The following is a 56,810-nucleotide window of genomic DNA, read 5'->3' as shown; positions in this document are numbered from 1 at the left end:
CGATAAACCGGAAATGGAAATATCATGGCGCTGCGTCGTATCGAAGTCCTTGCCGAAGAGCGATATGCGGACCGCATTTCATCAATCGCCGATCGGTTCAATGCGCTGGAATACTGGTCCCTGCCGGCCGAAAAGGAAGGCAGGCGGCTCTATTACCTGCTGCTCGGCCGCTGCGACCGACAGGAACTCCTCGACGCGCTCCAGAATGCGGTTGGAAACAGCGACGGCAGCCGGGTGATGGTGACCGCCGTCGAGGCGACGATCCCGACGGAGGACGAGGAGGAGAGCGAGGAGGAGAAGGCCGAGCGCAAGCGCGAGAACCGCGAAGCGACGCGTGAGGAGATCTATACCCAGGTCTCCCATGGTGCGGATCTCAATTACAATTACATCCTGCAGACGATCCTCTCGACCGTGGTGGCCTCGATCGGTCTGATCGAAGGCAATATCGCCGTGGTGATCGGTGCCATGGTGATTGCACCGCTGCTCGGTCCGAACCTCGCATTTTCCTTTGGCGTCGCGCTCGGCGACGGCAAGATGATGCTAAGGGCCATTCTGACCGGTGTCGCGGGTCTCGGCGCCGCGCTGGTCCTGAGTGCAGGCATCGGACTTCTGGGGCATTTTCCACTGGATTCGCCGGAGCTTCTGTCGCGCACCCGGGTCGGCTTCGACGGAATTGCGCTGGCGCTCGCCTCCGGTGCGGCGGCGGTGCTGTCGATTACGGCCGGACTTCCGACCGCGCTCGTCGGCGTCATGGTCGCCGTGGCGCTGCTGCCGCCGGCGGCCGCGGCCGGCATCATGCTCGGCGCCCGCGAATACTACAACGCCAGCGGTGCCATGCTGCTGCTGATCGTCAACATTGTCAGCGTCAATCTGGCCGCGGTGCTGGTGTTCCGCACGCAGGGGATCAAGCCGCGCACATGGCTGGAGCAGCGCTCGGCCCGGCAATCCGTTGTGGTCAGTCTCGCCGTCTGGACAATGCTGCTGATCGTGATGGGCGTCGTCATCTTCTTCCGCAAACCGGTCTAGCGCCCGGCTTGCCGGCAGGGGAGGGGATCTAAAGTCCGCCCTTGACCCGACGCAGCGAGACCGAAGACTGGATCGAGGCTATGCCGGGGATCTTGGTGAGCTTGCCGGTCAGGAAGTGCTCGTATTCGCGCAGGCCCGGCGCCAGCACGCGCAGCAGATAATCGTTCTCGCCCGTCATCAGCCAGCAGTCGACCACTTCCGGGTGCTTCATGATCTCGGTTTCGAACGACGTCAGCTGGGCGTCGACCTGGCGGTCGAGCTTGATCGACAGGAATACGGCGACCGGCAAACCGATCTTTTCCTCGTCGAGCCTCACCGTGTAGCCGGCGATGAAGCCTTCGTCCTCGAGACGGCGGAGGCGGCGCAGGCACGGGGACGGGCTGAGGCCGACCTTCTCGCTCAGCTCCTGGTTCGAAATCCGGGCGTTCTTCTGCAGCTCGCGCAGGATGGCGCGATCAATCTTGTCCAGTTCGCCCTCGTTGGCATCAATCATCACAAATTCCAAATCTTCTGGCAGAATTTTGCGAAAGTTAGCGGCCGGCGGCAGTCTTTGCAAGAAAATCGCCTTTGAAGGGCGATATGCTGGAAGCTTACAGAGACCGGGAGGAGACACGCATGACCGCCAAGGCCGGCACGCAGATTGCAAAGACGAAAGCGCTGAAGGCGCTGGAGAAGAAGATCCTCTGGCTTGCCTGCTGGATGATTGACCAGGCCAACCGCCGGGAGAAGGTCGACGGCGTGAAGGTCGGCGGTCACCAGGCGTCCAGCGCTTCCCTGGCTTCGATCATGGCGACGCTCTATTTCGACGTTCTGCGGCCCGAGGATCGCGTGGCTGTGAAGCCGCATGCCTCGCCGGTGTTTCATGCCATCCAGTACCTCATGGGCAACCAGACGCGCGAGAAGCTTGAAAACTTCCGCGGCTATCACGGCGCGCAGTCTTATCCGAGCCGCACGAAGGACATCGACGATGTGGATTTCTCCACCGGCTCGGTGGGCCTCGGCGTCGGCATCACCGCGTTTGCCTCGATCATCCAGGACTATGTCGCCGCCAAGGGCTGGCTCGATGGCAAGCGCCGGCCCGGCCGGATGATCGCGCTGGTCGGCGACGCGGAGCTCGACGAGGGCAATGTCTACGAGGCGCTGCAGGAGGGCTGGAAGCACGACCTGCGCAATTGCTGGTGGATCATCGACTATAACCGCCAGAGCCTCGATGGTGTCGTTCGCGAAGGGCTCTATGAGCGGATCGAAACCGTCTTCCGCGCCTTCGGCTGGGATGTCGTGACGCTGAAATACGGCGCCCTGCAGCGCGCTGCCTTCGAGGAGCCGGGCGGCGAGGCGCTCAAGCGCTGGATCGATACCTGTCCCAACCAGACCTATTCCGCGCTCTTGTTCCAGGGCGGTGCTGCCTGGCGCAAGCGGCTCCTCGACGATATCGGTGACCAGGGCGACGTGACGGCGTTGATCGAGAAGCGCTCCGACACGGAACTGGCGGCGCTGATGAACAATCTTGGCGGTCACTGCCTGGAAACGCTGAGCGAGACCTTCAATGGCATCGACCACGACCGGCCGACGGCCTTCATCGCCTATACCGTGAAAGGCTACGGCACGCCGCTCGCCGGCCACAAGGACAACCACGCCGGCCTGATGACCTCGGCGCAGATGACGAGCCTGCAGGAGGCGATGAAGATCCGCGAAGGTGAGGAATGGTCGCCCTTCGAGGGGCTGGACCTTTCAGAAGACGCGCTGCGCGGCTTCCTCGATCAGGTGCCGTTCTTTGCCAGAGGGACGCGGCGCTATACCTCGAAAACGGTCAGCGTCCCGGCCGAAGTGTCCGCAAGCCCGGCCGCGCCAAGTGAGGAGATTTCCACCCAGGCGGCGTTCGGCAAGATCCTCGACGGCATTGCCCGCGGCGACAGCGAGCTTTCCGCGCGGATCGTCACCACCTCGCCGGACGTCACGGTTTCCACCAATCTCGGCCCCTGGGTCAACCGCAAGCAGCTGTTTGCGCGCAAGGATCTGGCCGACGTCTTCCGTTCCGAGCGCATTCCGAGCGCGCAGAAGTGGGATTTCTCGCCGAAGGGCCAGCATATCGAACTCGGGATTGCCGAGATGAACCTGTTCCTGCTCTTAGGCGCCGCCGGGCTGTCGCATTCGCTGTTCGGCGAGCGGCTGCTGCCGGTCGGAACGCTCTACGATCCCTTCGTCTCGCGCGGCCTCGATGCGCTGAACTACGCCTGCTACCAGGATGCCCGCTTCATGGTGGTCGGCACGCCATCCGGCGTGTCGCTCGCAGGGGAGGGGGGCGCCCATCAGTCGATCGCGCAGCCGCTGATCGGCATGAGCCAGGACGGTCTGGCGAGCTTCGAGCCCGCCTTTGCCGACGAGCTGGCGATCATCATGGGCTGGTCCTTCGACTACATGCAGCGCGACGGGGAAGGGGACCGCGACGAACGGACCTGGCTGCGCGACGAGACGGGAGGATCGGTGTACCTGCGGCTCTCAACCCGGCAGATCGAGCAGCCGGCCCGCAAGCCAAACCCGCATTTTGCTCGCGAGGTGATCGACGGCGCGACATGGCTGAAGGAGCCGGGGCCGAATGCGGATCTGATCATCGCTTATCAGGGCACGGTCGCGACCGAGGCGATTGCGGCGGCCGGCATGCTGGCCGACAGCCGGCGCGACATCGGCGTTCTGGCGATCACCTCGGCCGACCGGTTGAACGCCGGCTGGCAGGCGGCGCAACGTGCCCGTGCGCGCGGAAATGCGAGTGCGCGGAGCCATATCGAACGCATGCTGGAACCGCTGCCTGCCCATTGCCGCATCATCACCGTCATCGACGGCCATCCGGCGACGCTCTCCTGGCTTGGCGGTGTCGCGGGCCACCGGACCGTCAGCCTCGGCGTCGAGCATTTCGGCCAGACGGGAACAGTTGCCGACCTCTATCGCCATTTCGGGATCGACGCGCAGTCGATCGCCGAGATCGCCACCGGCCTGACGTCCGGCCGGCCGCTAAAGGGGCTTTCGGCAACGGGTTGATCGGCGGAGGCGCTAAAGTCCTGCCGCTTTCGTCAGGTTGACGCGGAAGCGGTCGCGCCGGCGCTGGTAGCGGCGGGTCATTTCCGCTGACGTATGGCCGAGCTGCTTCTGCACATAGCGCTCGTCGACTTCCGCCGAGGAGGCAAGGCCGGCGCGCAGCGAATGGCCGGAGAATAGCCTTACGCGTTCGGCCTCCGGCAGCTCGCCGCGAATGCCGGCGGCGAGCACGGTCTTCTTGACGAGGCGGGCGATTTCCTGATCCTTTAGCCTTTCGGGTCCGACCTCCTTGCCGCGACCGGTGACGCGGCGGAAGAGGGGACCATGAGATATCCTGCCAAGCTTCAGCCAGGTCTCGACGGCATGGACGGGGCAGGTGAGGTCGGAGGAGCCGCGGCCGATCTCGACCTCGCGCCAGCCGGTCTTGCCGCGCAGCGTCACCAGCATTCCCTTGTCGAAGACCTCGATCCAGCCACCGCCATCCTCCGTCTGGTCGCGGCCGCAGTCGAGCGCGACGATTTCCGAGCGGCGCAGGCCGCCGGCAAAGCCGATCAGAAGCATGGTGCGATCGCGCAGACCCCGAAGCGTGCCCCTGTCGAGCGTCTCGACCATGGCGATCAGCTCCTCGGGTAGGATTGCTTCCTTCTGGCGCGGGGGTGCTGCATGACGATTGCGAATGCCGGCAAGCACGGTTGCGATATGGCGGTCGCGGCGGTCGAGCAGGAGCCCGCGCTGCGTGTAGTTCCAGCATAATGCCGACAGCCGTCGCTCGACGGTGGCAACCGAGCTCGCCCGGGCGCGGGGCGCGGCTTCGCCGGACGCCAGGGCGGTGATGTAGAGCCCGACGGTCTGCACATCCGGGGGGAGGGGAGACAGTCCCTGACGCCGGCACCAACCGGCAAAATGCTTCCAGTCGGCCGCATAGGCGCGCTGCGTATTGGCCGAGCTTGAGGCTTCAACGTAGCCGCGGGCGCGCTCGACCAGCGGCGCCAGATGGCCCGGAGCTCCACCCGACAACCCGGAATCCTGCAAATGATCATCCGCCGCCGTGCCGAGAGACGGAGCAGAGTACGGATAGCGATCGTTTTCCGGCATTTGCGGCCTCGGAGAGCTGATTTTCTCTATAATGACAATAAAGAACGATAATGCAAGATTATCGGGCGTATTGCTGTAGAGACATGGCGTGCGGTTATGCGCATATTTTTCGAGATAACTGCTCATTGGATTTTTGTCGGCTGCACCTGATCCGTCCGTCGTCTCCGCGTAAGCCCACGCTGGCCTGGCTGAAGATCTCCGGAAGATCGATCGCCATGCGCCCACAGTCCTTCGCAGCGGGACACTGCTCCCGCCTCTCGCAAGGGTTTGAAATAGCACGATGATCTTAAGCGATCCTCACCAGTGCGCGCCGGCTGCTATGTTTCGCCGGGCTCTGAAATTTGCCATCCGGGCTGTGCCAAGTAGGTATGTTAACAGTGACGAGCACCCGATCATTCAGATCACCAGGATTTCGATGTGGGATGACGGGCCATGACAGACCACGACCCGCTTATCGCCGCCATCGCTTTCCCGCCGAGATCATCGCCCATGCCGTCTGGCTTTATTTCCGTTTTCCTCTCAACTTGCGAATCGTCGAGGATACTCTGGCGGCCCGAGGCATTATTGAATTGCACCAGACGGTCCGGCTGTGGTCAGAGAAGTTTGGAGGCGCCTTCGCCAGCGAGATTCGCCGCCGCAATGCCGAGGCGGCCAAGCCCTTGATGAGCAAGCTCTTGAAGAGCCAGGGCCGAGCGCCGCGGGTTATGATCACTGACAAGCTTCTATCTTACGTCGCTGCAAAGTGCGAGATTATGCCCGGTGTCGAACACCGTTCGCATAAGGACTTGAACAATCTAGCGGAGAACTCCGACCAGCCAATCCGGCGACGGGAGCGGATCGTGAAGCATCTCAAGTCTCAACGCTATTTGCAGCGGTTTGTCTCCATTCATGATCCAATCGCCAATCTGTTCCACATCCCCCGACACGACATTTAGTCCAGGCATCATCGCGAAATGCGCTCAGAGGCGATGAACTTGTGGGCGAAAATCGCTCGGACATGAACCGCCGTGGTGCAAGCGGGCCACCATTGCCTCGCGCCCATTAAGTTTATGATGCCCATGACGTGCACTTTGCGCTTTTCTCCAGGAGCGGGCTAGGCCGCCGTCACCGGTATGGTGCTTTCGCGGGACCATGTCAGCGTGACGGCTTCGCCGTCGTCGTGGCTCACCGATCCGGTGTTGGGCAGGCCGACGCGGATTTCGCGGCCGTTGTGATTGACGAACAGCGTCGTGCTGTTGCCGGCAAAGAGCCTGCGCTCGATGCGGCCGTCCAGCACGTTGTCCAATCTCGGCTGTTCAGCCGAGACGATCCGGATCCGCTCCGGGCGAACGGCGCAGCGAATTTTTCCGGATTGTGTTTCGCGGCCGGCGGCGACAGACACGGCACGCCCGTCGGCTAGCATGATATCACCGTCTTGCCAGTCGCCCTCGAAAATATTGGCGTCCCCGAGGAAGGTCGCGGCAAACAGGGTCTTCGGGCAGTTGTAGATGTCTTCCGGCCGTCCTTCTTCGATCAGTCTTCCATCCTTCAGGAGGCCGATGCGATCCGCCATGGTCAGGGCTTCTTCCTGGTCATGGGTGACGAAGACGGTGGTAATGCCGATTTCCCTTTGAATGCGCTTCAATTCGACCTGCATGTCGAGACGCAGGGCCTTGTCCAGTGCTCCGAGCGGTTCGTCGAGAAGCAGGACGCGAGGATTGATGACGATCGCGCGCGCGAGCGCCACACGCTGGCGCTGGCCGCCGGAGAGCTGGTGCGGCTTGCGGCCTTCGAGTTTGCCGAGTTGCACGAGGTCGAGGGCGTTCATGACCTTCGCTCGCATCTCCTCGCGCGCGACGCCGCGCACGCTGAGTCCGAAGGCGACATTGTCGAACACCGTCATGTTGGGAAACAGCGCATAGTTCTGGAACACCATGCCGATGTTGCGCTTTTCCAGGGGAACCCTCTCGACGCTTTCGCCGTTCATCTCGATGTGGCCGGTATCGGGATAGTCGAAGCCGGCGATCATCCGCAACAGCGTGGTCTTGCCGCTGCCGGACGGGCCGAGAAGTGCGTAGAAACCGCCATCCTTGAAGCGTACCGAGATATCGTCGAGCGCCTTGTAGATGCCAAAGCTTCGTGACAGGTTTTTCACCTCGACGCTGGCCATCAGCTATTTCCTCCGAATTTGTAGAAGCGGGCGGTCACCAGCATCAGGACCATGGACATGACGATGATGATCGTCGACACCGCGTTGATCTCGGGCGTGAAGCCCTTGCGGATCGCTGCGTAGATTTCGACCGGAAGCGTCGTCTGCCCCGGGGTCGCCAGGAAATAGGAGACGACGAACTGGTCGAAGGAAACGGCGAAGGCGAAAAGTCCGCCGGCGACGACGCCCGGTGCAAGATAGGGCAGGGTCACCCTGCGGGTGATCTGCCACTGGCTGGCGCCAAGCGAGCGGGCCGCCTCCTCAAGCTCTGGCGCGAAGGTCTGGAGGCGGGCATTGATCACGATGATGACATAGGGCAGGGCGAGCGCCACATGGCCGAGTATGATGGCGTGCAGGCCGCGGCCTATGCCAATGCCGTAAAAGAAGACGAGCATCGCCGTGCCGGTGATCAGCCACGGAATGGCGATCGGCGGCAGCAGCAGCGCCTGAAGCAGCTTCTTGCCCCTGAATTCGTAGCGGAAGAAGGCCAGCGATGCGGCCGTACCGATGACCGTCGCGACGATCGTGGTGATGACGGCGATCTCCAGGCTGTTGAGGGCGGCGCCGATCAGCTGGCCGTCTTGCGACAGCGCCCGATACCATGTCGTCGACCACTTTAACGGCAACTGGTAGAAGGGCGAGGCGTTGAACGACATCAGACCCATGATGACGATCGGCAGATAGAGGAAGGCCAGGAGAAGGCCGACATAGAGGCGCCCGATGGAGTTGAGGAAGCGCGTGGTCTTGCTCATGCGGCTTTCCTCATGACGGGGGAGGCCAATGCCAGGATGGCTAGGACGAGAGCCAGCAGGATGAAGGAGAGGGCGGCTCCCAGCGGCCAGTTGAAGACGGCGACGAACTGGTCTTCAATGACGGTCCCGTAGAAGGTACCGGTCCGTCCTCCGAGGATGCGCGGCTCCATGAACGAGCCGATCACCGGCACGAAGACGAGAACGGCTCCGGCGATGATGCCCGGCAGCGACAGCGGGAGAATGATGCGCCTCAAAATCCTGAAGCGCGATGCGCCGAGCGACCGTGCCGCCTCGATCAGGCTGTCATCGATCGCCTGGATGCTGAGGTAGCAGGTGAGCACGATATAGGGCACATAGGAATGCACGAGGCCGATGATGACGGCCGGATAGGAATACATCAGGTCGATATTGACCTTGAATGGCAGGATAGCGTTCAGCGCCGTATCCAGTATGCCGCCGCTGCGCAGCACCATCGCCCAGGAGAAGATGCGGACGAGGCCGTTGCTCCAGAAGGGGAGGATGACAAGTAGGAAGATCGCTTCCCGTGTTCTGCCCTTGAACACCTTGGCCAGCACATAGGCTGACGGGAAGCCGAGAATGATGCACCAGACCGTGACCTCGAAGGCGAGGCGCAGCGACGACACCAGAAGCTTTGCGTAGACGTCGCTCGAAAAGAAATCGGCGTAGTTCGACAATGTCAGCGACCAGGGCTTGCCCATGAAGGGCATGTCGCTGGCAAAGCTGAAGAAGACCATGGCCGACAATGGCAGGAAGATTGCCACCATCAGCCAGAGATAGGCGGGAAGGAGCAGCGGCGCGGCGGCATTTACCGTCGAACGATGCCCGAGCCGGGATTGTGATGCGCCCATGCCGAGCTCCTTCCTCCGATCGTGGTTACTTCACGTTGACCTTCAGTTCCTGCCAGATCTGCAGGTACTTCTCGCGGTCGGCATCCGAGACGGGCGCCTGGAACTGGATGCGCGCTGCGACCTGCGGGTCTCCCATGACCTTTCGGTTGAACGCGTCTTCCGGCAGTTCGGCAACGGCCGCGGTATTGGCCGAAACCGGTGCGCCGACCTTGTTGTCCCATTCCACGTAGAACGTCGGATCGATCATGTAGTTGATGAAGGCTTCCGCGCCCTCGACGTTTTTCGATCCCTTGGGGATGGAGAAGGCATCGAGCCAGCCGACCGCCCCTTCTTCCGGAACGACGAAGGTGACCGGAAGGCCGAAGTTCTTCTTGGCGCGCGACGCCGAACCGCTCCAGTAGGTACCGACGTCGATCTGGTTGGCGGCAACCATCTGGTTCCAGTCGTTCTCCGCACTCCAGAACGTGCGGATCTGTGGCATCAGGGACGCAAGCTTGGCTTTTACTGCATCCATGTCCTTGATGTCGTTGATGTTCTGCCCGGTCGCAATGGCGCCGAACTGAATGGCTTCGAGGGCGTCGTCGCGCAAGACCACACGCCCCTTGTGGGCTTCATCCCACATCACCTGGATGGAGGTCGGGGTCTTGTCGAAGGCCTTGTCGTTGACGGCGATGGAGGTCAGTCCCCAGACCCACGGCACGCCATAGGTCTGGCCGTCGTGGTTGAGCAGCGGCGACTTGGCCTTTTCCTCGCTGATGTTCGCCGCATTGGCGATCTTGCTGGTGTCGATCGGCTGGATCAGTCCTTCCAACGTCGCCTGGTCATTGAAGGCAGCATTGATCATCACGACGTCGTAGAGGCCGGGATTGGTCCGCAGCTTGGTCAGCATTTCCTGTTCGGAATTGAAGTAATCGTTGATGACCTTGTTGCCGGTGGCATTTTCGAAGGCTTCCACGGCCCACGGTTCGTCGGTCCCATAGCCCTTCCAGTTGAGAACATGGACGTCGGCTGCCATTGCTCCGGATTGCATCAAGACTGTCATGATGGCGGTGGTCGCCAGTATCGAATAGGATTTCATGTCTGCTTCCTCTCAGATTTGATGTGCCTGTTCTTCTTCTTTGTCAGTCGATTATGGGTTCCCCGGCACGTTGCAGGAATTCTTCGACCTCTTGTCTGTATGGGGCATTCGAGCCGCCGCGGCGGGTTGTCGAGATGGCGGCAGCGGCATTGGCAATGCGCAGGGCATTCACGGGCGGCTCATTGCGGGCAAGCGCTGCGGCCATCGCGCCGGAATGCACATCACCGGCGCCATTGGTGTCCACCACGTGGACCCGGAAGGCGGGAACAAAGGCGGGTTGCTCGTTTCTCAACGCAAGCAGCGCGCCATCGCCCCCACAGCGTATGATCACGCCTTTCGCATGCGGACAGGATCGTTCAAGCAGCCTTGCCGCCAGATCCTCCAGACCGGCTTCACCGGCGATTACCGTTGCTTCCGCACGGTTGCAGGTCAGCCAGTCGGCGCGCTTCATGACCCGTGCCAGGATATCCTCCGGGATATGGTCGACCACGCCGGTGGGATCGAACATGAAGGTCACATCGCCCGGCAGGCCTTCTATGAATTCTGCCAGGGTGTCGCGGCATTCCGGATAGGCGAGCGTGTATCCGGAGGTGAAGAACCAGTCTCCGGCTTTCGAGCCGATGGATCGAAGATCGTCGGCCTCTAGGAGGGCCTCTGCCCCCTGTCGGGAGACGAAGGTTCTTTCCCCGTCTGCGGTGACCAGCACCACACAGGTGCCGGTGTCCGTGCCGGCTGCTCTGGTCTGGATGCAATCGATGCCTTCCGCCTGGAATGCGGCTGCGAGGAGCGCGCCTACGGGTCCCGACCCGATCTTGCCGGCATAGGCGCAGTGGAGGCCGCTTCGATGCGCCGCGACCAGCATGTTGAAGCCTCCGCCCGGCAGGGCCGAAAAGCCTGACGCCAAGAGGTCTTCGCCGGGCATCGGCAATCGGTCGATCTCATAGACGTAATCGACGACGGCGCTGCCGATATGAAATAGCCGGGGTTCAGCCATGCCGCACCTTCCCGCCCTCGGCCAGTGCCAGGCGACGATCGACAAGGGCCTCGGCCAGTGAGCGGGCCTTCTCCGGATCGAACCCCTTGAGAGCGGCAATCAAGTCGTCCGCGACCGACGAGAGACCATCGCAGGCGCCCGCCATGGAGCAGGCGATGGCGCCGATCGTGTCGGTGTCGCCGCCGAGATTGGCGGCGATGACGGCCGCCTTCCAGCAATTGCCATCAGCCAGGGCCAGCACCGCGAAGGCGGCCGGAACGGATTCCTGCGAGGCGACGCTGGTGCCGATGAGATCGAACATTGCTTGGATATCCGCTGCGGTTCGGGCCTGTTCGGCCAGGGACACAGCCCAGGCGATCCGCGCAGAAATGCGTCCGCCGGCAATCCAGGCTCCTTCGCTTTCCGCAGCCTTCGCGGCTTCCAGTGCGGACGGTATGGCTTCACGCCACCCAGCGCCGTCCAGCCCGCAGCTGACGACGGTGGCGACGGCCGCCGCGGCGGCAATGGCGATCGAGGTGTTGTGGGTCGAGCGGCACGTCTCGGCAACGGTCTGCAATAGTTCGCTTGACGGCGGCAGCATGATGCCGGCGGGTGCTATGCGCATGGCCGCACCGTTCGTATCGCCATATCGGCCTGCTTGTTCCGGCGGAACGCCGGCATTGATCGCGTCGATGGCGCGTTTGGTCGAAGGGCCGAGGAGATCATAACCGCCACGGGCGCGGATGCTCTCTTCCCAGGACAGCAGCGCATCGATCCACAGTCTGTGATCGAAACCGGCTTTGGACTGGAGAAGAACGTCGCCAAGAAGCAGGGTCTGCTCCGTGTCGTCGGTGATCGTACCGGCCGCAAGGCCCCGGGAAACTGGGTGGTCGGCGCTCGGCGCGACAAAGCTCTCGACGTACCCGTAGATTTCGGCAATCCGCTGCGGCGAGAGAAGTTGTGTCGGCATTCCCATGGCGTCGCCGATTGCGCCGCCTGTCAGTGCCGCTACTGCTCTATCGACCATCTTCTCGCGGGATACCGTCATGCTCAAAATTCCAGATGAAGTGCAAAATATGTGGGGTTCAAAAGGCTGGTGACATATTCGATCGGGCGGCCGTCTGCGCTACGCGACAGGCGTCTTGTCCGCAAAAAGGCGGAACCTTCGGCACATTCGAGAAGGGCGGCATCGTCTGCGGACAGCAGGGCGATATCGGCCCACTCTTCGCCGTTCGTCGGAATGAGCCCCGCGACGCGCAATGTCTCCCGCAGCGAGCCCGACTTGAGGCCGCTTAGCGGGACGCTCTCCAGTTCCGGAAGCATCGGCAGACGGCTCCGCTCGAGCGAGACGGGAACCTGTCCCTCGGACAGCCGGCGCAGGCGATCGACGGCGATGAAGGTGTCGTCTTTGATTGAAAGCTGTTCCGCAAGGTCGGGGTCCTGCAGCATCTCTATCCGCAGGACGCGCGTTTCGGTCTGCGCTCCGGCATCGGCAAGGGCTCTCGACCAGCCGGCTGCATCGTCGATGGTCTTTCCGTTGAAGGTCACGAATGAGCCGATCCCGACCTTGGTGGTGATGAGACCGCGGCTGTTTAGTTCTTCCAATCCCTTGCGAAGCGTATTGCGGCTCACCGAAAACCGCCGGACAAGCTCGTTCTCGCTCTGCAGGCGATCGCCGAAGGCCAGTCTGCCGGAGCGGATTTCCTCTTCCAACACGCTGGCGATCTGCTGTGGCTTGGCCACGCCAGGTTCAAGTTTGACTTTCATCGCGCATCATCCTGGGATCAACTTGTTTAATGAACCTGTTCAAACCTGTTCATAGACTTCCATGCCTGGATGCATTCGTCAATCGGAAAAATCCTGCTCTCAGAAATGTGGGGAACGTTCTCGCGGCCATGGAAGCGGCGATCAACCCTTCCCAAGTGAGAACCGAATACTTTCTGGTGAACTGTCAACCAAACACGGAGACCGAGGTTCCGAATTGGCTTTCTCTCGATCGGGGATCTCTGGCTTGCGCGGCTGGATAAGTGAAGGCGGTGGCGTTGCCTTAACCGCGTTCGAGTATCTCCGGTGCAGAAGAAAGAGAGTAGCGAGAGTAAAGCCATTCCGTGAAGACGACGGCCGCTGGTGAGCGCCATTCGGATTCGATAAGATAGTAGGCGGTGCCGAGATCGATTTCACCGTCTAGCCATGCCCTTAAGCTTCCATCCGCGCCAACTCCCCCGTGACAGAGCGCCAGCCGAGCATTACTCCCTGTCCGTCGAGGGCGGCTTGGGTCGCCGGGACGTAATTGTCGAACGTCGAACCCTTGGTATTTGGTCGCCGGATCGAGCAGCGTTCCAGGCACTTTTGCCGCCCCGCCCAGTGGGAGTTCTCGGGGCTGATGACATGGATCAGCGGCCCCGTCTTTAGGGTCTGGCCCTCCGGGTTACGAACTATTCACTGATCAACTTTGCTTCCTTAAGAAGCCAATCGGCGACCAAGGTTGCCACATGATCACTGTTGTCATCCATCATCGGCATATGAGAATTGCCCCGTATGCCTTCCTTAGGTAGATCCAGCTGAAAAATTCGGCCACCACGGTCGCGCATAAGCTCGCAGTGTTGAAGAACCTTCGCTTTATAACCCTTCCATGCAGCATGATCGTCGCAATAATCACCCCAGACGTAGAGATGAGGCACTCGGGAGGCCTTCTCGAACTCGACGCCGTTTAATGTCGGAGCGCCCGCCGGCTCGATTGCCACGATTGCGGCGACATGCTCTGGCTTCTGCGCCGCGATCTGTTGTGCGAACCATCCACCCTGACTATGGGCGATAATGATCGCAGGACCCACCCGGTCTAGCAATTTTTCATAAGCGGCAAGCGTTCGCTCGTTGTTGGTAGTCCAGCGCGCTACAAATTGGGCAGAAAGCTTGTCAAAAGCTTCAAGAGGAAAGCGCTGCCCTTCATAGCCGTGTCGCTGCGCAGGATCTTCGTGGTAACCTTCCATTAAACCCATGCGAAACAGTGTCCACGCATCCTCTTGAGTCCGAAAAAGCGGACTGGTTTCATATATTTCCGGAAACGGTGCCCAAGAAGCGCGACCGCGCTCCACGGCATCCGATACGACCACGTCGTAACCTTGGCGAAGGAAGAAACTCTGCCATCCCGGACGCCCGTCAGGAGTCGTTTCCCAAGTTACACCCGACATAGCCCCACCGTGCCAAAACAGAACCGGCAGCTTGTACTTCGGAGCGGCCTGCCTGAAGTGCTGTGCATAAAGTTGGCCCACATGGTAACCGCCGTTGAGATCAACCATCCTGGCTTCGCCGTTGGTCGATACCTTGACTTCACGTTTCAGTTGGCCCTCGAGTCTTCTGATCCCGCCACCAATGTGGAAGGAGGAGATTTCGCTGAGTACAATTGGCTGTGCACTCATCACCACTTGACCTCACCAATATCGCTGGCGGCAATTTGCATGGGATCGATTGCGATGACGCGGACACGAATTGGGACATCAAGGAGATCATGAAGCCGTGATGCTATTTGATGCGCCAGATCATCACGGTCAGCCTTGGTGCGTTCATCGGATGCGCGGTGATTAACAACGACCGATATGGGATAGCCTTTGGGCACAGCAATTGCTGCCACCATGGATATCTGAACCTTGAGGGGAGAGGCCCCCAGCAACCGAACCAGCTGCTGTTCGATAATGCTTCCTACCTCAGCCGCCTTCGCAGCCGCCTCCCTTACGATGTCCGGTGCAATGATAACCTGTACGACGGGCATGAGAATTCCCTGCAAAAGCTAGTTTTTGTTGAATACGAAAGCCGGAAGCCAGGTGGAGATTTCCGGTACGAATGTGATGAGCGCCAACAGTGCAGTCATCAGGACGATGTAAGGGCCCACGCCTTTGATGACATTTGCAAGAGGGGTATTTGCAATTGACTGCAGCACGTAGAGATTGAGCCCGACCGGCGGCGTCAGCAAAGCGATCTCCATATTGATGACGAGGATGACACCGAAATGGATCGGGTCTATTCCGAGGTGATGAATGATCGGGATCACCAGCGGCACAAAGATCAAGATGACTGAGATGACCTCCAGGAACATGCCCAGAATGAACATCACCACATTCGCCACGATCAGGAATTGCCAAGCGGAGAGGTTTGCATTGGTCACCGCTTGACCCAACATCTGCGTCACGCCGGCGGCAGTCAGCCAGTGAGCGAAAGTCAGCGCGCTCAGAACGATGAAAATGATCACAGCCGTCTGCCTCACCGATTCCGCCAGGATCGGCAGCACGTCCTTCAGTCCAATGTCCCGATAGAAAAGCAGGCTGACGAGAATGGCCACGACGGCAGACAACCCTGCAGCCTCCGAAATCGTGACAACGCCTGAATAGATGCCGCCCAAAATGATCACCGGAACGAGCAGTGCCGGCAACGCACGCACGTGAGCCTTCCAAAACGCCACGCGATCCAATTTCGGCTCCAACGGAAGATCGTGTCGCTTCGCAAACCAGACGATATAGATGATAAAGATCACGGCCTGAAGCAGGCCCGGGATGACACCGGCGAGAAACAGGCGTGGCACGGATTCGTCCGCAATGATGCCATAGATAAGCATGGCCAGACTTGGAGGAATGAGAATGCCGAGTGTACCACCCGCACCGATTGTGCCGGTCGAAAACGAAATCGGATAGCCGCGATCCTGCATTGCCGGAACCAGTACCGCTCCAATCGCCATTGCGGTGGCGACGGACGATCCGGATATAGCCGCAAAGACACCTGTCGCCATGATGCAGACGATCGCGAGTGCGCCTTTTCGCTGCCCAACCCAGGAGGCTGCCAGATCAATAAGGGCCTTGGCGACACCGCCTCGCTGCATAAACGTCGCAGCGATGACGAAAAGTGGTACGGCGACCAAGGTGTAGGAATTGAGATGATTGGAAAACTGCTGGCCGAATCCGACGAGAGGCTTGCCATCAATCAACCATGCAAAGAGCGACAGGCCCGACAAGGAAAGGAAGATTGGAACGCCGGCCAAGAGCAGCACGATGAAGGCTACCACAATGCAGAGCAACAGCATGTCAGCTCTCCGCTCTCAGAAGGGCAATGAATCGGATTGCATATTGCAAACCCGTCAATGCGAAGCCGAAAGGTATGGACAGGTAGAAGAGCCACATGGGGAAACGGATCGAACTGTCGCTTTGCTCGCCAAAGCGCAAAGCAAATTCAACGGACAGGGATCCGGCATAAACAATGAACGCCGACACGAGCAATCCAAACAAAGCGGTAAACATCTCGAAGTAGCGCCGCTTAGCCATGGGTATCGTCTGCAATACGATGTCGACCCCGACGTGCAGATTCTGTCTCACCATCTGCCCGGCACAAAGCATAATTGCCCAGCCGATGAGATAAATTGTGACTTCCTGACCCCAATCTGGGAGATTTCCGGGGGAAATAAAGCGAATTACCGCTTCAGAGACGACCAAAAGGCAGGCTGCCAAGGCAAAAATGCCGATGATGGAATTCTCGACCGCGCTAATTTTCTTCCAAATGTTATCCATTGCTACCACAAGGTCCCGCTGTGCTTGATGAAAGACTGAAAAATTGGAGGTCAACATCGATGTCGACCTCCCTCATCGGAATCATTGCACGAGGATCTTCCGCGCTTTGGCGACGAGATCGGGGTCCATGCCCAAGGTATCAACCAGTTCCGGCTGCGCCTCGAGAAGCTTATTCCGCATAGTGGCGAGATCGGCATCCGAGGGTTCTACAGACGCGATACCGTTCTTGGTGTTGAGTGCGCGTGCTTCGTCCTGACGCTGGTGCGCCGTATCGCGTTGGGCATCTACCATGCCGTCCCACGTCTGCTGGAAAAGTGATCGCAATTCTTCTGGCAAGGCTTGCCAGGCGCTGGTGTTCATCAACGGCACATATTGGACGATGGCTTGCCGGTCATCCAGGCCATACTTCACACCGGCATCCCACAATTTCGCGCTGGCGAGAGATTCCTGCGTCGTCCACAGAGCGCTGATGGTTCCGGTCTGCAATGCCTGAGGGACATCGGGCCAGGCGACTTGAACTGGCGCTGCTCCCATGATCTCGTATCGCTTTATCGTTGCGGGGCCACCGGGCACTCTCACCTTCAGGCCCCTCAGATCAAGCGGAGAGTGAAGCTCTGTAGTGGTCGAGAAGACCGTACCGAAGCCGAGATCGATTGGCCGCCCAATGACGGTTACCCCAAGTTTGTCTTCGATCTTTGCGTTCAATTCCTTGCCAACGTCACCATCGATCACATCGTAGATTTTCTCGCGCGGTGCACCGTAAAACATCGGCAGTTGCTCGAGATCGGCATCCGGCACGAACTTTGAAATCAGCTGATACTGCGGAATTGCCATATCGATACTGCCCTGCGCCACGGCAGCAGCCGCCTCGACATCCTTGAAAGCCGAGGCGGCCTCGAGGATCGTCAAATGCAGGCGACCTTGCGACGCTTCTTCTATCTTCGCAGCAAATTCTTTCAGCCAGACATTGCGGACATGCTGCGGGCTTGTATCCAGAGTTACTTTCAGGGTGAAGTCGTCAGACATTGCCGACGTTGATAAGCCGGCGAGAAGGCCTGCAGCCGTTAGAACTGTCAAAAATTTCATCATCATCCTCCCGTGATCATTCTGCTGAAAGGAATATTTGAATCTCTCAGATATTTCTCATATTTGTTTTCCATGTTGGCATAATAAAATAGTTATGGGGACGATGCGGAACCTATCTTACAGATTCGATCTCTCACGGCTGGCTGCATTCATCGCGGTTTGTGAAGAGTCGAGCATTACCCAAGCGGCCCAAAGACTCGGTGTTGCCCAGCCCGCGCTCTCGGCAACCATTCGCCGTCTGGAAAGCGATACCGGCGCGACCTTGTTTAATCGTCTCCCACGAGGAATGGAGATCACAGAAGCGGGAAAACTCCTGCTTGAGCGCAGTTATGAAATCTTCAGCTTGGTTGAAGACGCCGAGCAAAGACTTCTTTCTGTGAAAGACGAACCTCACGGCGAAATTGCGATTGGCCTCCCCCCTTCCGCCGCGACGGTTCTGACCTATCCGCTTCTCACTCTCCTGAAGCGCAAGTATCCCCGCGTAGCCGTTCGGTTGGTGGAGGCTTTGTCTGGCTACCTGTTTGACTGGCTGCAAGGGCGCGAGCTCGACATTGCCGTGACTTTCAATAGCAGCAGCACTGAAAGCATCGTCAGTTGGCCTATGCTGCGCGAAGAGATCATGTTGATTGGGCTTTGTGACTCAATTGAGGGACTTCCTTCGCCTTACCCCTTGGATAGGCTGGACCAGCTGCCGCTAATCGTCACCTCTTCTCGACATGGTTTGCGGCAAAACATGGAAAATCAGCTGGCGCTGGCCAAGCGAAAGCTCAACATTAAGTATGAGATTGATGCCGGTCACCAGCTGGTCAAAATGGTCAGCTCCGGCGAAGGATTTGGTATTTTCGCGCGCAGCGCATTTCATGCGGAAATTGCGGCAGGGAAGGTTTCTTGCTCGCCGCTCCGCCCCGCCTATACGCGTGATGTTTGTATATGCCATCGCAGATCGGCGTCGGCGGATCGCACCGTTCAATTGGTTGCTGAGGAGATCAACGCCTTGGCGAAGTCACTCGCCTTGGACGGGACATGGCCCGCCGAAATTATCGACACTAGCTAGATTCGAGATCGTCGATGGCCCCAATCCAAGACTATCGCCTGAACGGAAAGGATGAATCTTCTCGCGCCCAGATTGTAAGAATGGGCATTTGGCGATCATGCATCGCATAATGGCTCAGTCCCGCAAGTCGAGATGGGTGGCGACCATTTTGGCAATATCCGTGAAGGCAATCTGGCCCAACGCTTTTGGGGGCACATGGGGGCCGGTTGCAAGCACCGGCACCCGTTCGCGGGTATGGTCGGTGCCGGGCCAGGTCGGGTCGTTGCCATGGTCGGCTGTGATGATAAGCAGGTCGCCTGGTCGCAGCTTCGCCAACAACTGCGGCAGTCTCGTGTCAAAGGTTTCCAGCGCGCGGGCATAACCCGAGACGTCGCGGCGATGACCCCAGAGGCTGTCGAACTCGACGAAGTTGGCGAAGACCAGGTCACCGGAGCGAGCGCGATCACACCAGTCGAGCACATGATCAAACAGCGCCATATCGTCTTTACCCTTGGAGACATCCGTAATGCCTTTCATGGCAAAAATGTCGCCGATCTTCCCGACCGCATGCACCGCCCCACCTGCGGCGATCACCCGGTCACAAATTGTGCTATCCGGTGGAGCGATGGCGAAATCCCTGCGGTTGGCGGTTCGGCTGAAGGTGCCCGGGGTCTCGCCGACGAAGGGACGTGCAATCACGCGGCCAACATTCAGCGGATGGAAAATTTCAGCCGCTATGCGACAGGTCTCCAGCAAGCGCTGTAGTCCGAAGTGATGTTCATGAGCAGCGATCTGCACGACGCTGTCGGCGGAGGTATAAACGATCGGTTTTGCGCTTTCGATGTGCTGTAGGCCGAAAGTGTCGATCACCTCGGTGCCTGAGGCGTGGACGTTGGCGAGCGTACCAGGGAGGTTCGCGCGATCTATCAGTTGTTCCATCAGGTCTTCGGGGAAGGCTGGAACGGTCTTCGGGAAATAGTGCCAGTCCCGAGTTACTGGCAACCCAGCCAGTTCCCAATGTCCGGATTGAGTATCCTTTCCGAGGGAAATCTCTTCAGCCACGCCCCACTGCGCCTTTGGGAGGGCAGTGAGTCCCGGCGCAACATTGCCCGAGGCGAGCTTGATGGCCGCACCAAGCCCGAGCCCATCGAGATTTGGGAGTTCCAGGGCACCGGTCCTGCCGGCCTCAGCCTCGCCGCGTGCACAGGCTTCGGCAATGTGCAGCAGAGTATTTGCCCCGTGGTCGCCATAAGCGGAGGCATCAGGCGCGCCTCCGCAACCGACGGAGTCAAGAACACAAAGGAAAACACGGGTCATGGACGTCTCAAGACAGCTGGAAGCGGCTTAGAGAACGGCGCCGTATAAGCTCGATGATTTCGTAAAATGCCCAACCGATCAGGGACAGCAGCATGACCATCCCGATAACGACCGCAGTGTCGCTGTTCTCCTGGCCGGAGGAAAGGAGATAGCCGATCCCCTCGTTGGCGCCAATCAGTTCGCCGATGACGGCAGCCGTCATCGCGAGCGTCGTTGCGACTGCCATGCCGGCAAGAACCGACGGTAGCGCCGAAGGCAGCTCAATATGGCAAAACCGCTGCCATGGGCTGAGCTTCAGTACGGCGGCCAAATCTCGAAAGCTGCCTTCGCCGTAACGTAGGCCGGTGACCATCCCGGCCATCACGGGGAAGAAGGTGACGATCGCAATCAGCACGATCTTTGGGGTTGGGCCAATGCCCAACCACAAGAGAAGAAGAGGAGCAATCGCGATCTTCGGGGCGGTCTGTAGGAGCAGGATTAAAGGCGTGGCAAAGCGTTCCACTCTTGGGAGCCAAGCGAACACCACGCCGGCGAGGATGCCGACGAGTGTTCCTGCGATGAAGCCTCCTATAACTTCTGACAGTGTCACCCAAATATGCCGGGCGAGTTTCGCATTCTCGAACAGGAAGACGATACGATCGAAAACCGCAACTGGTCCCGGCAGTAGATAAGCCGGGACATTGAACAGGTAGACGATTGCCGTCCATATGACGAGGGTCGCGAACAGACCCGCGATGCCACGCAGTAACATGACTATTTACCAATCATGGAAGGGTCGACGACGAAGTCTTCGGCCTTCGGAGCGCTGTCGATAACTTTGTATTCGGCGAGGATGTCGGCATTCTTCTGCCAGCCGGCCATGTCGGCGGCCCCGAGACCTTTTTCCTTTGTGAGCGGGCTCTGCCAGACGGAGGGAACGAAGGTCTGTTCGAAAGCGGTCGTCAGGATGCCTTTCTGGTCTTTTGGCCAGGTTGGGGCATACTTGTCGAGCGCGATATCCAGAGCTTCGTTGATATGGCCGTCGATCACCCACTGATAGGATTGAGAGACGGCGGTGGTGAAGCGCTTGACCAGGTCGGGATTTTCCGAAAGCTTCTTGTCGCTGGTTACGACGACGTTGCCGAACGAGGGCAGGAAGTCATTCGACAGGATCATTGTAACCTTGGTGCCGTCTGCCTCGAGGTTGTACTTCCGCAGTTCCGAGAAAACTATTGCGTCCACTTGGTCGGCCTGTAGGGCCTGCACGATGGCACCAGTGGCAACCACTTCGACAGAGACGTCATCGATGGACAGGCCAGCCTGTTGCAACCCGACCTGCAATTGCAGATAATTCGGGCTCGCCAGGCTGGTCACGGCAACTTTCTTGCCTTTCAGATCAGCATAGGTCTTGATGCCACTCGACTCTTTGGCGATCAGGGCGCCGATGCCGCGCTGATAGGTCGTGTGGACGACCTTTACCGGCAGGCCATTGGCGGCAGCGGCAACGACCGCGTCACCATTTGGGAATCCGAAATCGACATTTCCGGCAGCGATATTGGTCAGGATATCGGCCGCGGCCGCGTAGATAAACTCCACTTCGATCCCGTTCTTTTCGAATACACCATTTTCCACTCCGGCATAAAGCGGCGCGTAGAACGGCACTGCGGCACCGTCGATCTGCATGACGACCTTGTCGGCCGCATGGGCGGACATCGCGAATATCGATGATGTAAGGAGAGCGGCGAGACTTGCGGCGGTGGTTACGCGAAAATGCATCATGATTTTCTCCTGAGTTCCCGTTTATTGGAGGAAAATGCCCTTCCTGCTATTCGCAGAAGGTTTCGTTGAGTGCTTTCGTAGTCATCAAGCCACGCATCGGTGGCGCGATTTCCATGGATGCCAAGAAGGCATCCGGTTTCGAGGCCGATCGCTGCGCCGACCGTCATCGTGATCTCGCTCTCCATCTCGACGCCGATGGCGCCCAGAGCCTGGACATGATCGATAGCGTCGAGGACGAAATCCTGATCGTCTCCCGTTAGGCGATAACGCCGGTCTTGCCCGAGGTAATAGCTGTCCGTGGAGGCGACCATGCCGGGCCTGCAGGTGAGGCCAAGTTCAGATGCAGCCTCCATCAAGCCGGATAGAATGTGTGGTGACGCCACCGCCTTGCCGCCTGCTTTGCGATATGTCAGCGCAGTTCCAGTGTCGCCAATCGCGCGATCGACTGCGACAAAGGAGCCGGGTTCGTATTCTGCGACAAGTGCCGACATGCCGCCGATTCGAATAACGCGCTTGGCACCAAGCATTGCGAGTTCGACGAGGGCGATTTCCGTCGATGGACCGCCGATGCCCGTGGAGCAGATCGTCAGACGCTGACCTTCATATGTACCGGTAATGACTGCAAATTCGCGCTTGCGGCCAAAATCGGTGACGTCTTCGAGCATATCGGCCAGCAGACCGACCCGGTCGGGATCTCCGGGAGTCAGGACATTTTCTGCGATATCCCCGGGACCGCAGGGCAGATGTGGCGGACGGCCATTCTTCCAGGGAAAGGCGGCGCTGGTCATTTTTGAGCACCCTTCCATGCGAGAAGCCGGTTCTCCAATACGGTCAGCACTACATGCAAAAGAAGGCCAAGCAGCACTGTTACCAGCACCGCTGCGAATAGAAGCGGCGTCTTGTATGTTGCTGCGGCGAACGTCATCAGGTATCCGATGCCGACTTTTCCTGCCATCCATTCAGCGAGCACGGCACCGACCAGCGCCTGTACCGCCCCGATCTTTAAACCGACGAAGACCTCTGGCATGGCAGATGGCAGTTCGATCTGCCGAAAGCGCTGAAGGTCGGATAGGCCGAGCAGGCGCGAAAGATCTTTCATCTTGGAATCGAGTGAGCGAAAGCCGGCAACGGCCCCCACAAAGACAGGGAAGAAAACGAGCGAGAAGATCAGGACGATTTTGGACAGGATACCGAAACCAAACCAGACGACGAAGAGTGGGGCAAGTGCAATTTTCGGTGCGGTTTGGAGGATGACCAGAGGCCCGTCCAGCCAAATAGCGAGTTTCGGGAAACGTGTCATGACATAGGCGATCAGCACGCCGGCAACGCAGCCGAGAAAGAGCCCGAGGATTATGTTTTGCAGGGTGAAGGCAAGATGGATCCAAAGTTCGCCATTCAGCGCGATGGTCACCAGCGCATTCCACGTCTTGCTCGGTGAAGGCAGGAGGTAGGTCGGCAGCGCCATTGGCCCGGTGGCAATCCACCAGACAGCAAGCAGCGTGCCGAGCGCTGCCGCATAATCGACCCAAGCGCTCAATCGCCTTCCCATCAGTGGGCCTCCCCGCCAGTCGCTCTCAAGTCGCGGCGCAGTTGTGCGACCAGCGCATGATAGGCGGGATCGAGCTTGGTCTCCTCACCGCGAGGACGTGCAAGACTGACGTCATGCACGCATTTCAACTTGCCCGGGCGTGCAGTCATTACCATTACCCGGTCGGCAAGATAGGCGGCTTCCTCCACGCTGTGGGTGACGAGCAGGATCGTCTTGCCTGTCGATTGCCAGATGCGCAGCAATTCGTCGTTCAAGGTATCGCGGGTGAGAAGATCGACGGCAGAGAAAGGTTCGTCCATCAGCAGGATCGGCGGATCATCAGATAGCGAGCGAGCAATCGCAGCACGCTGACGCATGCCACCAGAAAGCTGACGCGGCAGTGCTTTTTCGAAACCTGAAAGACCAACCATGTTGATGAGGTCGAGCGCAGTTTTGTCTGCTTGAACACGACTGACACCGGCCGTATCCAGCGGAAAACGGACGTTTTCAAGAATGGTTTTCCAGGGCAGAAGAACCGGCTCTTGGAACACGAAGCCAACCGGTCGCTTACGGTCGGCCACATCGAGCGTGATTGTGCCGCCACTCGCCGCGTCAAGTCCGGAGATCAAGCGAAGCAGGGTGGATTTACCGCAGCCGGAGGGGCCGACAATGGAAATGAATTCACCCTGACGGATCGAGATTGTAACCGGCTCAAGGGCGGTGACCGTTCCGTGATCCGCAACGAATGTTTTGTGTACGCCCGCGATATCGATCATCCGCGACGAATGCCCCATACTTATATCTCCATAACTTGACCGTCGAAGGAACTGTCGCCAATCGGGAGTGGTTCTCCTCGATCGCGTGATCATCGGGAAGACCTGCAGATTTTCACAAAAATTCCGGGGTCGCAACAAAAATCTCAAATATGAGATTTATATCATTAATGCGCCTGCATCTCTACGCGCTGCACTTCAGTGCGCCAGCCGTCAGGGGGTCCTTGTCGTTACGGAAGTCGGGAAAAATTTGAGACCTGGCCGGGCCATTGCCTGCCGGGAAGAGATAGGAGCCATTCCCATATTCATTTCAGAGTGGTGGGTAATCAACTGGTACCGGCTGCAGCAGCTGAAGTGACAGTGCACTCGGGAAAGGGCTTTGGCGCTGCTTCGTCCGAGGTTGGAAGCTTCGATGAATCCGAGGTCGTTCACTTCTAGGGTTCAACTGCGTTGAGCGAAATTGAGGGCGCAAGGTTCGTTGCGCCGCGAAAGCGATTGTGACACGAGGGGCAGTTAGGCTAACAAGAGCGCTGTTGAGCGAGGCAGACTGGGGTCTGATGGCGAAGAAGGTAGTCAATTCGATTGATGTGGCACGCAAGGCGGGCGTCTCTCGGTCCGCCGTGTCCCGGACCTTCACGCCCGGTGCGAGTGTCTCGCCCGAGGTCCGGGCCAAGGTCCTGAAGGCTGCGAAGGCGCTTGGATACCGCGTCAATCGTCTCGCGCAATCCCTCAATGGCAGCGGCTCGAACCTGATCGGTGTCGTCGGTGCCAATCTGTCGATGCCCTTTATTGCCAAACAGCTTGATCTCCTGAGTATTGGGCTCCTGCGCAAGGGAATGCAGTGCCTGCTCCTGAATGCCGCCGACGCCCGCCAGGACATTGCCCCACTCATCGAGCTCATTTTCGAGTTTCGCGCCCGTGCGATCGTGGTGCTCTCAGGAGAGCCGCCAAATGCGATCGTCGAAGAGTGCAGGGCCCGTGGCGTGAAGCTCATCCTCATCAACCGGAAAACCGAAGGGGCCGACACCGACCTGATCATGACTGACGATGTAACCGGCGCCCGGCTGGCCGGACAGCAGCTGGTCGAAGCGGGTTGCAGAAAGCTGGCGGTGGTCGCGAGCGGCAGTCGGACGCCGACGCAGCTTCGGCGTGCTGAGGAATTTCGCCGCTATGTCGGCGAGCGGGGTTGCGACATTGTCGAATGGATGGATGGGCCGACCACTTACGAGACCGGCCTCATGGCTGGCCGGGCGCTGTTGAAAGCCGGAAATATCGACGGCGTGTTCTGTGTGACGGACCTGCTCGCCATGGGGCTACTGGACGCCGCCCGGCACGAACTCGGCCTGCGGGTGCCGGAAGATGTCTCCGTCGTCGGCTTTGACGATATTCCTCAGGCGGCATGGTATAGCTATGACCTGACCACCATCGCCCAGTCGTTCGACCATTTGACCGAAGCTGTTCTCGATGCAATCGAAAAGGACGGCCCCTCGCTGGAGGTGGTCAATGTGCCGGTAGAACTCGTTTCACGCTCGACCGTGCGAAACTCCTGAAAAGATCCCTTGCGACTTCAAAGGAAAAAGTGCTTGCAAGGAATGCACACGTGTGCATATTGAACACGTGTGCATTGGAGGAAATGAATTGCAGCGTGAGAACAAGCTCGACCGGAGATTCGAATTCCTGGCCGCGGTTATCCGGTCGGCAGGCGACGTCGTGCGGACTGCCTGCGCGGAAAGTGCCGGAAAGGCTTTCGCGATGAAGGGGCCACAGGATTTCCTGACTGAAACCGACCTTGCATCCGAAGAGCATATTCGCACGGCGATCGCGGCTGCTTTCCCCGATGACTCGTTCTTCGGCGAGGAGGGTGGTGGCAGCGTCGATGGCGATGTCTGGATCGTCGATCCGATCGACGGAACCGCAAATTTTGCCCGCCGGATCAATCATTTCTGCATTTCGATCGGTTTTGTGGAAAAGGGTGTTCCGCAGTTGGCGGCGATTTTCAATCCCATGAGCGACGAGCTCTACCTCGCGCGCCGCAATGCCGGTGCGACGCTCAATGGCAAGCCTCTCAAGGTTGCGGCGACCACCGATGCAGCGGCGGCCTCCGTGGAGCTCGGCTGGTCGACCCGCGTGCCGAACTCAAGATACATGGCGGCAATGACCGGCCTGCTGGACCAGGGTTTCAATGTACGCCGTTGCGGGTCGGGCGCGCTCGCGCTCGCGCATGTCGCGGACGGCCGCTCGGACGGCTATGTCGAGCTCCACATGAATTCCTGGGACTGTGTGCCTGGCCTGTTGCTGGTGGCGGAGGCCGGCGGGGCAGTCTGCCCGTTCATGGAGCTCGGTGACCTGCGGTCCGGAGGACCTGTCCTTGCAGCAGCGCCCGGCGTTTCGGCAAGGATAAGTGCGGCCGTTGGCATTCCACTGGAGGCGGAACGACCGGTGGCGGAAGTGGCGAGCGCGGCTGGCTGATTGCAGGTCGCGGGAGTGCAAGGGGAGGAAGACATGACGACTTTGACGAATGCGGGCCCGCGCAAAGGCTCTTACGCCATGGGCTTAGTGCGGATATTCTCCGCGCCGGAGAAAATGATCGCGCTGATCATGGCTGTGATCCTCGCCTTTCTGGTGGTGTTTCCGCTCTTCCAGCTCATTCGCGAGACGATGACGGTTCAACCGTATGATGCGACCTATCTTCCTGGACGTGTGCCGGGTGAGCTGACAAGCTTTCACTATGAGCGGGTGTTTACCGGCCGTCTTTCCTGGGCTCTCTTCTACAAGCCTTTCGTCAACTCGCTGATTACCGCCTTCGGGGCGACGGTTCTGTGCCTCGCGCTTGGAGCGACACTTGCCTGGGTGGTGGTGCGGACCAATGTTCCATTTCGCGAAACGGTCAATGCGGCCGTTGTCATGCCCTACATGCTCCCTTCCTGGGTAATGGCGCTCGCGTGGATGACGTTCTTCAAGAACGACCGCATCGGCGGTGCCTCTGGTCTGCTCGCCTATGTCACGGGATCGCAGCCGCCGGACTGGCTGGCTTTCGGCGCTGTACCGATCATCATCTGCCTGGCGTTTCACTACTACGTTTATTCCTACCTGATCATTTCCGGGTCGCTGTCGACGGTCGACAGTCAGCTGGAAGAGGCCGGAGCCATTGCCGGTCTCTCCCGCCTGAGACAATTCCTTTCCATCACCGCGCCGCTGGTGCTGCCGGCGCTCGGTTCCGCCGTGGTGATGACCTTCATCCGGGTGATCGGATCCTTCGGTACGCCGGCCGTTCTCGGCATGCCGGCACGCTATTTCGTCTTGCCGACACAGATCTATGCGGCAATCGGCTCGCGCAATGTCGGTGACGGCTATCTGCTGGCCCTGGTCCTGGTCGTCATGGCGATCCTGTTCATCTGGATCAATCAGCGCATCATCGGTGTGCGCAAGAGCTTCGTGACCATGTCCGGCAAGGGCTTCCGCAGCCGCGAAGTCGATCTTGGACCCTTCCGCTGGGTCGTGTTCGGGCTGATCATGCTGCTGCTCTGCTTCACGGTCATCCTGCCTATCGGATTGCTGCTGCTGCAATCGCTCTCCAAGACCGCGGGCGTCTTCGATCTCTCACAGCTGACGCTGCACTACTGGTTCGGCGATCGCGGCGGCGTCAACGCTCTCTATGCTGGTGTCTTTCAAAACCCGCAGATCCTGTCGGCGGCCTGGAACAGCTTGCGCCTCGCCTTTTTCGCCGCGCTGGGCACAGGCATCCTCGGCTTCCTGATCGGCTATGTGGTGGTTCGCACCCGCGGAACGCTCGCCTCCCGCACGCTCGAGATGGCCGCATTCCTCCCATACATCTTCCCGGCAGTGGCGTTCGGCGCGATCTATATCGGCATGTTCTCGAAGTCCATCGGCCCGATCCCGGCACTCTATGGAACATTCGCGCTGCTGGTTCTGATCGCGACCGTGAAGAACCTGCCATACACCTCACGAACCGGCATTGCCGCTCTCCTGCAGATCGACAAGTCGCTGGAGGAAACGGCTCGGGTGCAGGGGATCGGCTGGTTCACCAGAATGCGCCGGATCATTGTTCCACTGGCCTCGTCGGGTCTTGTCTCCGGGATGCTGCTCACCTTCATCGGCACGATGCGCGAGCTTTCCCTGATCGTGCTTCTGGTGACGCCTTCGACGGCCGTACTCGCCAGCGTGATCTACAGCTACCAGACGGACGACGTGCCGCAACTGATCGGAGCCGCAACGCTGTTGCTGGTCGCTCTCGTCGTCGGCTGCAACGTGCTGTTCCGACTGCTTTTCCGCAACACGAAGATGGGTTTCGCTTGAGGAGGCGGACCCGAAACAGAGGAGGATATACCATGAAGAGAAGACTTTTTAACCAGATCCTGGCGGGCAGCGTCGCGCTCGCTTTGGCTTCGCCGGCGTTCGCCCAGGAAGCCGATTTCGAAAGCTGGCTCAAGACGGCGGAACTCTCTCAGTTCCAGCCCCAGGACGAAAACTGGGACGACATTATCAAAAAGGCCAAGCAGGAGGGCGAGGTCACCGTCTACTCCTCCGCTTCGACCGTCAATGCGCTCGCCGAGGACTTCCAGAAACTCTATCCGGAGATCAAGGTAAACGCCTATGATCTGGGTTCGGAGAAGACCATCGAGAAGGTCGTGCGCGAGCAGCAGGCCGGCATCTACTCAGTGGACGTAGTCAACACCGGCGGCGCGGCACAGATGATCTACGATCTGCTGCCCAACCACCGCATTGTCAATTATGTCCCGCGCTATCTGGAAAAGAGCATTCCGGAGGAACTGCGCGAGCCGCTTTTGACGCAGGTCGTCGAGGCGACCGTGTTGATGTACAACGCGGATACCTACAAGGATGCACCGCCGATCAGCAATGTCTGGCAGTTGACCGAACCGGAATGGAAGAAGCGGTTTGCGATGAAGAGCCCGCTCGGCTCTTTGACCACGCTCGGCCTTCTGGCCATGATCGCCGAGCATTCCGATGCATTTGCCAAGGCGTATCAGGACTACGCGGGCAAGCCGCTGGAACTGTCCGATGGCATCGAAAATGCCGGTTACGAGTTCCTGCATCGTTTGCTGCAAAATGACCTAGTGATCTATGATTCCGGCTCGAAGCTTGCGACTGCATCCGGGTTGAAGGGGCAGGACAAGCCGCCGATCACCTTCTCCAGCATGCATTACATCAACAAGAATGCATCCGACGATTACGCCAATGCCATTCTCTACGACGTCAATCCCGCCGGCGTGTTTGCCTATTCGACCTATACATCGATTGCGGCCAAGGCTCCGCATCCGAATGCAGCCAAGCTGTTTGTGGCATTCCAGATGGGGCCGAAGGATCTGACGGCGGATACGAAGGTCGAAAAGCCCTATCGAGACGGCAAGTCGCTGGAAGCTCTTCAGGGACTGGCCGCCTATTTCAAGGTTGGCACGTTCTCTCCTCGCGATGACGTGCCGGTTCCGCCCGGTGGCGAAAAATGGCGCGAGGCGACCAAGTTCTGGGGCACCCCGTCCTATCAGCGGGACAATGTCGCTGCCGTCAATGATTTCTGGATCATCGAAACGAGCCAGTAAGAGGAAGCTGTCTGCGGACGGTCTATGGAGGATCACATGATTGAAGTCAGCCTCAAGGGCATTACCAAATCCTACGGTGCGCATCTCGCCATCCCGCCGTTGGACCTCGATATTCCCCAGGGTAAATTCGTGACCCTTCTGGGACCGTCCGGATGCGGCAAGACCACGACACTGCGTATCATCGCCGGTCTGGAGAAGCCATCGGGCGGCGAGCTGACGCTCGGCGACAAGACGGTCTTTTCCGGAGCGGGGGACACTTTCGTACCGCCGGAAAAGCGTGGCCTGGGTTTTATCTTCCAGAGCTACGCACTCTGGCCCAACATGAAGGTTGAGCGTAATATCACGCTGGCACTCCATCAGGCCAAACATCCGAAGCAGGAAATCGCTTCGCGTCTGGACGAGGCGTTGAAGAGCGTGAGGCTGGAGGGCATGGAGGAACGCTTTCCGTCCGAGTTGTCGGGCGGTCAGCAGCAGCGCGTAGCCGTTGCCCGTCTGATTGCAGCGCGCAATTCCATCCTTCTCATGGATGAGCCCCTGTCCAATCTCGATGCGGTACTGCGCACCGAGATGCGTGTGGAGTTGAAACGGCTTTCACGCGATCTTGGTGCCACCACCATTTATGTCACTCATGACCAGGTGGAAGCATTGACCATGTCCGACATGATCGTCGTCATGAAGGACGGGGTGATCCAGCAGATCGGATCGCCCTACGAGATCTATCACCACCCGGCCAACCTTTTTGTCGCCGAATTTATCGGCGATCCAAAGGTCAACCTGTTCTCGGGCACGTTGCGTCACAACGGCGACGTAAGCCACGTGTCCTTCTCCGGGACGGAGATCGAGCTGCCGAACCGGCCGCAGCAGGAGGCAGGGGAGGTGACTCTCGCCGTGCGTCCGGAACGGATGACCATTCTCGACCATCCCAAGCCCGGCGCGATCCCGGCGCAGGTGGACGTCGTGCAGCCCACCGGCTCGCAGACCATTGTGTCGCTGACAGCAATGGGGCAACAGATCACCGTGCTGGTCTCCCGCTTCGTCGAAAGCTGGCCGACCCACAATGTCTGGCTGGAGATCGAACCTGATCACGTGATGCTCTTCGACGCCACGACCGGCAGGAATATTCCCGACGAACGTCGGCTTCGCAAATCCGACGCGGCATGACGGAAGGATCGACCTTATGAATGAAGCTCAGCAGATCGCTCCGGTTTACGAGCGCCCTCCCATCAGCCGGATCGCCGATGGGCTTGGACCGAACGGTGTGTCGTTGTTTCTTGGCGGGTTGGACGGCGCGCGTGATCTCGGACTGCTGCGGGACAACGGCATCACCGTTGTCGTCAACTGTGCCGTCAATCTTGACATCAATTTCGTCCGAAACCCAGTTAATCGGGAAGAGGGCGAGAAATGCGCCACCGGCTATTCCGAAATCCGCTACTACAAGCTCGGCATGATCGATGGTGGTGGAAACCCGGAGACCATGATGTTGGGCGGCTATTACATCCTCCTCGGCGCCATGAACCAGGTCATGCCAGAGCGCCACACATATCCGTTCCGGTCCGGCGGCAATATCCTTGTCAACTGCCGAAGCGGTCGCAGCCGGTCCGTATCGCTTGTCGCGCTCTTCCTGCACAAGCAGCAGCCGGAGTGCTTTCCGACGCTTGACGATGCCGTCTCCCATGTCCGCAAGCATCGAGACCTTCGACCCGACGAGTGGTTCGAGACGCCGAAGCCCATGCTCTGCGATGCCGCCCGCAAGGCCAGCGATTGGATCGATCTTGTCGAGGGCGCCCGCCAGGCGAGTGTGGCGACTGTCGATGGATGATTTCCGCTTTGCCGTGATTGCGGACGCCCATTTTCACGACATCGAGGGCGATTATGGCATTACCGGCCCAACCTTCGAGGGGCGGCGATTGTCTTTGCGCAGCTGGGCGGAAAGCAGCATATCCACTCGTGTCTTCAACGAAAGTCATGCCGCCTTCATCGAAGCGTTGCGCCAGATTCGAGATGACGGCATTCGCGATGTGGTCCTGCTTGGCGACTACAGCGATGACGGTCAACGGGCGACGTTGGCCACCTTGAGCACACTCCTGAGGGGCCAGAGCGCACTCGGTTTGCGGTTCCACGCACTGCCGGGCAACCATGACATCTTTGCCTTGGCCGGTCGCCATCACAACAAGGAGTTCATCTCCGCAGACGGCGGCCGCGTCACGGTGTCGAGTCGGTTGGACGGAGGCGATGTCCATTACCCGCCAATGTACTGCGACGGATATCCTGCCGGCCTGTCGCCGATGAAAGATTTCGGCTTCTTTCGCCGCGCCGATGATCGGTATTGGGAAAGCCCGTTTGGCTTGTCCGATCGGGTCGAAGACCGCTTGTACGAGGTCGTTTCGCCGGATGGGCAGTCCCGGCACAGATTGATGGATGCCAGCTATCTGATCGAGCCCTCGGACGGCGTCTGGTTCATGATGATTGACGCCAATGTCTTTGCACCTCGTAACGGGTTTGCCACCGGCTTTGCCGAGGATGCCTTCGAAGACAGCACGTCCGCCGGCTGGAATGGCATGCTGGTGCACAAGCCGTTCATCGTCGACTGGATCTCTGATGTTCAGGACCGTGCGCGGCGGCAGGGCAAGAAGCTCCTGCTATTCTCTCACTATCCCGTCCTCGACCCCTTCGAGGATGACGCTGGCCTCGAGAGCCGACTGTTTGGCTCGACGAGCTTTGGCCAGCGCAAGCCGCAGGGTAAAGTGGCCGCCCGGTTGCTTGCTACGGGCGGCGGTATCCATTTCAGCGGTCATCTTCATGTGCATCGGACAACGCGGGTTGCGGATGGAAACCGAAGCCTCGTCAACGTCGCGCTGCCCTCCCTGGTCGCCTTTCCCGCCGGATGGAAGAGCGTGACGGTGGCGGACGACGCAGTCCGGCTTCAGGATCGTGCCCTGTCTGGGCTTGCCGCAGATTTGCGGATCGCGGAAGCATACCGTGCGGAAGCCGAAGCGGCCGGAGAGGAGCCCGATCCAGCGTTTTCAGCCAGCACCTACGGCGCCTTCTTGTCGGCACATTTGCGGGCACTGATAGACAGGCGTTATGTTGCTCGCGATTGGCCAGCCGTCTATCACGACCTGATCGACCGGCTGAACTATGAAGAGGCCTGCGCCAAGGCGGGAATGGAATGCACCATGCCGTCCCCACAGAATGCCTCCTTTCGCTCGGTCGTTTGCGACTGGTATTTCCTGCGATTTGGCGGAGCTGCGGCTAGGCGTGAGATCGCGGCGGAGCGGCTCGCCACCTATGAAGGACTGCGTATCTCCGACGCACCGCGCGATATCGCCTCGGAGAGTGAATTTCTTCGCCTGTTCCTCGCAATGCTGGGGCATTTCGCCCGGCAGGCGAAAAACGACGAGACCGTGTTTCCCTGGCCATGCGAGCACCGGATCGCGCTTTCAGCGCGCTGATGCGCATTGCTCTCGCGGTACCGGTCTCTTCCGGCAAGGCCGTTGTCGTCAAGTTTTACAACTCGATGAAGGAGTGAACCTCTCTTGGAATCGACTATCGTCATGATCAACCTGTTCGGCGCCGTGGCCTTGCTGCTCTTCGGCCTGTCGCAGGTGAAGGAAGGGGTGACCCTGGCCTTCGGCGCGCGGTTGCGCACGGTCCTGGCATCCGGCACGTCCACGGATATCCGTTCCTTCCTCTCCGGGTTCCTGGCGACCATAGGACTGCAAAGTTCAACAGCGACCGCGCTTATGATCTCGTCCTTCGTCGAACGCGGCCTTGTGCGCCAGCGCATGGCCCAGGTGGTGTTGCTGGGCGCCAATGTCGGAACGGCCGTCACCGCCTGGATCGTGGCGGCAGGCGTCGAGATGATTTCCCCCCTTCTGCTATTGATAGGGTTGATACTGTACCGCGGTGGCCATCATTCGCGTCAGGGAGCCGGCAAGGCGGTGATCGGCATCGGCCTGATGCTGCTTTCGCTGCACCTGTTGAGCAACGCGACGGAACCGATGCGCGCCTCCCCGGCGCTGGGGGCCTTCATTGGTTTGCTCGACAATGCCTGGCCTGTGGCGTTGGCGTTTTCGGCAGCGATCGCCTTCGTTTCGTCGTCCAGCCTGGCTGCGGTGGTGCTGATCCTGTCGCTGGCGTCGACCGGTCATCTCTCGCCGGAGCTTACGATCGTTCTGGTTCTCGGGGCCAATCTTGGCGGTGCGGTTCCGCCTGTGCTTGCCTCATTGGGAACGTCTGCCTCGGGCAAGCGCGTAACCATCGCCAATCTGATAGTTCGGGCAGTCGGATGCGTGATTGCCCTGCCGATGGTCGGCTATGCCGCCGAAGCCTTCGGAAGGCTACCCTATGCCGCCACGAGTCTTCCGGTTGACGTGCATCTCTCGTTCAACATCGCTCTGGCCCTTCTGGCCTGGCCATTGACCGGCATGGTCGCTGGATTGACGGAACGATTGGTACCCGACGAGGCCGTGCCAGCGACCGGGCCACGCTATCTCGATCAGCAGGAACTTGCGACCCCCGTCGTGGCGCTGGCCTCGGCGACGCGCGAAGTGCTCGGCATCGGCGATCTTGTCGAGCGCATGCTGCTGGATGTGTCCCACGCCTTCGAACAGAACGATATGGCCTGTTTGACGTCTGTTGCCTCCTTTGAAAAGCAGGTCGATGCGCTGCAGGGCGACGTCAAGCTTTATCTGTCGAAATTGGCGCGCAACAGCTTGGATGAGGAAGACAGCCGACGCTCCATCCAGATCATCGACTATGCCATCAATCTCGAACATGTCGGCGATATAGTGGAGAAAGGCCTGTTGCCGCAGGTTGCCAAGAAAATTTCACTGGGCCTGACCTTCTCGGAGGAAGGCTATGACGAATTGCGCCGTCTCTTCGATCTGACGATTGATAACCTTCGTATCGCGCAGTCCATCTTCGTGACCGGGGACATCGATCTGGCGCGACAGATGATGGAACTCAAGGTGGAGGTGCGGCGGATGGAAAAGGATTCCGCCGAGCGCCATCTGCGGCGCTTGAGGGATGGCCTGAATAGCAGCCTGCAGACAAGTTCGCTGCATCTCGACATCCTTCGTGATCTCAAGCGGGTCAATGCCCATCTTGTGTCCGTAGCTCATCCGATATTGGATGAAAGAGGCCACCTGGTGGAAAGCCGTCTGCGCATACCCGCTCAATAAGCTTGTGTTGCAGTTTGACTGTGGAATTTTGCTAGTTGATCTGCAGGATTGTGTTCACGAAGCGGGGCTTTCAGTGATTGTCTTTGTCACCTTGCGCTATCGTCCCTGTTCCGCCGAACGTAAATGATCATGGGGCGGCGCATTGAGTGATCACCCTTCCCGGTCGTGAGCAAATGATCGTCGGCTCGCCGCAAATCTACCAACCGATTGTCGGGTATCGTCAAATTAATAGAATTTGGAATATGATGTGCAGGTGACGGGCCAGGACAGGCCGTGATCCACTTTATCGCCGACATCGCTTTCCAGCTGACGTCACTGCCCACGCCGTTTGGCTTCATTTCCGCTTCCCTCCGAGCCTGCGTATATTCGAAGAGTTGCTGGCTGCCCGCGAGGTCATCGTCTCGCGCCAGACCGTCCGGCTGTGGCGCGCGGTCGATCAGGACGGTTTCGTCGAGATGCCACTCTTCCTGGCGGCGATGCGCAGAGCGCCGTTAAGTGCGTCGTTTGAGGGGGCTGTGGGTGCATGTCCGATTTCAGCCTGGACGGCGGACCGAAATGTACTGGATCGGAAGGTGCTGCCCGCATAGCTCCAGGCCATGTCCGTCAGGCATGCCCGCTGCACCATTGCGTGGTAAAGGCGCGCTACCGAATATCCGGCATCTTCAAGAATTGCCCGAGCTACGGGGTCGCCCTCTTCAGACAGGCTATCGACGAAGGCGGCGATCGCGGCGATCGCCGAGCGAGGGTGCGGAGAAGCGTAAAGCCATCCCATGATCGCTTGCGTCTCGTTGGTCTGCTCAAACCTCAGATGGTCTTTCATCCGTGCCCCGAAGGGACTAGCCGGTGCCCGCCCGTCGGTTTCGTGCGACAGTCTGGCGAGCGCCGATCGGCCGATGTCGAAGGCGCTGCCTTCATCGCCTATCAGGTCACCGAAGCCACCAGCGCGCAGCATGGTGCCGGCGGGGTCGCGGGCAACGGCCATCGAACCCGTGCCCGAGAGAAGCAGGACGCCGGGAGCGTCGTCGAAGGCTGCCCGCTGGGCAAGTTCGACATCGTTGAGCATGAGCGGTTCGCAGGGCAGGCGCTCCTTGAGCCAGGCCGCGACTTCCCGATCAAGATCAGGAATCTCGCCCCAACCCGGCAGACCGAGGACGGCCGTGCAAACCTGATCCATTCTCTCGCCGACCTTGGCGAAAAGGACTTCAAAATTGGCGCGCCATTCGGCGTTGTCCATCGGATTGACGCCGCCGGCACGGGCTTCGAGAATGGTTTCGCCATCGCTGGTCGCCAACGCCAGCCGGGCGTTGCTGCCGCCGCCATCAAATCCCAGGACCAGCATTTTCCACCTCGACAGCATTTTGCGTGGCAGGAACCGATCCCGGTCGCGTCACGATCAGTTCGCATCCCCATTCCCGAATGCGTTCATGCCATTCATCGCCCAGAAGGGTGCTGGTGATGATGATTGCGCCCTTGGGCACTTTGCCCACAGCGAAAGTCGCGTTGTGGCCAAACTTGCCGGCGGTCGCGAGGATGATGTGGCGGCTGGACCGCTCGATCATGGTGGTGTTGAGCCGAGCTTCGGTGCTGTCGATACTGTAGATCACGCCATCGTCAGCGATCGCCCCGACGCCGAGCATCAGTGTATCGATCCAGATCGAGTGCAACATCTGCTCGGCAAGCGGGCCCACGAAGGATGCATTCTCGTTTCTCAGGCTTCCGCCAACCAGGTTGATGCGCACTCGGGGAACGTTGAACAGCTCCTGTGCCACCCGCAGTCCATTGGTGAACACCAGGCACGGAACCGGCTCGATGCGCAGCAGGCTCGCAACCTGAAGCACCGTGGTGCCTGCGTCGAGAAACACCGAACTGTGCGGCTTGATCAGCTGATAGGCGGCCGTGGCGATGCTGCGCTTCTCAGATATGCTCTGCTGTTCCCTCATGTCGAAGTCGATTTCGACGCTGGACCCCTGCGCAAGCCTGGCGCCACCATGAACTCGATCTACGGTTCCGGCCTCTTCAAGTTCGGCGAGATCGCGGCGGATCGTGGCGATCGAGGCGTTCATGGCCTGGGAGAGATCGTTGATGCTCGTCGGTCCGTGGGCATAAAGATGGCTTCGGATCGCCTCCAGCCGGTTGGACTTCATGTCTCGGTCTCCATTCATTGACGCAGAATTCATCGCAGTGAAACCCGACCCGCTCGCAAGGGTCAAGAGAAATGATCAAAATCGCTCACCTCATGTAGCGGTTTTCGACATCAATTTACAGAATTCCTCTCCAGTTCGGTCGGGAATTGTCATTTTTCGGGCTTTTGGGGTCTTTGAGAGCTCATTCGTGCTCAAAATAAAATAATTATCGCTCAAATAATAAAACTATTGATGATCGAAAATGATTGTGCCACGTTGTCGTCATCGGCCGGATCCTTAAGAAGGCTCGCCGCAACCAGAACCTCGAACGAGGCAACCAGCTCTGTTCAACCCGAAAAAACTGGGAGTAAGTTATGAGAATTGAGTTTCAAGGCGTGCATCGGCGCAGTTTGCGGAGACTGTCGCTCGCGCTTGCCGCCAGCCTTTTCGCACTGCCGGCCCTGGCTGGCGACATCACGGTTCTGCTGCCCGGTGACGGTTATGCTCCCGATGTCCTGCAGGCCTTCGAGAAGGATACCGGCATCCATGTCGATCAGCAGACGCTTGCGTGGGATCAGCTTCATACCCGCATCATTACCGCGCTCGTCGCGGGTACGGCGCCGGCCGACGTAATCGAGCTCGACTGGTCGTGGGTCGGTCAGTTCGGCGCTGCCGGCTGGCTCGAGCCGCTGGACGGCAAGGTCGAGCAATCTGCGCTCGACGAGATTTCCGTGCTGCCGATCTTCAAATATGACGGTAAGATCGTCGGTGCTCCTTATAACAATGATTTCAAGATGATGGTGGTCAATACCGATCACCTGAAGAAGGCGGGGATCGACAAGGTTCCGCGCACGATGGACGAGCTGCTGGCGGCCGGCAAGGCGATCAAGGAAAAGGGCATCACGAAGTACCCCTTCGGACTGCCGCTTTCCGTCGGCGAGGCGACGTCCACCGCCTGGTACCTGATCACCATGATGTATGGCGGCACGCTGTTTGACGCCAACGGAGAACCGGCGTTCACCGATCCCTCTTCCGGCGGATACAAGGCGCTGCAATTCATCAAGCAGGCGATCGATGACGGCCTGATCGACCCGGCCTCCACTGCCTATGGCAATCCGGAGGTTCGTGAAGCCTTCAAGGCTGGTGACATCAGCTTCATTCTCTCCGATGGCCCGGGTCCGCTTGCGACTTACAACGACAAGGAAAAATCCCGCGTGGCGGGCAACAGCGCCGGCGCCGTGGTTCCCAATGTCACAGGAAAGACCGAGACCTATGGCCTTCCGGAGGCACTCGCAATTCCGGCTGCGTCCACGAACAAGGAAGATGCGCTGAAGTTCATCAACTACGTGATGGGCAAGGACGCTCAGGTCCAGTCCTATCTTGAGCACGGCACGCTGCCCACGCGCAAAGACGCCCTGATGGACCTCAACGGCAAGGGGAAGCTGGAAAGTGGTGACGCAATCGTCGAGCAGGTCTCGTCGGTCAATCCGCTGTTCGCCGAAGGTACGCCGCCTTGGTATCCGCCATTCTCGAATGCGGCGGCATCCGCCGTCAACGCGGTGGCCACCGGCCAGATGACCGTTCCCGATGCTATCGCGTCCATCGCCAAGGCCGCGAAGTCTGCGATGAACGGGAATTGACCAGGTGACTGACGGAGGCAGCCGGATGAGTAAGAGCGAGGTCGCGATGACGGCCCCATCCTTCCAGGAGGGTGAAAAGCGGACGTGGCGCCAGTTGGTCGCCAGCGACGCGAGCCTGGGAATAGCCCTCGCCACGCCCGTCATACTTCTGATGGCTGCCTTCGTTTTCATGCCGGTACTGCTCACGGCATGGGACAGTTTTCACCGCGTGACACCCATGTTGCCCGGCCAGCCTTTCGTGGGCTTGCAAAACTACACGCGCATGTTCGCCGATCCGGATGTGCGAAATGCCTGGTGGAACACCTGGTTCTACGTGGTGATGGCGGTGGTTATGGAGTTGATCCTTGGCCTCCTCAGTGCGCTGCTGCTTAACGGCATGAAGAGCGGGCGGCGCTGGCTTCTCGCTGCCGTCATCCTGCCCTGGGCCCTGCCGCCTGTGGTCAACGCCATGGTCTGGTCGTGGATATACAATCCGCATTACGGTCTTCTCAACGGTTTGCTGTTGCGTTTCGGCCTTATCGACCAGCCCCATGTCTGGATGAACGATCAGGCAACAGCACTGCTGCTGGTAACTCTCGTCCATGTCTGGCGCATGATGCCGCTCAATGCCGTGATCCTGCTCGCCGCCCTGCAGACCATCCCGCGCGAATTGTATGAGGCGGCGGAAGTCGATGGTGCCGGCAAGATCCGCCGCCTGACGATGATAACGCTGCCGCTGATTGCGGGCGCGCTCGGCATTGCGCTGACGCAGTCGACGATCACGGCGTTCAACATTTTCGACGAAGCATGGATCCTCGCGAAGGCGAGCGCGATCACGCGGCCCATCCAGGGCCAGATCTACATGACGGCGTTCCAGGATCTCAAGTTCTCCTACGGCATGGCGATGTCGATCACGGTGATGCTGGTGTCGATCCTCGTATCGGCCGTCTACGTCCGGCGGATCTACCGCGAAACGAGGTTCGACTGATGGTTTCATTTCTCTTGCGTGGACTGGGCCAGCGCCTGGCTGCGATCGTGCTCCTGATCTGGTCGCTCGGCCCCATCTACTGGGCGCTTGCCACAAGCCTGATGAAACCGCGCGATATCGCAACGTCGCCGATCAATCTGGTGCCGCCGACAATTACATTCGAACATTATCGCAAACTCGTCGGTGGCCTGATCGGCCTGCCGGACGAGACCGGGATATGGCATGATTTTCTTCGCGCCCTGGTCAACAGTCTCGTCCTTGCGGGCGGCGCGACGATCCTGACGACGGCGATTGCAGCGCTTGCGGCCTATGCGGCGGTGCGCATGCGCTTTCCCGGTCGTGATCTTGTCTTCTACATGATCGTCGCCACCCTGGCCGTCCCGGGTTACACGGTGTTGATCCCGCTCTACCGTATGATGGTGAGCCTGCATCTCGTCGATACCTATACCGGCATCATCCTGATCTACATCTCGGCCTATCTGCCGCTCGCCATGTGGCTGATGCGCTCGGTCTATGAGTCGCTGCCGCTGTCGATCGAGGAGGCCGCCTATCTCGATGGCGCCGGTCGGATCTACACCATGGTGCGCATCGTCATGCCACTCGCCGCGCCGGGCCTGATCGCGGCAGCGATCCTGACCTTCCTTGGCGCATGGGGGCAATTCTCGGTCCCGCTCGTCTTTGCGCCGACAGCCGCGACCAAGCCGCTGACCGTGCTGATTCCCGAATTCGCCACCAAGAACTACGTCGACTACGGCCTGATCAATGCCGCGGGCATCCTGGCAATGATCCCACCGGCGCTGGTCGTCATGTTTCTCAATCGTTTCCTGCTCAATGGCCTGATGGCCGGCGCAGGCAAGTAGCCCATCCGTACGGAGTGACCGCATTGACCAAGATTACCCTTATCGGCGCCGGCAGCACGGTGTTTGCCCAGAACATTCTCGGCGACATTCTCAGCCGCCCGGCCTTCGCAGATTGCACGATCAGCCTGCACGACATCGACGGCGACCGGCTTTCGACGTCCGAGATCGTAACCCGGCGCATCTGCGAAGCCTTGAAGCTTTCGAATGTCCGCGTCGAGGCGACGATGGATCGGCGTGTCGCGCTGAAGGGCGCCCGCTTCGTGATCCTGATGTTCCAGGTGGGTGGCTATCGCCCGTCGACGGTCATCGACTTTGAGATTCCCAAGAAATACGGCTTGCGCCAGACCATTGCCGATACACTTGGCATCGGCGGCATCTTCCGGGCGCTGCGCACCATTCCAGTGCTGAAGGGGATCTGTGAAGACATGCAGGACCTCTGCCCCGATGCGCTGCTGATGAACTACGTCAATCCGATGGCAATGAACTGCTGGGCCGTTGCGAAACTGGCCCCCGAAATCCGCACCGTCGGGCTTTGCCATTCGGTTCAGCACACAGCCCAACATCTGGCCGAATGCCTCGGCGAGGATATCCGCGACATCGATTATGTGTCGGCAGGCATCAATCACGTCGCCTTCATGCTGAAATACGGCAAACGGCTTCCAGACGGCTCCTTCGAGGATCTTTATCCGCGTCTCAAGGCGTTGGCCGCGTCCGACAAGGTGCCGGATGACGATCGTGTGCGCTTCGACATGTTGCGGCGTTTCGGGTATTTCGTCACCGAATCCTCCGAGCATTTCTCCGAATATGTGCCGTGGTACATCAAGCGCGGCCATGAGGACCTGATCGGCAGGCTGAACATTCCGCTGGACGAATATCCGCGTCGTTGCGAAAGGCGACTGGGCGAATGGGCGCAGCAGCGCAAGGATCTGGAGGGCGACAAGCCCATCGAGGTGTGCCGCTCCGACGAATATGCCTCGGCAATTCTCAACGCCATGGTGACAAACGAACCGGAGCTGATCTACGGCAACGTTGTCAATCACGGCCTGATCGGCAATCTGCCCTACGAGGCGGCGGTCGAGGTGCCTTGCCATGTCGACCGCAACGGCATCCAGCCGATCAAGGTTGGTGATCTTCCTGCCGAGCTCGCAGCGGTCATTCGTCTGAGCACCAATGTTCAGGAGCTGACTGTTCTGGCCGCGTTGACCGGTAAACGCCACTATGTCGAGCAGGCGGCGATGCTCGATCCGCACACGTCCTCGGAGCTGGCGCCCGACCAGATCGCGGCTCTCGTCAGCGACATGATCGAAGCCCACGGCAGCATGGTGCCCCCGCTCTCCTGAAAACATCAATGACCACATTCGGAAAACGCTCATGACCGATGTCAAGATTTCACAACTGCGCAAGTCATACGGCATCCAGGCCGCGCTCCATGGGCTGGATATCGACATGAACAGCGGCGAGTTCGTTGTGCTCGTCGGGCCCTCGGGATGTGGCAAGTCAACCCTGCTGCGGATGATCGCCGGGCTGGAGAGCATAACCTCGGGCATCATCTCCTTCGGCGGAAAGGTCGTGAACAATATCCCGGCGAAGAACCGCGACATTGCGATGGTCTTTCAGAACTACGCTCTCTATCCGCACATGACCGTACGCGACAACATGGGCTTTTCGCTGAAGCTCAGGAATGTCGGTGAGAAGGAGCGCAACGCCAGGGTCGATGTCGCCGCCAAAAGCCTTGGCCTTTCGCATTTGCTGGACCGCTATCCGAGACAGCTTTCGGGTGGACAGCGCCAACGCGTCGCCATGGGCCGAGCCGTGGTACGCGAGCCGGCCCTGTTCCTGTTCGACGAACCGCTTTCCAATCTCGATGCAAAGCTTCGCGTCCAGATGCGGACCGAAATCAAGCAGATGCACAATCGTCTTAAGGCGACGATGATTTATGTCACCCATGACCAGGTGGAGGCAATGACACTCGGCGACCGTATCGTCGTGATGCGGGACGGCCGGGTGGAACAGATCGGCAAGCCGATCGATCTCTATGACGAACCGGCCAATGAATTTGTCGCAGGTTTCCTCGGGTCGCCCTCGATGAACTTCATCAATGGGACCCTTGGCGCGGACAGGCAAAACGTGGTTCTGGCCGATGGCAGCGTGCTAACCCTGCCGGCCCCAGTCGCCGGAGAGGCCGGCCAGGCGGTGCATCTCGGCCTTCGTCCCGAGCAATTGCTGCCGTCCGACACGGGACTTTCCTTCGAAATTGACGTGATCGAGCCAACCGGCGGAGACACGATCGTCATGCTGAGGAATCCCGCAATAGTCGGCGAAGCGTCCATCTGCCTCCTTCTGCACGAGCGCTACGACCTACGCTCCGGACAAATGCTGACGATCGCACCAAAGCCGAATACGGGCCACGTCTTCGACGCGAAGGACGGTCGACGGCTTCTGCCATCCGTCCCGGTGACCATGATGCAGAAGGCCATATGAGGTGTCTGCCGCCTGGTCGAGACTAGCCGTCCAAAAGAGTACTTATGAAAGAATGACGTCATGACCTTCAAACACCCTTCAGCAACCTGGACTGAAATCCTCAAGCAGCCCGGCATATGGCGCGCCTGGGCAGATGACCTTGTTGAACAGGCGGCGGAAATCCGTGATTGGATCGAAAGGATTGGCGTCAGGGAAATCTGGCTTTGTGGTGCGGGTACGTCCGCCTTCATCGGCGACATTCTCTCCTCCGTACCATGCAATCTGGCTGGCAATCCCGTTGTCCGCGCGGTGGCTACGACCGATTTCGTCGCATGTCCGGCGGATTTCGTCCGGCAGGGCAAGGATGTTCTGGTCGTTCAGTTCGGACGCAGCGGAGACAGTTCCGAGACTATCGGCATGCTGCACCTGCTGGATCAGGTGATGCCCGACGCTCATCGCCTGCATGTAACCTGCAATCCGGACGGAGCGCTGGCAAGACGCTCGGTTTCCGGCCCCGGCGAGCAGCGTATCCTGCTATTGCCCGAGGATACCCACGACCGCGGCTTCGCGATGACATCAAGCTTCACCACCATGTTGCTGTCGGCGCTTGCCTGCCTCGACAACAGCTTCGATGCGGCCAAGACAATGCCCGCGCTGGCCGATGCCGCGGAAAAGATACTCGGGGAGCTCTCGACGTTGGACGGTCCGGCTTGCCCCTCGCGTTTCGTAGTTCTCGGGGCAGGGCCTTTGAAGGGCCTCGCGCGAGAGGCATCGCTTAAGGTTCTGGAACTGACCGCCGGCGAGGTTCTGGCGCAATGGGACAGCCCACTGGGCTTCCGTCATGGACCGAAGGCATCCGTGCTGCCGGGAACCCATGTCGCCGTGATGATCCATCCGGACGCGCACACGGCCCGATACGATCATGATGTCGCCGCCGAGCTGCGCAGCCAGTATCCCCAATGTGTTGTGACCACGCTTGGCGCGTCGGGTTGCGACATAAGCATACCGGCCATTGGCGAACCGCGCGCGATCGCGGCACTCTATGTGCTGGTCGCCCAGGTCTGGGCGGTCCGCTGGTCGGCGTCCCTTGGCCTCGATGTCGACAATCCCTTTGCCGGCGGAACCCTGTCACGGGTCGTATCCGGTATCACCATCTATCCGTGGGCGGCCTAATGAACGATTCAGGGTACAATCTGGACAAAGGCATACGACGCAACCGATTGCAGGGTGACTTTTCCTTTGTGTCGGTTTGCTCCGCTCATCCGGATGTCATTGCCGCATCGCTTGACCTTGCAGAGGAGCTGGCTTCGCCGATCATTGTCGAGGCTACCAGCAATCAGGTCAATCAGTTTGGCGGCTACACAGGTATGCAGCCGGCAGACTTCATCGCCTTCGTGACAGACATAGCGGCCAGAAGCGGCTGCTCGACAGGCCGCATCCTGTTTGGTGGAGACCATCTTGGCCCGCAGGCCTGGCGTGACCGACCATCGGAGAAAGCCATGGCGATGGCCGAGGACATGGTACGCTCCTATGTCCGTGCCGGTTTCACCAAGATTCATCTGGATTGCTCCGAGGGATGCCGGGGTGAGGCGGCTCAATTGCCGGACGAGGAAGTTGCCACACGAGCGGCCAGACTTGCGCGCGTCTGTGAAGACGAGTCCGCCGGCGGGCCGACGTTGAGCTATGTCATCGGCACGGAGGTTCCACCACCCGGCGGCTCAAGAATGGAGCACGCTGCCATCATACCCACGGACCCGGCGCGTGCGCGCCGCACGATCGACGTGCACAGGGCTGCTTTCGAGCGCGAAGGGATCGCCGAGGTGTGGGGCAGGGTGCGGGCGCTGGTGGTCCAGCCGGGTCTCGAGTTTGGACCGGATCACATTGATCATTTCGATTGCAGCGCGCCTGATCGGTTGAGTGCTATCCTGGAGGATTTTCCGGACATGGCGTTCGAAGCACATTCCACCGACTATCAGCGTGCCGAGGTTTATCCCGATCTTGCCGCCCGTCACTTTGCGGTGTTGAAGGTCGGGCCGGCTCTAACCTATGCCTATCGGGAAGCCATATATGCGCTGTCCCACCTGGATGGATGGCTCACAGGCAGCCCGCATATCTCGCAGGTCATGGATGGGCTCATGCGTGCGGAGCCGAAATTCTGGGCCGGTCACTATCGCGAAGCGGACGACAATGCCCTGCGGTTGATGCGGCATTTCGGTTACGCCGATCGCATCCGCTATTACTGGGCGCATCCGTTGGCCCAAAAGGCCGTGTCGGAGCTTGGCGATCGCATCGATGCCGCGGCCAGCGTGCTGACGCGACCGGCTCTCTCGCAATATTTTGCGGCGGATGAAATAGCTTGGGCCTTGGATCGGCGCAGCCGGCTGTTTTCCAACCTCATCCACGCCCATATCCGGACGGCCCTGAGACCGTATTGGATCGGCAGCGAACAGATTTCAAGCCAGGGCAATCTGGGAGCTGGACAACTGCCCGCGCCGAAGATCCAGAACTCGTAACCATTATAGCCGTTCAGAGCGTCGGGGATTTACCGTCGTGAGTGTTGTTTCTTAAAGACCGAAACTTTCGGCTTTCTCGGCTGTTGTGGCTCCGGCGGTAAAACTCCGCCGGTTCACTCTTTCCGCAGGATGGACGCGTTCAGCTCCGGCGGGCGCGCCCGATCGCATCAACGAGCCCCTTTTCATCGAGCACGCCGGGGTAAAGGTTCGACCCGATCACGAAGGCGGGGGTGCCCGCGAAGTTGAAGGCCGTGGCCTGGGCGTAATTGCGATCCAGCAGTCCCGAGATCTTGTCAACGTGCTTGTTCACGGCAGCAGCGATTTCATCCATGGATAAGCCGACGCCCGTCAGCGTATTCTCGATGTCATCATGTGTCAGCCGGCCCCCGGTCTTCATGAGGGCATCCAAAGCAATCTCGTACTTGCCGATCTGGGCAGCGCCCAGAACCGCCTGGGCCGCGAAGATCGAGGCATCGCCGAAGATCGGCCAGTCCTTCATGATCAGCTTCACATTGCCGTCCCTTTCTATGACCTTTTTCACGGTCGGATATGCCTTCTTGCAATAGGGGCACTGATAGTCGAAGAACTCGACAACCGTGACATTGCCTTTCGGATTGCCGAGAAATGGCGCGTCCTTGTCCTTGAAGACCGCGTCCTTCGACAGCTGTTGTCCGAGGGCCAGACGGCTGTCGAAGACCGTCAGGGCGCCGAAGGCGAGGGCAGATGTCAGTATTGTGCGACGCTTCATCATCAGAATTCTCCCTTTCCGGATTCTTTAGCAGTGAGGACAACCATCCTGGACCCTTCCGGAACGCGGGCGTAGAGATCGATGATATCCTGGTACAGATAATGAATGCGGGCATGGGGGTCGACGACGATCGTGCCGGGCGCACCGGAGCCGCGATGATTGACGATCTGGCGAATGTTGCGCGGATCAATCTTCGACACATCCACCGCAGGAATGGTGTCCTCGCCATACTGTCTCTCGCCATATATAGCCTGCGCCCGCGGATAGACAGGCGGTGGAGATGGCTTGGACGATGTGCCCGTCGGCTGCGAGCGGGCGGCAAGCAGGAGAGAAATCCGCGGCCCCAGTGTCACGACATCCATCAGGGCGTCCCTTTGGCCGCCAGGCCGGAAGCGGCCAGCTTTTCGACCGTCACGTCGCCCACCAGGCGCGTTCCGGCCACTTCCTGCCTTTTTCGGTCGAAGAAGATCATCGTCGGCGGACCGATGGCGTGGAGGGACTTCAGGAGTTCGTCGGTCTCTGGAGAGGACACGGTCATGTCGATGGTCAGCAGGCGCGCGCCATCGAGAGCCGCAGAGACGCTCTCGTCCGGCAGAACGGTCCGCTCTATGGCGCGGCAGGTGACGCACCAATTCGCGGTCACATAGACGAGGCTCGGCCTGTTCTCGGCCGAAGCTTCGGCCAGCACCGCATTCGGTGCTTGCGGCGAGGCGACGGCGTCAAAGTCCGATTTCGTGATTTCGTTCGTGGTTGTCTTTCCGACCTCTGCCCTCATCGTGAGCGGCTTGAGAGGGGCAAGCGGATCATGTGCACCGAGACCGACGCCGACGAGCAGCAGGGCTCCCCAGACGATCGAAACGGTGGCCACAGATCGCGAGACGACGGCGGCGCCGTGAGACGCAGTTTCAACCCGCATCTGCCAGAGGAACACTCCGACCGATACGGCCAGGCACGCCCAGGCGAAAAGCGTCAGCGTTTCAGGAAGAAGAGGGCTAACCATCCAGATCGTCGTTGCGATGAAGCCGAAGCCGAAGGCGGAGCGGATGCTTGCCATCCACGCCCCGGCACGCGGCAGTGCCTTGCCGCCGAGCGTAGCCATCACGATCAGGGGGAGGCCTTTGCCAAGTCCAAGCGCGAACAGCGCGGCCGCCCCGATGAGGACATCGCCGGTGCGAGCGATGTAGAGAAGCGCGCCGGCAAGTGGCGCCGTGACACAGGGGCCGATGAGGAGTGCGGAGGAAAAACCGAGAACCGCAGCCCCACCCAACGACCCGCCTCGGCGAGTGCCGGACGACAGCCGATTGCCGAGCGCCGTCGGCAACCGGATCTCGAACAGTCCAAAATTGGAGAAAGCGAGGATCAGAAACAGGCCGGCAATGACGATGGTCGCCGCTGTTGACTGCAGGGCAAATTGCAGGTTTTGCCCAGACCAGGCCGCGACCATGCCGAACACCCCGAAGGCCAGTGCAAGCGCCCCGACATAGACGCCTGAAAGCGCAAGACCGCGTTTGGGCGAGAGGGCCTCGCCTTCACGCGACAGCATGGCGACAACGATCGGATACATCGGAAAGACGCACGGGGTGAACGCCAGAAGCACGCCGAAACCCACAAAGCCAACCAGGAGCAGAGGCAGGCCGCCGCGCGCCAGGAGTCCATCGACACCGCTCGACGCTTCGTCCTGTGCGAGCGCAAAATCCGGCTTTCGGGAGCTGAACGACGACCATCCGCCGTGTGATGCGTTCGACGGCGGCGCAGAAACCGCGCTTGCGGGCCGGGAATTCCTGAACTGCAGGCTGGCCATGTCTATCGTTTTCGTCACGGGCGGATAGCAGAGCCCGCCGTCCTGGCAGCCTTGATAGGTCAACTCGACCGTCGAAGCCTCACTGACGAGCGTCGCCCTGGCGGTGTCGTAGTAGACCTCCGTCGATCCAAAGCCCGGATCGTCCTTGATCTTGCCATCGGGCGTCTCCAGTTTCAGCGGGCTGCCATCGCCACTTTTGGCGGAGAGATACTCCCGATAGAGATAGTAGCCAGGTTCGATCTGCCATGTGACGGCAACTTCGGTGGTGGAGATTCGTGACAGGGAAGGCCGAAACGCCTCGTCCATCTGGAGGGGCGCATTCTGGGCGATCGCGATGCCGGCAAGGAGCAAAACGGAGACGAAGACCGCCAGGTGCCTCAAGAGCTGCATTCCATCATTCCTCGTTACGCAGTGAATGTGTGCCGTTTCTGCGGGGCAGCTTAAGGCAGGCTTAAGCTGGACAGACCAAGGCTTGAAACGACATTGTTCTCACGGAGGTGTGATGCGTATCCTTGTCATCGAAGACGACGCGGTTCTGCTCGACGGTTTGAAGGTGGGGCTTGGCCTCGCCGGCTTCTCTGCAGACACCGTCAGCACGCTTTCCGATGCGCAGGCAGCGATCGAGAGCGATACCTTTGATGCCATCGTGCTCGACCGCATGCTGCCGGATGGATCCGGACTGGATCTGCTTCGCCGGATGCGCGCCGCCAGCAACCGTACGCCCGTTCTTCTGTTGACGGCCAAGGATGCGGTGATCGATCGCGTTGATGGTCTCGACGCCGGCGCCGACGACTATCTCGGAAAACCCTTCGACCTCGACGAAGTCGCGGCACGGCTGCGCGCCATCACCCGGCGCGCCGAAGGACGAGCGACACCGCAGCTGACATGGGAAGGAATAACCCTGGATCCGGCCAGCATGGAGGTTCTGAAAGGCGGCGACGTCATTAGCCTGTCGCGGCGGGAATTTGCCGTCCTTTTGGCATTGATGGAAAATCCGACCATGGTTCACTCCAAGCAGATCCTGGAAGCCAGGCTTTATGGCTGGCAGGAAGAGATCGAGAGCAACACGATCGAGGTCCATGTGCACAAGCTGCGCCATAAGCTGGGCGCCACCTCGATCGAAACCGTTCGCGGTGTCGGCTACCGCATGGGGAGGCAATGATGCGTTCCATCCGGCTCCGGCTTTTTCTCATTCTGCTTGCGGCGACGGGTGCCGTATGGCTGCTGGCCGTGCTCTGGACCTATGTCAGCACGCAGCGCGAAGTCGAGCGCGTGCTCGACGCCCGGCTGACGGAGGCGGCGCGCATGGTGAGCTCGCTGATTACCGACCACCATATCGACGTGGCGGCAGCGGCCGATGTGGCGCAGGCCGCCGCCGCACCCGAAGGCTTCGATGTACATGCGGGCGACTATATCCGGCAATTGTCCTGCCAGATCTGGTCTCTCAAGGGTGACCTGGTCGGCCGGTCGGAAAGTGCTCCCACGACGTCGCTCGCCGATCACGAAAGCGGATTCGCCGAAAAGCTCGTCAACGGCGAGCGCTGGCGCGTCTATGCCGTGGTCAATCCCGAGCTCGGTGTGAGGGTCCTCGTTGGCGATAGCATCGAGATTCGCGAAAAGCTGGTGGGTGACGTCATCAAGGGCCAGCTCGTCCCGGCACTGGCGATCCTGCCCATCCTCGCCGGGTTGATCTGGTTGAGTGTCGGGCGCGGTCTTTCACCGCTACGGCAAGTTGCCGACGCCCTATCTCTGCGCTCGGCCGACGAACTGCACCCCGTGGACGACAGCGGAGCGCCTCGGGAGATCAGGCCTTTGCTCGGCTCCCTGAGCGCCTTGTTCCAACGCGTGGAGGCGGCCCGCGAACGGGAGAAGACCTTCATCGCTTATGCGGCGCACGAGCTGAAGACACCGTTATCGGGTTTGAAGACCCAGGCCCAGGTGGCCCTTCGCAGTGATAGTCACGAGGTCCGCGCCAATGCCCTCAAGCAGATCTCGCTCAGCGTCGATCGGACGGGGCGCCTCGTTCGCCAGCTTATAGACCTCGCAGCCGTTGATTCGCTGGACAAGTCTTCGGCATCGGAAACAGTGGCGGTCTATGCCATGGTCGAAGAGCTGCGCGGCGAAATGGCGGTCCTCGTTTCGTCGAGGGAGATTACGGTTGAAAGCGAATTTGCAGAGGACTTGGCCGTCAGCGTGGCAGACAAGACCCTCTTGCGGCTGGCCCTGCGCAATGTCATCGAAAATGCCCTGCAATATGCGCCGCGGAATTCATCCGTCCGGATCATGGGCAAGCAGACCGCGGCTGGCACCACGATTTCTGTGTGCGATACCGGAGCCGGTATCGATGAGAAGGACGAGCAACGTCTGAAGGCGCGGTTCCAGCGCGGCAACAGCGCAAACACGCTCGGAAGCGGCCTCGGTCTTGCAATTGTCGAAATGGCTCTGACAAAGCTTGGTGGGCGCCTGTCGTTCGGGAGACAGGCAGGTTTCTGCGTTTGCCTGGAACTGCCGGTTTCAAAAGCATGAGCGACTGCCCGCAATGCCACAGGAGCATAGGCCGGTCTTAAGGCAGCCTTAAGGTGACGCAGAGAAGTGGGGCCGGTAAACCTCACCAGGAGCGTCTTGCTCGACATGTCCCCACCCTTGTCATCCTGCCCCCTATCTGCCGATCACGGCAGCCGTATCCATATAAAGCGGCTGAAGACCCTGGTTGCCTTCGGATTGCTTTCGATCGGTCTCGTTTCCTGCGTTTCCACTCCGTCGACGACCAGCCCTGCCGCTTCCCCCGCCTTTCAACCGCCGGCAGCCGAACCACGCTCATCCGGCCTTGAGCGTTACAAGGCGCTTGGCGGCGAACCCTTTCCCGTCCCCGCCGTCGATACGCAGCGGATCGGCCGGAAGTTTCTGAAGCAGACCGTCGACTACAAGACCGAGCATCCGCCGGGGACCATCGTTTTGGATCCCCAGAATCGCTTTCTCTATCTGATCAAGAGAAACGGAAAAGCCATCCGCTACGGCGTCGGTGTCGGCAAGGCCGGCTTCGAATTCAGCGGCACCGCCCATATCGGCTTCAAGCGTCAATGGCCGCGCTGGACGCCCACGCCCGACATGCTCAAACGTGACCCCGCCCGCTACGGCAAGTGGGCCCAAGGCATGGACGGCAGTGACAAGAATCCTCTGGGCGCGCGGGCGATGTATCTGGTCAAGGACGGCAAGGACACGCTTTATCGCATCCATGGGACCAACGAACCCTGGACGATCGGAACCGCCGCATCGTCCGGCTGCATACGGATGCTGAACCAGGACGTCATCGACCTCTACAGCCAGGTTCGGCCGGGCGCCGATGTCGTCGTACTCAGCCCCGCAGGGGCCTGATCACCTTACCCACCATCCCACATCAGACCATCAAAGGATCGCATCATGCTGTTGAAAGCACTTCAACGTTCCAGGCCATTTCCGGCAATTCCCGTGGCGCTTCTGCTGGGCGTCATCATGGCAGCGAGTGCGGAAGCTGAAGACAAGGCCTATCCCGAGATCCTCAAGACAATAGAGCAGCAAGGAATCCGGATCCTGGGGGAGATGCAGGTTCCCGGTGGTCTCAGAGGCTTCGCCGCCAAGGCCGGTTCGCAGCCTCTGGCGATCTATCTGACCCCCGACAACCAACACGTGGTCGTCGGTACGCTCGTCGATGCCTACGGGCAGGACATGGCCGAGCAGCAGCTGAAGCAGATGGTCGAACAGCCCCTGACGGAAGCCGCTTGGACCAAGCTCGAGGCATCCACCTGGGTTCAGGATGGCGATGCCGATGCTCCGCGCATCGTCTATATCTTTACCGACCCCAATTGTCCCTATTGCAATCGCTTCTGGCTCGCCGCTCGGCCCTGGATCGACAGCGGCAAAGTCCAGTTGCGCCACGTGATGGTTGGCGTCATCCGCCAGGATTCTCCCGCCAAGGCTGCCGCCATTCTCAAGGCCAAGTCACCGGAAGAGGCGCTTGCGGAGAATGAGCGCAAGCATGCCGATGGCGGCATACGCCCGCTGGATAGTGTGGATGGCGACACCGCGGCAAAGCTTGACCGCAATGCCACCCTGATGACCGACCTCGGCTTCGGCGGCACGCCTGCAATCGTCTTCAAGACCGGGGAAGGCAAGATCGAGACATACGCCGGGATGCCGAGCGAAACACAGATGGAAGGCATTCTGGGACCGAAATGACCGGCCCCACCTTGGCTCCGTGCCATTCAACCGTCAGGAAAAGTTCTCCAGCACCGCCATGAATGTATGGCGGTCGCCCTGTCCCTCGGTCAGGCGAACCCGGCCCTCGATATCGGCGAGGTGATGGTCCATCAATTCCTGTGCCTTGGCCACATCCTTGTCCTTCAACGCCGATATGATCAGGCGATGGTGATCTGCGCCGCAATCGTCCTGCTTTTCTTCCTCGTAGAGCGCCATCACCAGCGACAGGCGCGCGACGATCTTGGACAGCATCTCAGTCATCACCGGGTTGCCGCCGAGTTCCGCCAGCACGATGTGGAACTTTCCCGACAGCACGATTTTCGATTTCTCGTCGCCGTGATGGTGGATGTGCTCCTCCTCGTCGGCGAGCCGGCCAAGCGCATCCAGTTGCTCCGGTGTGACGCGAGCCATGACCAGTTCCAGAATGGCGCTCTCGATCTTGCGGCGGGCCTCGAAGAGGGCCTTGGCTTCTTCTATGCCCGGTTCGGCCACGAAAGTTCCGCGGTTTCGTTTGCGCTCCAGAAGATGGTCGCTTTCGAGCACGCCGAGTGCGCCGCGCACGACCGTGCGACTGACGCCGAAATGATCTGCAATCGCATCCTCGAGAATTTTTGTGCCAGGCTTCAAGGCGCCTTCGCCAATGGCGTTTGCGAGCGTCGTGCGAATACGCTCGGTCACATCGTCATTGGCGTTCTCCGCGGCTTCGGCGGCGTTGGCCTTTGGCGTCGCCTTGGCGCCTTGCCGACGCGTCTTCTTCATGGAAACTCCCGATAATAAGATCAATGTGAAAATCGATCTTATTATTTTCATAGGTATATTCTTGCGTATAGTCGGGACGGGTTCAAAACCGGTTCGTCCAGAGATTTTTCGAGACGTCAGGGCAAGTGGAGAGCCCCGACGTGGATGAAGTGCGTTCAGGCTGCGTGCCGAGTGCTGGAACGTGATGCCAGATCGATCCCGTTTTCGGTGCAGATGGTTTCGATGTGTTTGGCGGATGCCTTGATGAAGGTGATCGCCTCGGCAAACCCATAGCTCTGCGTCTCGTAGGTCGGATAGCCGTAATTGTCCCTCTCATAGGTCTCCCAATCCGGAATGTCGCCGGATGCAACACGCTTGCCGAAGACATCCACCAGAGCGAGATAGGCGTCGAGCTCTTCCGGATCGAGATCTGGATGGCCCGCACGCCAGACCGGGTCGTCAATTTCGATGCATTGACGCGGATTGGCCTTGCGGGGCTTGTCTTCGACGGATGCCGCGACCTCGAGAGAAAGGTTCAGGGCCGGATTGGCCGCCGCCAGAAGCGGAATGATGGTCGCAAAATCGACGATCCCCCGACCGACCGGGCGTGTCTGGAAGTCGAGTCCGCCTGGCGCGCGACCGACATAGGCGTCCTTGATGTGCGTCTGGCGGACATAGGGCGCCACGCGCTTGGCGGCATACACCGGATGTTCGCCACGCTGCAAACCATTGGCAGTGTCGAAGACTACGCCCATGCAGTCGGCACCCACCTTTTCGATCAGGCGGAGAATTTCGAAGGAGGTGATCTCGTCATGGGTTTCCATGTTGAGATGAACGCCGTGGGCGCGGGCGATCGGTGCCAGTTTGTGAAGGACTTTCTCGATGGCCTGAAGCTGCTCGTCCCAGCTGACATCGGTGCGGAAGCGGTCGTTGGCAAGACGACCGCGATATTCCGGCTTGAAGTTTCCGGGTGCGACCCACAGCTCGCGGCAATCGATGGCGGCGCCCGCCTCGATCATCCGGGTGAAGCCGAGGATGATATCGCCATCGCCGATCGCACGGAATTCCGGTGCTTCCGCACTGCAATAGGGATTGACCTTGCCCAAGCCGCTTTCGAGGTAAAGTCCTAGTTCGTCCGCCTTGGTCTTGATGTCGGCAAGCTCGCTGCGGTTCAGGGTCGGGCTCATATCGAGAATGGTGCTGAAGAAGATGCCGCCGAGACCCAGCTCCTTCACATGATCCAGGCTTGCGAGCGGCCCGCGCTTGATCGCTTCCGGCAATTTCTGTCCGTCGATACCGAGTTTCATTTCATTCTCCTTGGTGTTTCCTCACCGGATTCGCTGCAATGGCGATCCTGTTTTCTTCATTGATGGAGCTGGATGTCAGGCTTTCGCTCGCCTCAGCGTCCCCGATCCGGCCCCGCGGCCTTTCGGTGCGAGACGCTTTTCGAGAAAGTGCTGGCCGATCGACGCCACCGACGTGATCGCCAGGTACCAGAGGGAGGCGACACACAGGAGTTCGATGACCAGGAAGTTGCGGGCATAAATGGCCTGCGCCTGGGTCAGGAGGTCCTGCATGCCAATCACCGACACGATTGCGCTTGCCTTCAACATGCCGATGGCCTGATTGCCCGTCGGCGGCACGATCAGCCGGACCGCCTGGGGCAGGACAACCGTTCGCAACGTTTGTAGAGGCTGCAGTCCCAGCGAGGTGGCCGCCTCGCGCTGTCCACGGTCTACCGCGCCAAGGCCACCGCGAATGATCTCGCTCATATTGGCAGCCTCGTGCAGGCCGAGCGCGAGAAAGCCCGCGACGGCCGGTGTGATCAGATCATTGATCGACAGTGTGTGGGTGCCGATGCCTATCTCGGGAACAAAAAGTGCGATATTGAACCAGAAAAATATCTGGACGATCAGCGGCACGCCGCGAAACCACCAGACGAAAGCGACCGCCATGGCCTTCAGGATGATGTTCTCGCTTGTGGCCATGATGGCCACAACACAGCCGATGGCGATGCCAAAGATCATGGCACCAGCCGTCAGTTCCAATGTCAGCACAACGCCGTTCAGTATGACCGGGTCGACCATGTAGCGGGGAATTTCCCCCCACTGTATGTTCTGGTTCCTGGCGATGACCGCAATGACGAGCGCCATCACAAGAATGGCGATCGCTCCCGTTGCAATCTGCCCCCACTGCACGGGCTTTTGTGCTGGAGGAGCAAATGCGGTGCTCAAGGTTTGTGCCGACAGGGTCATGGCTCACTCCACCGGCATGCTGGCAGCGTCGTTGTACTTGACCGTTTCGACCGCGAGGGGAGCAAGGCTCCATTTCTGCATGATTGCAGCATAGGCGCCGCTGTCGACCATGTGCTGCAGCGACGCGATAACGGCGTCACGCAGTTCCGGATTGTCCTTGGAGACCAGCATCCCGAGATAGCCGACGGCAAGGCGGATATCTGGAAGTGCCTGAAGTCCCTTGCCATTACCGACCTGATGTTCGGTCGTGTAGACGCTGGTCGCGTAACCGTTGACGGTTGCGTCGGCGCGACCCGTGCGCACAGCCTGCAGAACGTCAGGCATTTTCGGGATCGACATGATGTTGATCGGCTTTGCGCACTTCGCCGAAGCTGCTTCCACCATTCTGTTCTGAAAGGTCCCGACCGGAACTGCGACCGTCTTTCCGCACAGGTCCTCCATGCTCTTGATGGCGAGCGGATTGCCTTTTGTCGTCATGATCGTGGTGGCGTCATACATGTAGTCGACGACATCGACCTGCTTTTCCAGTTCGACGTCGTCATTGATGCCGGAGATCGTCATGTCGAAACGCTTCGACAGGACGGCCGGCACGATGGCTGCGCCGGCGCCGACATTGGTCATCTGCACCTCTACACCCAGAATAATACCGAGGGCTGCCGCGATATCAGCGTCGATACCGATGAGTTCACCTTTTTCGTCCTGAAAGCTGATCGGCGGCGTAAGGTCGGTTGCGACCTTGATGATCTTCTTGCCCTTGATGCTGGACGGCAGGCCGTCAGCAAGAGCCTGGTCGAATGCGATACCTGGCAGTTTGGCTACGTCATCGCTTGCCACCATCTTGACGGCGGCGCCTTCCGCGGCCTGCGGCAATGTAGCAAAGGTCAATAATGCGATGCCGGTAAGACTGCCCTGGATAAATGTCCTGAAGCTATGCATGGGATCCCCTTTTTTGCTTTTCCATCTGCGTGAATTTTCGGGAATGCTCCATGCAATCGACGTGCCATGTCGACGTTAAGCTGGCTTGTGCTTTGTTAATGTTGATCAATTTTTCTTTATGTGATTCACGGGGCGATTTCGAAAAAATATGCGCATATAAATTCGCACAAAATTTGATCAGGTCAGCTTATAGGCCTCCATATGTCGCAAGTGAAGACGCGGATAAATATCTAAATTACTGAAATAATGATTTTATTTCTGAAAATACTACCGACCTTGCTTACGTCCGTTGTCGCCTTCCAGGGGCAGTCGAAGCCGGAATCTTCCTGTTTCATCCCAGGCGGACTGCTTAATTAATGCGCTTCAACCCCAAATGCTGCACATTTTATAGATTCGAAGATAATGAATGGAAGATATTCGAAAGTTAATTCGCATATCATTAATTATAAAATATCTCATTTAATTCAAGATGATATTGGATTCTCTCCCCACTCAGAAACGAAGTTGGCATGCTGCTTGCTACGTTCCCTGACAAATCCAGGCGGCAAGCAAACTGCCGCTCGATCACATCTCTGCCAAGCGCAGGCATGCCCCGGCATCGCCAGCTCTGGCCAAACGGAGCGATCACGATGCAAGAGACCGCGATGCCAATCGAGGGCAAGCAGCTCAATGTGCAGGGACTGACCCACAGCTATGGTGGGCAGAATGCC

General features: G+C 59.5%; 53 protein-coding genes and 2 pseudogenes (1 of these 55 only partly in view). 25 read left to right on the top strand and 30 right to left on the bottom strand.

The window, feature by feature from the left end; all coding sequences use genetic code 11:
• Positions 1-24: 24 nt before the first annotated feature.
• Complete coding sequence (locus tag NN662_RS20815; protein WP_261932331.1) at positions 25-1,026, top strand: TIGR00341 family protein; 1,002 nt, start codon at positions 25-27, stop codon at positions 1,024-1,026.
• A 28-nt stretch (positions 1,027-1,054) separates the two neighbouring features.
• Here NN662_RS20815 and NN662_RS20810 read toward each other — a convergent pair whose 3' ends face one another.
• Entirely contained in the window at positions 1,055-1,519 is a 465-nt protein-coding gene (locus tag NN662_RS20810; protein ID WP_261932330.1) for an Lrp/AsnC family transcriptional regulator, read from the bottom strand.
• 122 nt (positions 1,520-1,641) lie between these two features.
• Here NN662_RS20810 and NN662_RS20805 point away from each other — a divergent pair, with 122 nt between their 5' ends.
• Complete coding sequence (locus NN662_RS20805) at positions 1,642-4,062, top strand: transketolase (protein WP_261932329.1); 2,421 nt, start codon at positions 1,642-1,644, stop codon at positions 4,060-4,062.
• 12 nt (positions 4,063-4,074) lie between these two features.
• Here the strand turns inward: NN662_RS20805 and NN662_RS20800 are convergent, their stop codons facing one another.
• Positions 4,075-5,154 carry a site-specific integrase gene (locus NN662_RS20800; protein ID WP_261932328.1) on the bottom strand — a complete coding sequence of 360 codons (1,080 nt, stop codon included), beginning with the start codon at positions 5,152-5,154 and terminating at the stop codon, positions 4,075-4,077.
• 422 nt (positions 5,155-5,576) lie between these two features.
• Here NN662_RS20800 and NN662_RS20795 point away from each other — a divergent pair.
• A pseudogene (locus NN662_RS20795) lies at positions 5,577-6,086 on the top strand (IS6 family transposase); the annotation flags it as partial.
• A gap of 161 nt (positions 6,087-6,247) precedes the next feature.
• On the opposite strand, the gene NN662_RS20790 reads toward NN662_RS20795, so the two are convergent.
• The 12 genes from NN662_RS20790 to dctP all read right to left on the bottom strand — a co-directional run bounded on the left by NN662_RS20790 (position 6,248) and on the right by dctP (position 17,652).
• Complete coding sequence (locus NN662_RS20790; RefSeq protein WP_261932327.1) at positions 6,248-7,303, bottom strand: ABC transporter ATP-binding protein; 1,056 nt, start codon at positions 7,301-7,303, stop codon at positions 6,248-6,250.
• Entirely contained in the window at positions 7,303-8,094 is a 792-nt protein-coding gene (locus tag NN662_RS20785; RefSeq protein WP_261932326.1) for an ABC transporter permease, read from the bottom strand. Before NN662_RS20785 ends, NN662_RS20790 begins: the two co-directional genes overlap by 1 nt.
• Positions 8,091-8,963 carry an ABC transporter permease gene (locus NN662_RS20780; protein WP_261932325.1) on the bottom strand — a complete coding sequence of 291 codons (873 nt, stop codon included), beginning with the start codon at positions 8,961-8,963 and terminating at the stop codon, positions 8,091-8,093. The genes NN662_RS20785 and NN662_RS20780 overlap by 4 nt, the downstream gene beginning before the upstream one ends.
• Before the next feature lie 25 nt (positions 8,964-8,988).
• The gene (locus NN662_RS20775; protein WP_261932324.1) at positions 8,989-10,041 is read right to left on the bottom strand and encodes an ABC transporter substrate-binding protein; all 1,053 of its coding nucleotides are present in this window, start codon (positions 10,039-10,041) and stop codon (positions 8,989-8,991) included.
• A gap of 43 nt (positions 10,042-10,084) precedes the next feature.
• Complete coding sequence (locus tag NN662_RS20770) at positions 10,085-11,035, bottom strand: PfkB family carbohydrate kinase (RefSeq protein ID WP_261932323.1); 951 nt, start codon at positions 11,033-11,035, stop codon at positions 10,085-10,087.
• Positions 11,028-12,062: an ADP-ribosylglycohydrolase family protein gene (locus tag NN662_RS20765; protein WP_261932322.1), complete on the bottom strand. Its 1,035-nt coding sequence runs from the start codon at positions 12,060-12,062 to the stop codon at positions 11,028-11,030. The genes NN662_RS20770 and NN662_RS20765 overlap by 8 nt, the downstream gene beginning before the upstream one ends.
• A gap of 2 nt (positions 12,063-12,064) precedes the next feature.
• A complete protein-coding gene (locus tag NN662_RS20760; protein WP_261932321.1) occupies positions 12,065-12,781 on the bottom strand; it encodes a GntR family transcriptional regulator in 717 nt (238 codons plus the stop codon).
• Positions 12,782-13,449: 668 nt separating this feature from the next.
• Entirely contained in the window at positions 13,450-14,433 is a 984-nt protein-coding gene (locus NN662_RS20755; RefSeq protein ID WP_261932320.1) for an alpha/beta fold hydrolase, read from the bottom strand.
• Complete coding sequence (locus tag NN662_RS20750) at positions 14,433-14,783, bottom strand: hypothetical protein (protein ID WP_261932319.1); 351 nt, start codon at positions 14,781-14,783, stop codon at positions 14,433-14,435. The genes NN662_RS20755 and NN662_RS20750 overlap by 1 nt, the downstream gene beginning before the upstream one ends.
• An 18-nt stretch (positions 14,784-14,801) precedes the next feature.
• Positions 14,802-16,085: a TRAP transporter large permease gene (locus tag NN662_RS20745; protein WP_261932318.1), complete on the bottom strand. Its 1,284-nt coding sequence runs from the start codon at positions 16,083-16,085 to the stop codon at positions 14,802-14,804.
• A gap of 1 nt (position 16,086) precedes the next feature.
• Positions 16,087-16,623 carry a TRAP transporter small permease gene (locus NN662_RS20740; RefSeq protein ID WP_261932317.1) on the bottom strand — a complete coding sequence of 179 codons (537 nt, stop codon included), beginning with the start codon at positions 16,621-16,623 and terminating at the stop codon, positions 16,087-16,089.
• Between the two features lie 24 nt (positions 16,624-16,647).
• The gene (dctP, locus tag NN662_RS20735) at positions 16,648-17,652 is read right to left on the bottom strand and encodes a TRAP transporter substrate-binding protein DctP (RefSeq protein WP_261932316.1); all 1,005 of its coding nucleotides are present in this window, start codon (positions 17,650-17,652) and stop codon (positions 16,648-16,650) included.
• A gap of 37 nt (positions 17,653-17,689) precedes the next feature.
• Here dctP and NN662_RS20730 point away from each other — a divergent pair, with 37 nt between their 5' ends.
• Positions 17,690-18,706 carry a LysR family transcriptional regulator gene (locus NN662_RS20730; protein WP_261932315.1) on the top strand — a complete coding sequence of 339 codons (1,017 nt, stop codon included), beginning with the start codon at positions 17,690-17,692 and terminating at the stop codon, positions 18,704-18,706.
• A 114-nt stretch (positions 18,707-18,820) separates the two neighbouring features.
• Here the strand turns inward: NN662_RS20730 and NN662_RS20725 are convergent, their stop codons facing one another.
• From NN662_RS20725 to NN662_RS20700, 6 genes are read right to left on the bottom strand one after another with little or no spacing between them, the layout of a single operon-like run.
• Entirely contained in the window at positions 18,821-20,002 is a 1,182-nt protein-coding gene (locus NN662_RS20725; protein ID WP_261932314.1) for a phosphopentomutase, read from the bottom strand.
• A gap of 7 nt (positions 20,003-20,009) precedes the next feature.
• Positions 20,010-20,753, bottom strand: a complete 744-nt coding sequence (locus NN662_RS20720; RefSeq protein WP_261932313.1) for an ABC transporter permease — start codon at positions 20,751-20,753, stop codon at positions 20,010-20,012.
• 2 nt (positions 20,754-20,755) lie between these two features.
• A complete protein-coding gene (locus NN662_RS20715; protein ID WP_261932312.1) occupies positions 20,756-21,760 on the bottom strand; it encodes an ABC transporter substrate-binding protein in 1,005 nt (334 codons plus the stop codon).
• Positions 21,757-22,548, bottom strand: coding sequence for a nucleoside phosphorylase (locus tag NN662_RS20710; protein ID WP_261932311.1), 792 nt, complete (start codon positions 22,546-22,548; stop codon positions 21,757-21,759). The genes NN662_RS20715 and NN662_RS20710 overlap by 4 nt, the downstream gene beginning before the upstream one ends.
• The gene (locus tag NN662_RS20705; protein WP_261932310.1) at positions 22,545-23,297 is read right to left on the bottom strand and encodes an ABC transporter permease; all 753 of its coding nucleotides are present in this window, start codon (positions 23,295-23,297) and stop codon (positions 22,545-22,547) included. Before NN662_RS20705 ends, NN662_RS20710 begins: the two co-directional genes overlap by 4 nt.
• Before the next feature lie 11 nt (positions 23,298-23,308).
• On the bottom strand, positions 23,309-24,082 hold the full coding sequence (locus NN662_RS20700) for an ABC transporter ATP-binding protein (protein ID WP_261932309.1): 774 nt from the start codon (positions 24,080-24,082) through the stop codon (positions 23,309-23,311).
• 536 nt (positions 24,083-24,618) lie between these two features.
• On the opposite strand from NN662_RS20700, the gene NN662_RS20695 reads away from it, so the two are divergent.
• The 9 genes and pseudogenes from NN662_RS20695 to NN662_RS20655 all read left to right on the top strand — a co-directional run.
• Positions 24,619-25,611: a substrate-binding domain-containing protein gene (locus NN662_RS20695; protein WP_261932308.1), complete on the top strand. Its 993-nt coding sequence runs from the start codon at positions 24,619-24,621 to the stop codon at positions 25,609-25,611.
• Between the two features lie 88 nt (positions 25,612-25,699).
• Complete coding sequence (locus NN662_RS20690) at positions 25,700-26,530, top strand: inositol monophosphatase family protein (RefSeq protein WP_261932307.1); 831 nt, start codon at positions 25,700-25,702, stop codon at positions 26,528-26,530.
• Between the two features lie 33 nt (positions 26,531-26,563).
• The gene (locus NN662_RS20685; RefSeq protein WP_261932306.1) at positions 26,564-28,378 is read left to right on the top strand and encodes an ABC transporter permease; all 1,815 of its coding nucleotides are present in this window, start codon (positions 26,564-26,566) and stop codon (positions 28,376-28,378) included.
• Between the two features lie 32 nt (positions 28,379-28,410).
• Positions 28,411-29,640 carry an ABC transporter substrate-binding protein gene (locus NN662_RS20680; protein ID WP_261932305.1) on the top strand — a complete coding sequence of 410 codons (1,230 nt, stop codon included), beginning with the start codon at positions 28,411-28,413 and terminating at the stop codon, positions 29,638-29,640.
• Positions 29,641-29,676: 36 nt separating this feature from the next.
• A complete protein-coding gene (locus tag NN662_RS20675; RefSeq protein ID WP_261932304.1) occupies positions 29,677-30,801 on the top strand; it encodes an ABC transporter ATP-binding protein in 1,125 nt (374 codons plus the stop codon).
• A 16-nt stretch (positions 30,802-30,817) separates the two neighbouring features.
• Positions 30,818-31,459, top strand: a complete 642-nt coding sequence (locus tag NN662_RS20670) for a dual specificity protein phosphatase family protein (RefSeq protein WP_261932303.1) — start codon at positions 30,818-30,820, stop codon at positions 31,457-31,459.
• Entirely contained in the window at positions 31,452-33,092 is a 1,641-nt protein-coding gene (locus NN662_RS20665; protein ID WP_261932302.1) for a metallophosphoesterase family protein, read from the top strand. Before NN662_RS20670 ends, NN662_RS20665 begins: the two co-directional genes overlap by 8 nt.
• Before the next feature lie 84 nt (positions 33,093-33,176).
• Positions 33,177-34,823: a Na/Pi cotransporter family protein gene (locus NN662_RS20660; protein ID WP_261932301.1), complete on the top strand. Its 1,647-nt coding sequence runs from the start codon at positions 33,177-33,179 to the stop codon at positions 34,821-34,823.
• Positions 34,824-35,104: 281 nt separating this feature from the next.
• Positions 35,105-35,248: pseudogene (locus NN662_RS20655) on the top strand (IS6 family transposase); the annotation flags it as partial.
• 11 nt (positions 35,249-35,259) lie between these two features.
• Here NN662_RS20655 and NN662_RS20650 read toward each other — a convergent pair.
• Together NN662_RS20650 and NN662_RS20645 are read right to left on the bottom strand one after the other, a co-directional pair.
• Complete coding sequence (locus NN662_RS20650) at positions 35,260-36,162, bottom strand: N-acetylglucosamine kinase (protein WP_261932300.1); 903 nt, start codon at positions 36,160-36,162, stop codon at positions 35,260-35,262.
• Positions 36,143-36,967, bottom strand: coding sequence for a DeoR/GlpR family DNA-binding transcription regulator (locus tag NN662_RS20645; protein WP_261932299.1), 825 nt, complete (start codon positions 36,965-36,967; stop codon positions 36,143-36,145). The genes NN662_RS20650 and NN662_RS20645 overlap by 20 nt, the downstream gene beginning before the upstream one ends.
• Positions 36,968-37,320: 353 nt before the next feature.
• Here NN662_RS20645 and NN662_RS20640 point away from each other — a divergent pair, with 353 nt between their 5' ends.
• From NN662_RS20640 to NN662_RS20620, 5 genes are read left to right on the top strand one after another with little or no spacing between them, the layout of a single operon-like run.
• On the top strand, positions 37,321-38,586 hold the full coding sequence (locus tag NN662_RS20640) for an ABC transporter substrate-binding protein (RefSeq protein ID WP_261932298.1): 1,266 nt from the start codon (positions 37,321-37,323) through the stop codon (positions 38,584-38,586).
• A gap of 25 nt (positions 38,587-38,611) precedes the next feature.
• Positions 38,612-39,553: a carbohydrate ABC transporter permease gene (locus NN662_RS20635; RefSeq protein ID WP_261932297.1), complete on the top strand. Its 942-nt coding sequence runs from the start codon at positions 38,612-38,614 to the stop codon at positions 39,551-39,553.
• Complete coding sequence (locus tag NN662_RS20630; protein ID WP_261932296.1) at positions 39,553-40,413, top strand: carbohydrate ABC transporter permease; 861 nt, start codon at positions 39,553-39,555, stop codon at positions 40,411-40,413. The genes NN662_RS20635 and NN662_RS20630 overlap by 1 nt, the downstream gene beginning before the upstream one ends.
• Before the next feature lie 23 nt (positions 40,414-40,436).
• Positions 40,437-41,753, top strand: coding sequence for an alpha-glucosidase/alpha-galactosidase (locus tag NN662_RS20625; protein WP_261932295.1), 1,317 nt, complete (start codon positions 40,437-40,439; stop codon positions 41,751-41,753).
• Positions 41,754-41,784: 31 nt separating this feature from the next.
• Positions 41,785-42,894, top strand: coding sequence for an ABC transporter ATP-binding protein (locus NN662_RS20620; protein ID WP_261932294.1), 1,110 nt, complete (start codon positions 41,785-41,787; stop codon positions 42,892-42,894).
• A 78-nt stretch (positions 42,895-42,972) separates the two neighbouring features.
• Here NN662_RS20620 and NN662_RS21510 read toward each other — a convergent pair whose 3' ends face one another.
• Complete coding sequence (locus NN662_RS21510; protein WP_410010997.1) at positions 42,973-43,338, bottom strand: hypothetical protein; 366 nt, start codon at positions 43,336-43,338, stop codon at positions 42,973-42,975.
• On the opposite strand from NN662_RS21510, the gene NN662_RS20615 reads away from it, so the two are divergent.
• Both NN662_RS20615 and NN662_RS20610 read left to right on the top strand, forming a co-directional pair.
• Complete coding sequence (locus tag NN662_RS20615) at positions 43,315-44,046, top strand: hypothetical protein (RefSeq protein WP_410010996.1); 732 nt, start codon at positions 43,315-43,317, stop codon at positions 44,044-44,046. The two genes, NN662_RS21510 and NN662_RS20615, sit on opposite strands and share 24 nt — an antisense overlap.
• Complete coding sequence (locus NN662_RS20610; RefSeq protein ID WP_261932292.1) at positions 44,046-45,386, top strand: class II D-tagatose-bisphosphate aldolase, non-catalytic subunit; 1,341 nt, start codon at positions 44,046-44,048, stop codon at positions 45,384-45,386. Before NN662_RS20615 ends, NN662_RS20610 begins: the two co-directional genes overlap by 1 nt.
• Positions 45,387-45,525: 139 nt before the next feature.
• Here the strand turns inward: NN662_RS20610 and NN662_RS20605 are convergent, their stop codons facing one another.
• Genes NN662_RS20605 through dsbD form a run of 3 tightly spaced genes read right to left on the bottom strand, consistent with a single transcriptional unit; the run spans position 45,526 to position 48,325 of the window.
• Positions 45,526-46,137, bottom strand: a complete 612-nt coding sequence (locus NN662_RS20605; RefSeq protein WP_261932291.1) for a DsbA family protein — start codon at positions 46,135-46,137, stop codon at positions 45,526-45,528.
• Positions 46,137-46,496: a hypothetical protein gene (locus NN662_RS20600; RefSeq protein WP_261932290.1), complete on the bottom strand. Its 360-nt coding sequence runs from the start codon at positions 46,494-46,496 to the stop codon at positions 46,137-46,139. The genes NN662_RS20605 and NN662_RS20600 overlap by 1 nt, the downstream gene beginning before the upstream one ends.
• The gene (dsbD, locus tag NN662_RS20595; RefSeq protein WP_261932289.1) at positions 46,496-48,325 is read right to left on the bottom strand and encodes a protein-disulfide reductase DsbD; all 1,830 of its coding nucleotides are present in this window, start codon (positions 48,323-48,325) and stop codon (positions 46,496-46,498) included. Before dsbD ends, NN662_RS20600 begins: the two co-directional genes overlap by 1 nt.
• Before the next feature lie 112 nt (positions 48,326-48,437).
• Between dsbD and NN662_RS20590 the strand changes: the two genes are divergently transcribed.
• The 4 genes from NN662_RS20590 (at position 48,438) to dsbG (ending at position 52,150) form a co-directional block, all read left to right on the top strand.
• The gene (locus NN662_RS20590; RefSeq protein WP_261932288.1) at positions 48,438-49,097 is read left to right on the top strand and encodes a response regulator transcription factor; all 660 of its coding nucleotides are present in this window, start codon (positions 48,438-48,440) and stop codon (positions 49,095-49,097) included.
• A complete protein-coding gene (locus tag NN662_RS20585) occupies positions 49,094-50,461 on the top strand; it encodes a sensor histidine kinase (protein WP_261932287.1) in 1,368 nt (455 codons plus the stop codon). Before NN662_RS20590 ends, NN662_RS20585 begins: the two co-directional genes overlap by 4 nt.
• Before the next feature lie 105 nt (positions 50,462-50,566).
• Positions 50,567-51,310, top strand: coding sequence for a L,D-transpeptidase (locus NN662_RS20580; RefSeq protein ID WP_315972619.1), 744 nt, complete (start codon positions 50,567-50,569; stop codon positions 51,308-51,310).
• Between the two features lie 45 nt (positions 51,311-51,355).
• Positions 51,356-52,150 carry a thiol:disulfide interchange protein DsbG gene (gene dsbG, locus NN662_RS20575; RefSeq protein WP_261932286.1) on the top strand — a complete coding sequence of 265 codons (795 nt, stop codon included), beginning with the start codon at positions 51,356-51,358 and terminating at the stop codon, positions 52,148-52,150.
• 33 nt (positions 52,151-52,183) lie between these two features.
• Here dsbG and NN662_RS20570 read toward each other — a convergent pair whose 3' ends face one another.
• The 4 genes from NN662_RS20570 to NN662_RS20555 all read right to left on the bottom strand — a co-directional run bounded on the left by NN662_RS20570 (position 52,184) and on the right by NN662_RS20555 (position 56,100).
• Complete coding sequence (locus NN662_RS20570; protein WP_261932285.1) at positions 52,184-52,930, bottom strand: GntR family transcriptional regulator; 747 nt, start codon at positions 52,928-52,930, stop codon at positions 52,184-52,186.
• Between the two features lie 155 nt (positions 52,931-53,085).
• Positions 53,086-54,216 carry a sugar phosphate isomerase/epimerase family protein gene (locus NN662_RS20565; protein WP_261932284.1) on the bottom strand — a complete coding sequence of 377 codons (1,131 nt, stop codon included), beginning with the start codon at positions 54,214-54,216 and terminating at the stop codon, positions 53,086-53,088.
• A 75-nt stretch (positions 54,217-54,291) separates the two neighbouring features.
• Positions 54,292-55,164, bottom strand: a complete 873-nt coding sequence (locus NN662_RS20560) for an amino acid ABC transporter permease (protein WP_261932283.1) — start codon at positions 55,162-55,164, stop codon at positions 54,292-54,294.
• A gap of 3 nt (positions 55,165-55,167) precedes the next feature.
• The gene (locus NN662_RS20555) at positions 55,168-56,100 is read right to left on the bottom strand and encodes an ABC transporter substrate-binding protein (RefSeq protein WP_261932282.1); all 933 of its coding nucleotides are present in this window, start codon (positions 56,098-56,100) and stop codon (positions 55,168-55,170) included.
• Between the two features lie 629 nt (positions 56,101-56,729).
• Between NN662_RS20555 and NN662_RS20550 the strand changes: the two genes are divergently transcribed.
• Positions 56,730-56,810: the 5' portion of an ABC transporter ATP-binding protein gene (locus NN662_RS20550; protein ID WP_261932353.1), read on the top strand. The gene runs 1,035 nt beyond the window's last position; 81 of the gene's 1,116 nt are visible here — the first part of the coding sequence; it begins with the start codon at positions 56,730-56,732; its stop codon lies off the right edge, out of view.

Source organism: Rhizobium sp. NRK18 (genome assembly GCF_024385575.1).
In the GTDB taxonomy this organism is placed as follows: domain Bacteria; phylum Pseudomonadota; class Alphaproteobacteria; order Rhizobiales; family Rhizobiaceae; genus JANFMV01.
This window is presented reverse-complemented; position numbering and strand designations above follow the sequence as displayed.

Coding starts and splice junctions, on each gene's coding strand:
- NN662_RS20815 (WP_261932331.1), top strand. CDS start 25: ATGGCGCTGCGTCGTATCGAAGTCCTTGCCGAAGAGCGATATGCGGAC.
- NN662_RS20810 (WP_261932330.1), bottom strand. CDS start 1,519: ATGATTGATGCCAACGAGGGCGAACTGGACAAGATTGATCGCGCCATC.
- NN662_RS20805 (WP_261932329.1), top strand. CDS start 1,642: ATGACCGCCAAGGCCGGCACGCAGATTGCAAAGACGAAAGCGCTGAAG.
- NN662_RS20800 (WP_261932328.1), bottom strand. CDS start 5,154: ATGCCGGAAAACGATCGCTATCCGTACTCTGCTCCGTCTCTCGGCACG.
- NN662_RS20790 (WP_261932327.1), bottom strand. CDS start 7,303: ATGGCCAGCGTCGAGGTGAAAAACCTGTCACGAAGCTTTGGCATCTAC.
- NN662_RS20785 (WP_261932326.1), bottom strand. CDS start 8,094: ATGAGCAAGACCACGCGCTTCCTCAACTCCATCGGGCGCCTCTATGTC.
- NN662_RS20780 (WP_261932325.1), bottom strand. CDS start 8,963: ATGGGCGCATCACAATCCCGGCTCGGGCATCGTTCGACGGTAAATGCC.
- NN662_RS20775 (WP_261932324.1), bottom strand. CDS start 10,041: ATGAAATCCTATTCGATACTGGCGACCACCGCCATCATGACAGTCTTG.
- NN662_RS20770 (WP_261932323.1), bottom strand. CDS start 11,035: ATGGCTGAACCCCGGCTATTTCATATCGGCAGCGCCGTCGTCGATTAC.
- NN662_RS20765 (WP_261932322.1), bottom strand. CDS start 12,062: ATGACGGTATCCCGCGAGAAGATGGTCGATAGAGCAGTAGCGGCACTG.
- NN662_RS20760 (WP_261932321.1), bottom strand. CDS start 12,781: ATGAAAGTCAAACTTGAACCTGGCGTGGCCAAGCCACAGCAGATCGCC.
- NN662_RS20755 (WP_261932320.1), bottom strand. CDS start 14,433: ATGAGTGCACAGCCAATTGTACTCAGCGAAATCTCCTCCTTCCACATT.
- NN662_RS20750 (WP_261932319.1), bottom strand. CDS start 14,783: ATGCCCGTCGTACAGGTTATCATTGCACCGGACATCGTAAGGGAGGCG.
- NN662_RS20745 (WP_261932318.1), bottom strand. CDS start 16,085: ATGCTGTTGCTCTGCATTGTGGTAGCCTTCATCGTGCTGCTCTTGGCC.
- NN662_RS20740 (WP_261932317.1), bottom strand. CDS start 16,623: ATGTTGACCTCCAATTTTTCAGTCTTTCATCAAGCACAGCGGGACCTT.
- dctP (WP_261932316.1), bottom strand. CDS start 17,652: ATGAAATTTTTGACAGTTCTAACGGCTGCAGGCCTTCTCGCCGGCTTA.
- NN662_RS20725 (WP_261932314.1), bottom strand. CDS start 20,002: ATGACCCGTGTTTTCCTTTGTGTTCTTGACTCCGTCGGTTGCGGAGGC.
- NN662_RS20720 (WP_261932313.1), bottom strand. CDS start 20,753: ATGTTACTGCGTGGCATCGCGGGTCTGTTCGCGACCCTCGTCATATGG.
- NN662_RS20715 (WP_261932312.1), bottom strand. CDS start 21,760: ATGATGCATTTTCGCGTAACCACCGCCGCAAGTCTCGCCGCTCTCCTT.
- NN662_RS20710 (WP_261932311.1), bottom strand. CDS start 22,548: ATGACCAGCGCCGCCTTTCCCTGGAAGAATGGCCGTCCGCCACATCTG.
- NN662_RS20700 (WP_261932309.1), bottom strand. CDS start 24,082: ATGGGGCATTCGTCGCGGATGATCGATATCGCGGGCGTACACAAAACA.
- NN662_RS20695 (WP_261932308.1), top strand. CDS start 24,619: ATGGCGAAGAAGGTAGTCAATTCGATTGATGTGGCACGCAAGGCGGGC.
- NN662_RS20685 (WP_261932306.1), top strand. CDS start 26,564: ATGACGACTTTGACGAATGCGGGCCCGCGCAAAGGCTCTTACGCCATG.
- NN662_RS20680 (WP_261932305.1), top strand. CDS start 28,411: ATGAAGAGAAGACTTTTTAACCAGATCCTGGCGGGCAGCGTCGCGCTC.
- NN662_RS20675 (WP_261932304.1), top strand. CDS start 29,677: ATGATTGAAGTCAGCCTCAAGGGCATTACCAAATCCTACGGTGCGCAT.
- NN662_RS20670 (WP_261932303.1), top strand. CDS start 30,818: ATGAATGAAGCTCAGCAGATCGCTCCGGTTTACGAGCGCCCTCCCATC.
- NN662_RS20665 (WP_261932302.1), top strand. CDS start 31,452: ATGGATGATTTCCGCTTTGCCGTGATTGCGGACGCCCATTTTCACGAC.
- NN662_RS20650 (WP_261932300.1), bottom strand. CDS start 36,162: ATGCTGGTCCTGGGATTTGATGGCGGCGGCAGCAACGCCCGGCTGGCG.
- NN662_RS20645 (WP_261932299.1), bottom strand. CDS start 36,967: ATGAAGTCCAACCGGCTGGAGGCGATCCGAAGCCATCTTTATGCCCAC.
- NN662_RS20640 (WP_261932298.1), top strand. CDS start 37,321: ATGAGAATTGAGTTTCAAGGCGTGCATCGGCGCAGTTTGCGGAGACTG.
- NN662_RS20635 (WP_261932297.1), top strand. CDS start 38,612: ATGAGTAAGAGCGAGGTCGCGATGACGGCCCCATCCTTCCAGGAGGGT.
- NN662_RS20630 (WP_261932296.1), top strand. CDS start 39,553: ATGGTTTCATTTCTCTTGCGTGGACTGGGCCAGCGCCTGGCTGCGATC.
- NN662_RS20620 (WP_261932294.1), top strand. CDS start 41,785: ATGACCGATGTCAAGATTTCACAACTGCGCAAGTCATACGGCATCCAG.
- NN662_RS20615 (WP_410010996.1), top strand. CDS start 43,315: ATGCCCGACGCTCATCGCCTGCATGTAACCTGCAATCCGGACGGAGCG.
- NN662_RS21510 (WP_410010997.1), bottom strand. CDS start 43,338: ATGCAGGCGATGAGCGTCGGGCATCACCTGATCCAGCAGGTGCAGCAT.
- NN662_RS20610 (WP_261932292.1), top strand. CDS start 44,046: ATGAACGATTCAGGGTACAATCTGGACAAAGGCATACGACGCAACCGA.
- NN662_RS20605 (WP_261932291.1), bottom strand. CDS start 46,137: ATGATGAAGCGTCGCACAATACTGACATCTGCCCTCGCCTTCGGCGCC.
- NN662_RS20600 (WP_261932290.1), bottom strand. CDS start 46,496: ATGGATGTCGTGACACTGGGGCCGCGGATTTCTCTCCTGCTTGCCGCC.
- dsbD (WP_261932289.1), bottom strand. CDS start 48,325: ATGCAGCTCTTGAGGCACCTGGCGGTCTTCGTCTCCGTTTTGCTCCTT.
- NN662_RS20590 (WP_261932288.1), top strand. CDS start 48,438: ATGCGTATCCTTGTCATCGAAGACGACGCGGTTCTGCTCGACGGTTTG.
- NN662_RS20585 (WP_261932287.1), top strand. CDS start 49,094: ATGATGCGTTCCATCCGGCTCCGGCTTTTTCTCATTCTGCTTGCGGCG.
- NN662_RS20580 (WP_315972619.1), top strand. CDS start 50,567: ATGTCCCCACCCTTGTCATCCTGCCCCCTATCTGCCGATCACGGCAGC.
- dsbG (WP_261932286.1), top strand. CDS start 51,356: ATGCTGTTGAAAGCACTTCAACGTTCCAGGCCATTTCCGGCAATTCCC.
- NN662_RS20570 (WP_261932285.1), bottom strand. CDS start 52,930: ATGAAGAAGACGCGTCGGCAAGGCGCCAAGGCGACGCCAAAGGCCAAC.
- NN662_RS20565 (WP_261932284.1), bottom strand. CDS start 54,216: ATGAAACTCGGTATCGACGGACAGAAATTGCCGGAAGCGATCAAGCGC.
- NN662_RS20560 (WP_261932283.1), bottom strand. CDS start 55,164: ATGACCCTGTCGGCACAAACCTTGAGCACCGCATTTGCTCCTCCAGCA.
- NN662_RS20555 (WP_261932282.1), bottom strand. CDS start 56,100: ATGCATAGCTTCAGGACATTTATCCAGGGCAGTCTTACCGGCATCGCA.